The sequence below is a fragment of the Duncaniella sp. genome, from assembly GCF_029056165.1.
GTDB lineage: Bacteria > Bacteroidota > Bacteroidia > Bacteroidales > Muribaculaceae > Duncaniella.
In genome coordinates, this window is record NZ_JAIDBW010000008.1 from 1 (window position 1) to 57,671 (window position 57,671).

Annotated in this window: 43 protein-coding genes (1 of these 43 running past the window's edge); 23 read left to right on the plus strand and 20 right to left on the minus strand. The window is 48.9% G+C overall.

Annotation, left to right across the window (positions count from 1 at the left end; all coding sequences use genetic code 11):
* Nucleotides 1–1,560, minus strand: a 1,560-nt coding sequence (locus K2G41_RS01220) for a glycoside hydrolase family 2 TIM barrel-domain containing protein (RefSeq protein ID WP_300113269.1), incomplete at its 3' end; no start/stop codon positions are given.
* Between the two features lie 113 nt (nucleotides 1,561–1,673).
* A complete protein-coding gene (gene ligA / locus K2G41_RS01225; protein ID WP_300113271.1) occupies nucleotides 1,674–3,692 on the minus strand; it encodes an NAD-dependent DNA ligase LigA in 2,019 nt (672 codons plus the stop codon).
* 413 nt (nucleotides 3,693–4,105) lie between these two features.
* Here ligA and K2G41_RS01230 point away from each other — a divergent pair, with 413 nt between their 5' ends.
* Nucleotides 4,106–5,020, plus strand: coding sequence for an Abi family protein (locus tag K2G41_RS01230; protein WP_300113274.1), 915 nt, complete (start codon nucleotides 4,106–4,108; stop codon nucleotides 5,018–5,020).
* 300 nt (nucleotides 5,021–5,320) lie between these two features.
* Here K2G41_RS01230 and K2G41_RS01235 read toward each other — a convergent pair whose 3' ends face one another.
* The 6 genes from K2G41_RS01235 to K2G41_RS01260 all read right to left on the minus strand — a co-directional run bounded on the left by K2G41_RS01235 (nucleotide 5,321) and on the right by K2G41_RS01260 (nucleotide 12,692).
* Nucleotides 5,321–6,898, minus strand: coding sequence for a peptide chain release factor 3 (locus K2G41_RS01235; RefSeq protein ID WP_300113277.1), 1,578 nt, complete (start codon nucleotides 6,896–6,898; stop codon nucleotides 5,321–5,323).
* A gap of 201 nt (nucleotides 6,899–7,099) precedes the next feature.
* Entirely contained in the window at nucleotides 7,100–8,416 is a 1,317-nt protein-coding gene (locus tag K2G41_RS01240; protein WP_300113280.1) for a UDP binding domain-containing protein, read from the minus strand.
* Nucleotides 8,417–8,430: 14 nt separating this feature from the next.
* Entirely contained in the window at nucleotides 8,431–9,489 is a 1,059-nt protein-coding gene (locus tag K2G41_RS01245) for an NAD-dependent epimerase (protein WP_300113284.1), read from the minus strand.
* 40 nt (nucleotides 9,490–9,529) lie between these two features.
* The gene (locus K2G41_RS01250) at nucleotides 9,530–10,261 is read right to left on the minus strand and encodes a nucleotidyltransferase family protein (RefSeq protein WP_300113286.1); all 732 of its coding nucleotides are present in this window, start codon (nucleotides 10,259–10,261) and stop codon (nucleotides 9,530–9,532) included.
* Nucleotides 10,262–10,280: 19 nt separating this feature from the next.
* Nucleotides 10,281–11,471: a galactokinase family protein gene (locus K2G41_RS01255; protein WP_300113289.1), complete on the minus strand. Its 1,191-nt coding sequence runs from the start codon at nucleotides 11,469–11,471 to the stop codon at nucleotides 10,281–10,283.
* 540 nt (nucleotides 11,472–12,011) lie between these two features.
* Nucleotides 12,012–12,692, minus strand: coding sequence for a M15 family metallopeptidase (locus K2G41_RS01260; protein ID WP_300113292.1), 681 nt, complete (start codon nucleotides 12,690–12,692; stop codon nucleotides 12,012–12,014).
* A gap of 109 nt (nucleotides 12,693–12,801) precedes the next feature.
* Between K2G41_RS01260 and K2G41_RS01265 the strand changes: the two genes are divergently transcribed.
* From K2G41_RS01265 to K2G41_RS01285, 5 genes are all read left to right on the plus strand, one after another.
* Nucleotides 12,802–14,823, plus strand: coding sequence for a tetratricopeptide repeat protein (locus tag K2G41_RS01265; RefSeq protein ID WP_300113294.1), 2,022 nt, complete (start codon nucleotides 12,802–12,804; stop codon nucleotides 14,821–14,823).
* Nucleotides 14,824–15,020: 197 nt separating this feature from the next.
* Nucleotides 15,021–16,343 (plus strand): aspartate kinase, encoded by a 1,323-nt coding sequence (locus K2G41_RS01270; protein WP_300113295.1) that lies wholly within the window; start codon nucleotides 15,021–15,023, stop codon nucleotides 16,341–16,343.
* A gap of 14 nt (nucleotides 16,344–16,357) precedes the next feature.
* The gene (gene lysA / locus K2G41_RS01275; protein ID WP_300113451.1) at nucleotides 16,358–17,512 is read left to right on the plus strand and encodes a diaminopimelate decarboxylase; all 1,155 of its coding nucleotides are present in this window, start codon (nucleotides 16,358–16,360) and stop codon (nucleotides 17,510–17,512) included.
* Nucleotides 17,513–17,533: 21 nt separating this feature from the next.
* Nucleotides 17,534–19,528 (plus strand): oligopeptide transporter, OPT family, encoded by a 1,995-nt coding sequence (locus K2G41_RS01280; protein ID WP_300113298.1) that lies wholly within the window; start codon nucleotides 17,534–17,536, stop codon nucleotides 19,526–19,528.
* Between the two features lie 23 nt (nucleotides 19,529–19,551).
* A complete protein-coding gene (locus K2G41_RS01285) occupies nucleotides 19,552–20,844 on the plus strand; it encodes an MATE family efflux transporter (RefSeq protein ID WP_300113300.1) in 1,293 nt (430 codons plus the stop codon).
* A gap of 118 nt (nucleotides 20,845–20,962) precedes the next feature.
* Here K2G41_RS01285 and K2G41_RS01290 read toward each other — a convergent pair whose 3' ends face one another.
* Nucleotides 20,963–22,294 carry an SLC45 family MFS transporter gene (locus tag K2G41_RS01290; RefSeq protein ID WP_300113303.1) on the minus strand — a complete coding sequence of 444 codons (1,332 nt, stop codon included), beginning with the start codon at nucleotides 22,292–22,294 and terminating at the stop codon, nucleotides 20,963–20,965.
* Between the two features lie 54 nt (nucleotides 22,295–22,348).
* Complete coding sequence (gene nfo / locus K2G41_RS01295) at nucleotides 22,349–23,200, minus strand: deoxyribonuclease IV (RefSeq protein ID WP_300113306.1); 852 nt, start codon at nucleotides 23,198–23,200, stop codon at nucleotides 22,349–22,351.
* A gap of 94 nt (nucleotides 23,201–23,294) precedes the next feature.
* Here nfo and hisS point away from each other — a divergent pair, with 94 nt between their 5' ends.
* The 3 genes from hisS to K2G41_RS01310 all read left to right on the plus strand — a co-directional run bounded on the left by hisS (nucleotide 23,295) and on the right by K2G41_RS01310 (nucleotide 26,413).
* Complete coding sequence (hisS, locus tag K2G41_RS01300) at nucleotides 23,295–24,656, plus strand: histidine--tRNA ligase (RefSeq protein ID WP_300113309.1); 1,362 nt, start codon at nucleotides 23,295–23,297, stop codon at nucleotides 24,654–24,656.
* Nucleotides 24,657–24,881: 225 nt separating this feature from the next.
* A complete protein-coding gene (locus K2G41_RS01305; RefSeq protein ID WP_300113454.1) occupies nucleotides 24,882–25,625 on the plus strand; it encodes an ABC transporter permease in 744 nt (247 codons plus the stop codon).
* Nucleotides 25,622–26,413, plus strand: coding sequence for an ATP-binding cassette domain-containing protein (locus K2G41_RS01310; protein ID WP_300113312.1), 792 nt, complete (start codon nucleotides 25,622–25,624; stop codon nucleotides 26,411–26,413). Before K2G41_RS01305 ends, K2G41_RS01310 begins: the two co-directional genes overlap by 4 nt.
* A 131-nt stretch (nucleotides 26,414–26,544) precedes the next feature.
* Here K2G41_RS01310 and K2G41_RS01315 read toward each other — a convergent pair whose 3' ends face one another.
* Nucleotides 26,545–28,107: a Do family serine endopeptidase gene (locus K2G41_RS01315; protein WP_300113315.1), complete on the minus strand. Its 1,563-nt coding sequence runs from the start codon at nucleotides 28,105–28,107 to the stop codon at nucleotides 26,545–26,547.
* A gap of 283 nt (nucleotides 28,108–28,390) precedes the next feature.
* Here K2G41_RS01315 and K2G41_RS01320 point away from each other — a divergent pair, with 283 nt between their 5' ends.
* The 7 genes from K2G41_RS01320 (at nucleotide 28,391) to abc-f (ending at nucleotide 36,442) form a co-directional block, all read left to right on the plus strand.
* Nucleotides 28,391–29,374 (plus strand): NlpC/P60 family protein, encoded by a 984-nt coding sequence (locus tag K2G41_RS01320; protein WP_300113318.1) that lies wholly within the window; start codon nucleotides 28,391–28,393, stop codon nucleotides 29,372–29,374.
* A gap of 40 nt (nucleotides 29,375–29,414) precedes the next feature.
* Nucleotides 29,415–30,692 carry a pitrilysin family protein gene (locus K2G41_RS01325; RefSeq protein WP_300113321.1) on the plus strand — a complete coding sequence of 426 codons (1,278 nt, stop codon included), beginning with the start codon at nucleotides 29,415–29,417 and terminating at the stop codon, nucleotides 30,690–30,692.
* A gap of 92 nt (nucleotides 30,693–30,784) precedes the next feature.
* A complete protein-coding gene (locus K2G41_RS01330; protein ID WP_300113324.1) occupies nucleotides 30,785–31,450 on the plus strand; it encodes a DKNYY domain-containing protein in 666 nt (221 codons plus the stop codon).
* Between the two features lie 233 nt (nucleotides 31,451–31,683).
* Entirely contained in the window at nucleotides 31,684–32,862 is a 1,179-nt protein-coding gene (locus K2G41_RS01335; protein ID WP_300113327.1) for a glycosyltransferase, read from the plus strand.
* A 46-nt stretch (nucleotides 32,863–32,908) separates the two neighbouring features.
* Nucleotides 32,909–33,262: a dihydroneopterin aldolase gene (gene folB / locus K2G41_RS01340; protein WP_300113330.1), complete on the plus strand. Its 354-nt coding sequence runs from the start codon at nucleotides 32,909–32,911 to the stop codon at nucleotides 33,260–33,262.
* 58 nt (nucleotides 33,263–33,320) lie between these two features.
* Nucleotides 33,321–34,643, plus strand: coding sequence for a GTP-binding protein (locus K2G41_RS01345; RefSeq protein ID WP_300113333.1), 1,323 nt, complete (start codon nucleotides 33,321–33,323; stop codon nucleotides 34,641–34,643).
* Complete coding sequence (gene abc-f / locus K2G41_RS01350) at nucleotides 34,640–36,442, plus strand: ribosomal protection-like ABC-F family protein (protein WP_300113336.1); 1,803 nt, start codon at nucleotides 34,640–34,642, stop codon at nucleotides 36,440–36,442. Before K2G41_RS01345 ends, abc-f begins: the two co-directional genes overlap by 4 nt.
* Before the next feature lie 93 nt (nucleotides 36,443–36,535).
* Here the strand turns inward: abc-f and K2G41_RS01355 are convergent, their stop codons facing one another.
* Complete coding sequence (locus K2G41_RS01355; RefSeq protein WP_300113339.1) at nucleotides 36,536–36,802, minus strand: tetratricopeptide repeat protein; 267 nt, start codon at nucleotides 36,800–36,802, stop codon at nucleotides 36,536–36,538.
* A 240-nt stretch (nucleotides 36,803–37,042) separates the two neighbouring features.
* Between K2G41_RS01355 and K2G41_RS01360 the strand changes: the two genes are divergently transcribed.
* Nucleotides 37,043–38,308 carry a histidine-type phosphatase gene (locus K2G41_RS01360; protein ID WP_300113342.1) on the plus strand — a complete coding sequence of 422 codons (1,266 nt, stop codon included), beginning with the start codon at nucleotides 37,043–37,045 and terminating at the stop codon, nucleotides 38,306–38,308.
* Nucleotides 38,309–38,408: 100 nt separating this feature from the next.
* Here K2G41_RS01360 and K2G41_RS01365 read toward each other — a convergent pair whose 3' ends face one another.
* The 4 genes from K2G41_RS01365 to K2G41_RS01380 form a co-directional block, all read right to left on the minus strand.
* On the minus strand, nucleotides 38,409–39,899 hold the full coding sequence (locus K2G41_RS01365) for a lipopolysaccharide biosynthesis protein (protein ID WP_300113345.1): 1,491 nt from the start codon (nucleotides 39,897–39,899) through the stop codon (nucleotides 38,409–38,411).
* Between the two features lie 33 nt (nucleotides 39,900–39,932).
* Nucleotides 39,933–40,634 (minus strand): DUF2807 domain-containing protein, encoded by a 702-nt coding sequence (locus tag K2G41_RS01370; RefSeq protein ID WP_300113348.1) that lies wholly within the window; start codon nucleotides 40,632–40,634, stop codon nucleotides 39,933–39,935.
* 49 nt (nucleotides 40,635–40,683) lie between these two features.
* The gene (gene dusB, locus K2G41_RS01375) at nucleotides 40,684–41,715 is read right to left on the minus strand and encodes a tRNA dihydrouridine synthase DusB (protein ID WP_300113351.1); all 1,032 of its coding nucleotides are present in this window, start codon (nucleotides 41,713–41,715) and stop codon (nucleotides 40,684–40,686) included.
* Between the two features lie 257 nt (nucleotides 41,716–41,972).
* Nucleotides 41,973–42,173: a hypothetical protein gene (locus K2G41_RS01380; RefSeq protein ID WP_300113354.1), complete on the minus strand. Its 201-nt coding sequence runs from the start codon at nucleotides 42,171–42,173 to the stop codon at nucleotides 41,973–41,975.
* Nucleotides 42,174–42,484: 311 nt separating this feature from the next.
* On the opposite strand from K2G41_RS01380, the gene hisF reads away from it, so the two are divergent.
* Both hisF and hisIE read left to right on the plus strand, forming a co-directional pair.
* Nucleotides 42,485–43,246 (plus strand): imidazole glycerol phosphate synthase subunit HisF, encoded by a 762-nt coding sequence (gene hisF / locus K2G41_RS01385; protein ID WP_300113357.1) that lies wholly within the window; start codon nucleotides 42,485–42,487, stop codon nucleotides 43,244–43,246.
* Complete coding sequence (hisIE, locus tag K2G41_RS01390) at nucleotides 43,243–43,842, plus strand: bifunctional phosphoribosyl-AMP cyclohydrolase/phosphoribosyl-ATP diphosphatase HisIE (RefSeq protein ID WP_300113360.1); 600 nt, start codon at nucleotides 43,243–43,245, stop codon at nucleotides 43,840–43,842. Before hisF ends, hisIE begins: the two co-directional genes overlap by 4 nt.
* Nucleotides 43,843–44,324: 482 nt before the next feature.
* On the opposite strand, the gene K2G41_RS01395 is transcribed toward hisIE, so the two are convergent.
* The 3 genes from K2G41_RS01395 to K2G41_RS01405 all read right to left on the minus strand — a co-directional run bounded on the left by K2G41_RS01395 (nucleotide 44,325) and on the right by K2G41_RS01405 (nucleotide 51,876).
* On the minus strand, nucleotides 44,325–45,752 hold the full coding sequence (locus tag K2G41_RS01395) for a glutamate synthase subunit beta (protein WP_300113363.1): 1,428 nt from the start codon (nucleotides 45,750–45,752) through the stop codon (nucleotides 44,325–44,327).
* Nucleotides 45,753–45,791: 39 nt separating this feature from the next.
* Entirely contained in the window at nucleotides 45,792–50,300 is a 4,509-nt protein-coding gene (gltB, locus tag K2G41_RS01400; RefSeq protein ID WP_300113367.1) for a glutamate synthase large subunit, read from the minus strand.
* A gap of 151 nt (nucleotides 50,301–50,451) precedes the next feature.
* Entirely contained in the window at nucleotides 50,452–51,876 is a 1,425-nt protein-coding gene (locus K2G41_RS01405) for an ammonium transporter (protein WP_300113370.1), read from the minus strand.
* A gap of 386 nt (nucleotides 51,877–52,262) precedes the next feature.
* Between K2G41_RS01405 and K2G41_RS01410 the strand changes: the two genes are divergently transcribed.
* From K2G41_RS01410 to K2G41_RS01425, 4 genes are all read left to right on the plus strand, one after another.
* Complete coding sequence (locus tag K2G41_RS01410) at nucleotides 52,263–53,432, plus strand: acyltransferase (RefSeq protein WP_300113373.1); 1,170 nt, start codon at nucleotides 52,263–52,265, stop codon at nucleotides 53,430–53,432.
* A 242-nt stretch (nucleotides 53,433–53,674) separates the two neighbouring features.
* Complete coding sequence (locus tag K2G41_RS01415; RefSeq protein WP_300113376.1) at nucleotides 53,675–54,700, plus strand: metallophosphoesterase; 1,026 nt, start codon at nucleotides 53,675–53,677, stop codon at nucleotides 54,698–54,700.
* Nucleotides 54,701–54,708: 8 nt separating this feature from the next.
* Nucleotides 54,709–56,847: a Tex family protein gene (locus tag K2G41_RS01420; protein WP_300113379.1), complete on the plus strand. Its 2,139-nt coding sequence runs from the start codon at nucleotides 54,709–54,711 to the stop codon at nucleotides 56,845–56,847.
* Nucleotides 56,848–56,866: 19 nt separating this feature from the next.
* Nucleotides 56,867–57,268, plus strand: a complete 402-nt coding sequence (locus K2G41_RS01425) for a 2-amino-4-hydroxy-6-hydroxymethyldihydropteridine diphosphokinase (protein ID WP_300113382.1) — start codon at nucleotides 56,867–56,869, stop codon at nucleotides 57,266–57,268.
* A gap of 24 nt (nucleotides 57,269–57,292) precedes the next feature.
* On the opposite strand, the gene K2G41_RS01430 is transcribed toward K2G41_RS01425, so the two are convergent.
* Nucleotides 57,293–57,671, minus strand: partial view of a ComEC/Rec2 family competence protein gene (locus tag K2G41_RS01430; RefSeq protein WP_300113385.1) — the 3' portion only. It continues 1,541 nt past the right edge of the window; only the last 379 of its 1,920 coding nucleotides appear in the window; its start codon lies off the right edge, out of view; its stop codon occupies nucleotides 57,293–57,295.

A 57,671-nucleotide genomic window follows, 5' to 3' on the forward strand; every position in this document is an offset into this window, starting at 1 on the left:
TACGATATCAGTATTAGGATCTTCCTCACCTGCCTGCTCGAACTGTACGGGTCGGGTGGTGTCACGCGATTTGATCCAGTCATATCCGGCAAGGAAATTTTCGCCGTTGCCACACTCGTTTCCGAGTGACCAGATGATGACGCTCGGATGATTCTTGTCACGCTCCACGAGCATCTTTTCACGGTCAAGGATCGCATTCTTCCATTCAGGCAATCGCGCGGGATGTGTCTTGGGATTCGTGCGTCGGATCGGAGCAGAACCCATACCATGTATTTCTATGTTCGCCTCATCTACAATATAGAGTCCATACTGATCACACAGATCATACCACATCGGAGTCTGAGGATAGTGACTTGTGCGGACAGCATTGATGTTGTGGCGTTTCATTGTACGTATATCTTTAAGCATGGTCTCACGATCGACCGTATGTCCATTCACCGGATGATGCTCATGAAGATTCACGCCGTGGACTTCTATGGCCTTGCCGTTGACGAGAAGCTGACCGTCACGTATCTCGACTGTACGGAAACCCACTCGTGAACCAGTCGATTCAATTACATTTCCTTTTGCATCTGTCAATGTGATGACCATATTATAGAGATAAGGGGTCTCCGCACTCCAAGGATGGACTTCCTTAACGATATCCGACATCAAAATCGTCGTTTCAGAATCACCGCCGAGTGTCACTTTCTCCTCCTTTCGGAGCACTCTTACGCCATCGGTATCATAGAGACATACATCCAGTTTACCACGCATAGCGTCCGGAGAGTAATTACGGACGGAAGTTGCAAGCTGAAACTCACCGTTAGAATAGTTCTTATCCAGCAATGCCTTGACAAAGAAATCGGCTATACGCACCCGCGCGGTCGAATAGACATAGACGTCGCGCTCTATTCCTGACAACCGCCAGAAATCCTGATCCTCAAGATAAGATCCGTCAGTCCAGCGATACACTTCACAGGCAATCTCATTCTCACCTTTATGCGTATAAGGGGTGATGTCAAACTCGGCCGGATTTTTTGTGCTCTGCACGTAACCAACCTTATTGCCGTTTACCCAGACATACATGCCGGCAGTCGATCCTCCGAAATGGAGGAAGATTTTACGACCGTCCCAATCCGCAGGGATCGAGAACTTTCGTTTGTAGCTTCCAACCGGGTTATCACCGTGTGGGATATGTGGAGGATCCGTAGGGAACGGATATTTGATATTCGAGTAGATCGGCACTCCGTAACCCTTCATTTCCCAATTGGATGGAACATCTATTTCATCCCAATCCGAGATGTCATAATTATCCTTATAGAAATTCTCCGGCCGGTCATCGGGTCGCGGCGAGAATTTGAATTTCCACTTTCCATTGAGCGAAATGACGAATGGCGATGACAAATAGTCATCTGTCAAGGCCATCTGCCGATCCGGGTAAGGATACGCCGTCGAACGTGGAGTCAATCGGCCTTCAGCGAAAACGCCCGGATTTTTCCAGTCAGTTGACGATTGCCCCATCATCGGGAAAGTCATGGTAAGTCCGACAAACGCAGTAATGATTGATTTAAGGGTCATAGAGAATTTTATAAAATCAAGTTTCAATGATGGACAGGAAGATGTGTTAAAACAACCGATTTAATTTTGACACACCTTCTCTTTAACAAAGCTTAGTGACCGGCAACTTATCACTATTTCCCGATCATATCAAGAAATTCATTTTCATCAATTACCGGGACACCGAGTGAACGAGCCTTTTCAAGTTTTGCGGGCCCCATGTTCTCGCCGGCGAGGACAAATGATGTCTTTTTAGATATCGAACCGGAATTCTTTCCGCCATTCTTTTCAATCATCTCCTTGTATTCCTCGCGTGAATGCTTGGCAAACACACCGCTGATCACGATTGTCTTACCTGAAAGCAGGTCTGTGCGGTCCGACTTATCCTCATCCGGAATCGCCATCTGGACACCGGCTTCGCGAAGACGACTGACAATCTCCTTATTGGAGGGCACACAGAAATACTCGATGATAGCATCGGCTATCTTCGGACCTATATCTTCGATAGCTATAAGATTGTCGCGGCTCATAGAGACAAGCGTATCCATATCCCCTACTCCGCGGGCAAGCTTACGTGCAACGGTCTCACCGACAAATGGAATGGAAAGTGAATAGACAACTCGGTCAAACGGGACGGCCTTCGACGCCTCGACACCTTCGAGAATGCGCTGGGCTGTGCGCGGACCGACTCTTTCAAGTGCTTCAAGATCCGCAGTCTGAAGGATATAGAAATCCGCAATATTCCTCACCAGACCGGCATCATAGAGAAGAGCCGCATTCTCTTCACCGACACCGTTGATATCCATTGCATGACGGCCGACGAAATGCTCAAGACGGCCGATGATCTGCGGCCGACAACCATATTTATTGGGACACTGCCATGCAGCCTCGCCCGGAACGCGTATGAGCGGCGTACCGCAATCGGGACAATGGGTGACAAACTTCACCGGCTCCGCCCCTTGCTCCCGTGCGGCTTCATCCACTCCTGTAATCTTAGGGATGATCTCTCCTCCCTTCTCCACATAGAGCATATCATGCTCATGAATACCGAGAGTCTTTACAATATCCTCATTGTGAAGCGACGCACGTTTGACAATCGTTCCAGAAAGTAAAACTGGTTCGAGATTGGCTACCGGGGTGACAATACCCATACGTCCGACCTCAAACGAGACGAAACGTAGGCGCGTAAGCGCGCGCTCAGCCGCAAACTTATAGGCGATTGCCCATCGGGGTGACTTCGATGTGTAACCGAGATTGAGTTGCTGACGCAGATTGTTGACCTTGAACACGAGACCGTCCGTGGCCACCGGGAGTTCCTTGCGTTCAACATCAAGTCTTCTGATAAAATCATCAACTTCCGCAATGTCATTCATCAGCGTCATGAGAGGGCTCACCTTGAATCCCCACTTACGAGCCATGAGCATATTGTCATAATGATTATCGCACGGGAGTTCATCAGCAAGCAGATAGTAGAAATAAGCATCAAGCCCACGCCGCGAAACTTCTGCAGTGTTCTGCATTTTAAGCGTACCGGCCGCAGCGTTACGCGGATTGGCAAACAGTGGTTCTTCATTAAACGCTCTCTCCTCGTTGAGACGGTCAAATGCTTTCCACGGAAGTACTATCTCACCCCTGATCTCAAACACCTCCGGATATCCCTCGCCGTGAAGAACAAGAGGGATACTTCGGATAGTCTTGATATTCTCGGTGACATCATCACCCTTCTCGCCGTCACCGCGTGTGACTGCGCGGACGAGACGACCATGTTCATAAATCAGCGATATGCTCGTACCGTCAAACTTCATCTCACCGACAATAGGTATGGATTTCAGTCCGTCGGCGTTGCCCAGCAGCTCGTTACACCTGCGCACCCAGTCATCCACCTCTTCCACGCTGTAGGTATTGCTCAATGAGAGCATGGGTCTTTCGTGAGCCACCTGTTCGAATCCTTTGGTTATATCCGAGCCCACACGATGAGTCGGTGAGAACGGATCATCCAGTTCAGGATTTTCCTTCTCAAGCCGTTCAAGCTCCTTCATCAGCATATCATATTCATAATCGCTGATAGTCGGATGGTTATCTACATAGTAAGCATGATTGTGACTGTTAAGCTCATCACGGAGCTGCTGTATGCGTTGTGCTGGTGAGGACATTGGTTTGAAACGATCTCTATTTTACTGTTAATACTCAATTTTGTTGACAGAAACACCGTCTCTATATTGAAAAATCGCGTTTACAGACGGACTTCTGAAATTTCATGGGTCATCAACCCATGTTCAGCCCTAAAAGTTGACCGATACAAAGATAAATATTATTTTAATTCCGCGAGCATCCCTCCTCCATTTTTCAAATGAACCGATACTATTATCCACCCTAAAATTCCGCTCTTATAATGGATAATGATTATCTTTGCAATCGTAATCATTCATATAGGAATCTATTTAGCAAACAAAAGAAAATAAAAACAAAAAAATCACCCTAAAATTTGGCATTCCTGAAATAAGGTAGTACCTTTGTAACATCATAAGTGCCAGCATCTGCACAAGCAGCAGACTTGCACTCTAAAATGGAAGCAGGAGAATGCCGACGGGTATTCTCCTTTTTATTTATGAAAACAGCGACCACAATAGCAGAACAGATTGCCCAGCTTGAACAAAGGGGCATGGTGATAACAGACAAGGCTAAAGCCGAGGAAGTGCTAGCTGATATAGGATATTATCGTTTGGGATTCTATTGGTTTCCTTTCGAGAATAAATATCCGAACAAGCACAACAGGGATCACATATTTTCCTCCGGCACAACCTTTGAAGATGCGCTTTCACTTTACTATTTCGACCATGATCTTAGAGGAATCCTCACAATATATCTCCATAGGATTGAAATTCATCTGCGCACTACCCTGATTTATATTGTCTCAAATTATTATAAAAGTAATCCCACATGGTTTGCCGATAGAAGGATAGTAGCTGCTGACTTTTTAAGGATGTTACCCGGATTGTACAGCGATATTCGAAAGAATGATGCGATCAAGCATCACCATCATAAGTATCGTAACGACATTTACGCCCCGGCATGGAAAACGCTTGAGTATATGACTTTCGGAAGTATTCTTTATCTGATCGAAAGCCTGAAACACGTGGATCTGCAACAGGAAATAGCATTATCGATGGGCATATCCAATCTAAAAGTATTTCATTCTCAAATGCAGACATTACGCGTTATTCGTAACGTCTGTGCACATGGACATAACCTATTCGATCTGAAACTGGCACAATCTATAAAGCCCGGTAAAATAAAAGGCATGGAAAAAGGCCAACGAAATTCTTTGGCAGGTGGACTGATGGTCATTGCCTCCATACTTAGCAGTATCTCCAGCAACAGACAGCATGAATTTATTGACCGGGTAAACGGACTACTGGATAATGCAAATCATCAACCAATAGGACGCTTCATATCCCATATTACACCACTTTCTCATTAGATAATTCCTCCCTTCAATATGGATATGGAAGATTTTGCAATTAATACACCTGACTTCATGCAGGAACGATGATGCATCGAACGTCGAGCAGGAGAATCACGGAATTGAATGTGTGATTTGTTACTTAATTTGGACGAGTAACAAAGTAGTAACACAAAGATAATACCCTCATATCATTTACACAACATGCCACAATCAGCCTACATAAACACACAAAAGTAACCCCGCCATACCATTATGTAATAGGCATGACGGGGAAATGCGGACAGAATGTTACTGTACGAATCTGTTAAAATATGCTTAAAATTCGCTCGTGAAATGGAACTTGATCTTGGGGAAGTCATTCTGAGCCATCTGCAGGACGTAGTTTGAGTCGGCGAGGAATACGTCACGACCTTCGCGGTCAACAGCCATGAACTGGAACTTACGCTTCTTGAAGGCAGCGAGTGCTTCGGGATCGTCACTTTCAATCCAGCATGCCTTGTAGAGCGAGATTGGTTCCCAACGGCACTGCGCTCCGTATTCATGAAGCAGACGATACTGGATTACTTCAAACTGGAGCTGGCCGACAGTTCCGATGATCTTACGGCCATTGAACTGGTTAACAAATAGCTGTGCCACACCCTCGTCCATCAGTTGCTGGATACCCTTGTCAAGCTGCTTAGCTTTCATGGGATCGCTGTTCTCGATATATTTGAACATCTCCGGCGAAAAACTCGGCAGACCCTTGAAGTGGAGAGTCTCACCCGAAGTCAGAGTGTCGCCGATTTTGAAATTACCAGTATCGGGAATACCTACGATATCACCGGGATAAGCCTCATCGACAATATTTTTCTTCTGCGCCATAAATGCCGTCGGGGCTGCAAATTTCATTGTCTTACCGGAACGGACATGGCGATATGGCGCATTACGTTCAAATTTACCCGAACAAACTTTCACAAAGGCTATACATGAACGATGGTTGGGATCCATATTGGCATGAATCTTGAACACGAAGCCTGAGAAACCCTCCTCATCAGGCTTGATTTCGCGTTCCTCCGCATTGGTTGGTTTAGGCGCAGGAGCTATCTTCACGAAACAGTCAAGAAGCTCTTTGACACCGAACGTATTCAAAGCCGAACCGAAGAACACAGGAGCAACCTTACCCTCCAGATACTCCTCTACGTTGAATTCGGGATAGACACCCTCAATCAGTTCAAGATCCTCACGCAATTTCGCAGCATCGGTCTCCCCTACATTCTCATCAATGCGCGGATCATCGACAGAATCAATTTCGACGCGCTCGCTCACTCGCTGCTTGTCAGGAGTGAAGAGGTCGAGAGAATGTTCGAAGATATTATAGACTCCCTTGAATTTAGCACCTATATTTATAGGCCATGACAGGGGACGCACCTTAATTTTAAGCTCGCTTTCAAGCTCGTCAAGAATGTCGAACGGATCACGACCCTCACGGTCAAGCTTATTTACAAAGATAATTACAGGGGTGTTGCGCATACGGCAGACCTCCATGAGCTTGCGAGTCTGCTGCTCGACACCTTTCGCCACATCGACGACGATTATTACACTATCCACAGCTGTCAGAGTCCTGTAAGTATCCTCCGCAAAGTCTTGGTGACCGGGGGTGTCGAGAATATTTATCTTATAATCCCCGTAATTAAATCCCATCACGGAGGTCGCCACCGAGATGCCGCGCTGTTTCTCAATCTCCATCCAGTCGGAAGTAGCGGTTTTCTTAATCTTGTTTGACTTCACTGCACCCGCCACATGGATCGCACCACCGAAAAGCAGGAGTTTTTCGGTCAGAGTGGTCTTACCGGCATCAGGGTGTGAGATGATCGCAAATGTGCGCCGACGCGCTATTTCTTCTTTTAAAGCCATGGCTGCTTATTGTTGTTTTCGTAAATGATAGGATGGATTTTCACTAAACGGCTACAAAATTACGGAAAATTTGCGAATTTCTCTCTACTACGCAGTCATATTATGGAATTGAGACTTATCTGACGGTATGATATATGGACAGAGCCGATGGGATGATTCATCGGCTCTGTCTGAATGCATTACTTATAACAGCCCCGGAGATCAGTCCCTCCGGAAGATGTCACGCGTATAGACCTTGTCAGCGACATCATCAAGAATCGCATCATAGCGGTTTGCGATGATGGCATCTGAAAGGCTCTTGAACTCGGAGAGGTCGTTGACGATCCTTGAGCCGAAGAATGTTGATCCATTCTCAAGAGTCGGTTCATATATTATCACCTGTGCGCCTTTTGCCTTGATACGCTTCATGACACCCTGAATGGACGACTGACGGAAATTATCGGAATTTGATTTCATGGTCAGACGATAGACTCCGATCGTACACGGTTTTTCCTCCCGGCCGGAATAAGAATTAGTGTCCGAATAGCCATACCATCCTGCCAACCGTAACACCTGATCGGCAATGAAATCCTTTCGGGTACGGTTGCTTTCGACTATTGCCGACATCATGTTCTGCGGAACGGAGGCATAATTGGCGAGCAGCTGCTTCGTGTCCTTCGGGAGACAGTAACCTCCGTAACCGAAGGAAGGATTGTTGTAGTGAGAGCCTATACGCGGATCAAGTCCTATCCCCTCTATGATCGCCTTGGAGTCAAGCCCTTTAACCTCAGCGTAGGTGTCAAGTTCATTGAAATAGCTCACTCGGAGAGCGAGATAAGTGTTGGCAAACAACTTCACCGCCTCGGCTTCCTTCATCCCCATGAAGAGAGTCGGGATATCCTCCTTTATAGCTCCCTGCTGAAGCAAAGACGCAAATGTGCGTGCCGCCTCCTCAAGCTTCGGGATATCGGCAATGCGACTGATGATTTCATTCTCATCCTTAAACCGCGGATCAGCGATGAGTTTGGGAGTACCGACTATAATACGTGACGGATACAGATTATCATAAAGAGCCTTTGACTCCCGCAGGAATTCAGGAGAGAAGATAAGATTGAAACGCTCTACGCCCTTTGCCGCATATTTCAGATAAAGTGAACGACAATACCCCACCGGTATCGTGGATTTGATTACCATTACTGCTTCGGGGTTGACCTTCAGCACAAGATCTATCACATCCTCAAGATGATGAGTGTCGAAATAATTCGTCACAGGATCATAGTTGGTCGGAGCAGCTATGATCACAAAATCAGCGTCACGATAAGCAGCCTCACCGTCAAGTGTGGCAGTAAGGTCAAGATCCTTTTCAGCAAGATACTTCTCGATATACTCATCCTGTATCGGAGAGATACGTCGGTTTATCTTCTCGACCTTTTCAGGCACGACATCCACAGCCACAACATGATTGTGCTGCGCAAGGAGCGTCGCTATCGACAAGCCCACATATCCCGTCCCGGCAACGGCTATATTATATTTTTTCATTATATCAATGATTCCTATAAATTATAAAATTCCCTGAACCACGCTACAGTCCGGTCAATACCTACCTGAAGTGGGGTATTGGGCTTGAAACCGGTTGCCGAGGCAAGTGCCGAAGAGTCAGCATACGTCTGATAGACATCTCCCTGTTGCATAGGCAGAAAATCCTTTTTCGCTTCACGACCGGCCGCATTCTCAATACACTTAATGTAGTCCATCAAACGCGTCGGCTGTGAATTACCGATATTATAGATCCGATATGGTGCAGACGAGGATGCAGGATCAGGATCAGTGCTGTCCCAATCAGGATTGCCTTCGGGAATAACTGACGTTATCCGGACAATACCTTCAACGATATCGTCAATATACGTGAAATCACGCCACATATCACCGTTGTTGAATACTTTTATTGAACGGTCATGGAGGATCGCATCAATGAACAAGAACGGTGACATATCCGGGCGCCCCCACGGTCCATAAACCGTAAAGAAACGCAAGCCAGTAGTCGGTATTCCATAAAGTTGCGAATAGGAATGAGCCATAAGCTCATTGGATTTTTTCGTTGCAGCATAAAGCGAAACCGGATGTGCTATACCATCATGCTCCGAGAAGGGTATTTTTCCATTCAGGCCATATACGCTTGAAGAAGAAGCATAGACAAGATGTCCCACATTATTATCGCGGCAACCTTCAAGTATGTTTATAAAACCGTCGATGTTACTCTCTATATATGCACGCGGATTTGTGATAGAATATCTCACGCCTGCTTGCGCACCGAGGTTGACAACTGCGTCAAAATGTCCATTTGCAAAAAGCATTTTCATCGCATTTGTATCCTCAAGATTCATACGTATGAAACGGTAATTCTCACCATAAACTGTTGATTCCGTAAACTTGTACCATTTCTCCGCTTCTTCCTTTGAGATACCTGCCTCTGCAAGACGAGCGAATTTCAGTTCCGGATCATAATAAAAATTGATGTTGTCGAGACCTGTCACTTTATCGCCGCGCTCGGCAAAGCGGCGTACAACGTATGAACCAATAAAACCGGCAGCTCCGGTTACAAGTATATTCATGTCAGATAATTTATAACGAATTACAACCTTTATTTAACGATCAACTGAAACGTTCCTGAGCCTCCTTGTAGGAATCAAGTGATCCGATGTCAAAACGTCCTGCAGGCATCGGCCATGCATGGAGGATCGAGACCTCTGCAAGATAGTGAGCAAGATTACCGGGCGCATCATATCCGCATCCATGCGACAGACATTCACGGATGAGGGGCATATCCTTACGCGAATATATATAGAACGGAGGGACTGCCCAGTTTGAGACAGGCTTTTCGGGCTTCTCCTGCATCTCCAGCACTTTCATATCATCGTCAACGGCTATAACACCTGTACGCTGAAGGCGACGAAGTTCAGGTTCATGGTGACACATTATTACCGAAGTGCCTTTATCGCGGAAAAATTCAATGAATCCACTCAGTGAGAATTCGAGGATATTATCCGCGGCGAGAACCATTATATCGTCATCCACGTTGCACTGTTCAATCGCAAGAAGCAGATCGCGCACAGCACCGAGACGTGTCTCGTTGGATTCCGTACCGTCATCAATTATCGTCACAGGTTTGGTATATGACATGTTTTTAAGCCATTCCTCAAATATGGGAGCAAACTTATGGTTTGTAACGATTATATGGGAATCTATCTCCGGAAGAGGATCGATATCGTCAAGCATACGTTCGAGAATGCTACGATCCCCGACTTTCAGCAGGGGTTTGGGAAAGTTCTCTGTAAGCGGGTATAGACGGGTAGCATAGCCCGCTGCGATTACTATATTTTTCATGCTTTATATTTATTTTCTTTCAAAGGAAATCAACTCCATTCGCCGGATCACAGAAGAAGATCTCGAAAGAGTCTTTGTACTGGGGATATTTTTTCAGGTATTTCTCACTCACAACCTCACGGATCGCGTCAAGCTTCTCGGGATCGACAAGTGCTATGCAAGCCCCTTTGAAACCGGCACCGCTGAAGCGGCCTCCGAAGATACCGTCTGTCCCCTTCATTATCTCATATAGCTCGATCAGTTCCGGGGAGCCACATTCATAATTATTCATAGAGCTCTCGCAACTCTCGAACACGAGCTTTCCGAATTTTTCGATGTCGCCTTCCTCCCAAGCCACAACACCGTCACGGACACGGTCACACTCGGTGAAGAAATGGCGTGCGCGTCTGGCAAAACGAACCGGCATACGATCAGCATATTTTTCAAGATGCTCCTCTGGCACATCACGTAAACGAGTGTCTGAAAATTCCTGAAGATGCTCATCCTCATAAGCCTGCATTATCCAAGCGGCTGTCTTACATTCAGCCACACGCAAGTTATAGTCTGTACCGGTCAGTTTACGCGTAACCCCGGAGAAAAATATACCAAGTTTGAATGGTAGCGGTTTCGGGTTGTCACCACCGAACGGAACAAGGCGATATTCACTGGTTTTCGTATCAAGATAGAGCAGTTTATCAGCCTCGCAGAGCACTACACATGCCTGATCAAGTATGCCGTTATTGAGACCGACATACATCCTCTCGGCAATCGAGGCATAATCGATCACCTGCTGACGGGTAAGTCCGATATTATTGACCTTATCAATCGCCATAACAAAACCGCACAGCAAAGCGGCTGAGGACGACAGGCCACCGATCGGCATAGATCCTTTCACTATACCCCTAATACCCTTTTCAAGATGAAAATCCTGTTGAAGTGCCCAGACTGCACCACGAAGATAATCACCCCAGTTGCCCTGCTTTTCATCAACCGGCCGCTGAACATTAAATGTCATCAATCCCTCAAACGAGAGCGAAGCCATCTCAACCTTCCCTGAATCAGTCGCCGAGAAAAGGAATTCAATTCCTGAATTGAATGCAAAGCCTGACACAAGGCCATGCTGATGATCGACATGTGCTCCCAGGGGACAGATACGATAAGGAGAGAACAGTTGATATAGCGCATCACCCTTGCCAAAGAATGTACGGTACGCTTGGTGTAGTGAGGTCATAAAGCCCAAGATTTAGATATTTCGCATATTATCAATTCACTTTAAAGACACACAATATATTTACCATCCTGATATATTTTACCATACTGCATTTCAAGATCAAACCTTAAAAACATCAATCAATTGGTCTATCAACAAAATGATGATTTCAATATCTCATGTGCATTACATACAGATTCCTTAAATCTGACATATAATTACAGCAAAATTACATATTTTTTTTTATATTAAAATGGTTCATACCTTTTTTATTCAATTCTCCCCACCAAAGTTTCCAATAAGAAGCGTAACGCCTGTTTCCTCACACCTCCTCGGAAGCATGTAAGGAAAAGAGCAATGAGATAAAGGCTGTCCCAGTACTAATCGACAAAATCGACATAACTTTCTGAAATACAAATATAAAAATTCACCCGATTCGTACTAAACCGAGTAAGGGTGATTATGTTGTTATTTTAAGTTTAAATGAAAGAACCGTGAATCCACCCGCTAACTAATAACCGCTTCAAGTACATCCGCATCATCAGGCAAGAACAGCATTAATCAGAAAACAAGCAGTCGGTATGCTGCCTGAGCTTGGCTTTTGCTGACGAAATTGAAATGCCACCATTCGGTGCGCAGTGGTTTGAAACCGGCGGCAGTCATCACACGGCGGAGCAACAGACGGTTCTGACGCTCTGTTTCGGATATGATCCCGTCGCGGACCATACTTTCCTCCTGATCAATATTGGCCTCCTTCCCAAGATGATCAACCGGCGTACCCATCGGAAGCTCATTACCGCGCTCATCAACAATGGTTATATCGACTGCCAGTCCATAGTTGTGCAATCCCCCGCCCTTTGCCGGATTAGCCACATAGTTAGCTTTGGGTGTCCCCTTCACGGCGTCAAACATCCTACGCTGCACGCTCATAGGACGCGCAGCATCCTTGATAAGAAGATTGTAGGCAGGATAGAGCCTATGTAATTCTTCAGAAGCCTTGATGACCGCTCTTGCAGCATCGGGATGAAGATATGCGTCGGTCACATCATCATAAAGTTGCACACCGGTGAAATTATCATCACCCGCATACATCAGCCTCACAGCTATGGTTGTGTCGGCCTTGTTGACCGCCACAAATCCGGCTTCAGCAAGCTGCGAGTCAAGACTGCGGGCATTGATATCTTCACAAAAGTTCATAGTGGACAGGAGTAGTAGCGTTATACTCGTTATGATGGATTTCATTTTACAAAATTATGAAAATTCCTTAAATTTATAGGTGATTTTCATATAAAACACTACATTTGCCATTGATTTTACAAACTGTCTCTCCACCATAATTATATATAGGCAAATGTCCCGTTTAAAAAACGCCATCATATTTCTTGTCATCACGCTTCTTACGTCCATCACCGTAATGGCTCAAATCAACACCGAGCAGGTGCTCAGAATCGGAGCTAACACGCACTATTTCGAGGACTATGTGCTGTCCATCCAGTATTTCAATCAGGTCATAAGTGTCAATCCCCGTCTTGCCAAACCCTACTTCTACCGTGCGATAGCCAAACTTAATCTTGATGACTTTCCCGGTGCGGAAGAGGATGCGACGCTTGCCATCGAACGTAATCCGTTCATTGTCGATGCCTATGAGGTCCGCGGAGTTGCCCGTCAGAATCAGGGACGGCATCGGGAAGCTATCGAGGACTATAACCGTGTGCTCGATATGCACCCTGAGACCCAAAGCGTACTCTATAACAAGGCGATAGCCCAAAGTATCATCAAAGACTTCGACGGAGCTGAAAAAACACTTGAGACACTGATCAGAAGATATCCCCGTTATGAAGGAGGCTACCTTGGCCGTGCGCGTGTCCGACTTGAAGCAAAGGACACTGTAGGTGCGAAAAGTGACATAGACAAAGCCCTGTCCATCAACTCATCGGCCATAAACGGCTATCTCCTGCGCGCCGACATGGCCATCCACTCTGGACAGGACTATAAAAGCGCGCTTGACGACATGAACATGGCCATCAAACTCAGTCCCGACTATGCCGGCTATTATATCAACCGTGCATTTCTGCGCTATGCCACCGATGATTTCTACGGCGCATTCGAGGACTATGATCACGCTCTGAAACTTGATCCGACCAATTCGACTGCCCTTTTCAACCGCGGTCTCCTCCGAACCGAAGTCCATGACATCAACAAAGCCATCGATGATTTCACGAGTGTGATCAACCTTAATCCGGATGACTACAAGACACTCTACAACCGCTCGATGCTCCTCGCGGAGACCGGAGATTTCAACGGCGCGATAGCCGATATCGACAGGGTCCTCGAAGCATATCCCGATTTTGCCGCCGCCTACTTTCTGCGTTACGACATCCTTCGTCGCAAAGGCGATCTTCGTGCAGCCGAGAAGGATTACAACAAGTCTCTCGCCCTTGCAAAAACCAATGTTCCGGTTGAACCGGATAAACAATTCGCCTCGCCCGACAATGAAACCACCGGCGAGGATGGTGAACCTGTGATTACCGAAAGTCAGGAACAGGTCAAGAAACGTTTCTCCTCACTTGCTACGGTGTCAGCCCATGCCGACACCGATCAGGGAGGGCTCGCTACAATCCGCGGACGCGTGCAGGATCAGGATCTACGCGTGGAACTCGAACCTATATTCATGGTGACTTACTACACCTCGCCGACTGAAATAAAACTCAACAGTGAATATATCCGCGAAGTCAACGATATAAATTCCACCGGTCTGCTCCGCTTCGGTCTGCAGGTTACAAACCATGAATCACAGCTACGCGGACCCGAAATCGAACGGACCCATCGTTCTTCAATTGAATTTTACGACTCTTACATAGCCAACCACGCGCCACGCGCCATTGACTATTTCGGACGGGCGATGGATCTCTACACTATCGGTGACTACTCTCATGCGCTTGAGGATCTTGACAAAGCCATCAGTCTTACCCCGGATTTTGCCCTTGCCTACTTATTGAGGTCACAGATTCACTACCTCCAGAAACATGCCGGCAAAAAAGACGGCAAAGTCCCCGTCTTACTCGCTGCAGAAGAGAGTTCCGACATTCTCGATGATCTTGAGACCACGCTCCGCCTATCACCCTTCATGCCTCTCGCCTACTACAACAAGGGGGTAATCCTCGCAGAAAGCGGTAAACTTGAGGAGGCTCTTGAAGCATTCACGCGCGCTTTGGAACTAAAACCGGATTTCGGCGAAGCGTATTACAACCGTGGCTACGTCTATCTGACGATGGGCGACCGCGACAAAGCTTTCCCCGATCTCAGCCGTGCGGGAGAATTCGGCATAGTCTCATCATATTCTCTCCTGAAAAGGATGGCAGCCGGACGATGACAACGTACGATTTTGACAGTCTATGATATCAAAATCGTACACAATCCTAATCAATCTGTTATCTTGCTGCGGGTTTTGATAGCCTATTGATGAATTTTTCGGATTATTATCGTAATTTTGCGAAGATTTTAGTAAAATCGCTTAATTTGTCATTTTCACAAACAGATTCCAATCAAAATTACATTAGACTATAAGGTATGAAAGTTTTAAAGTTTGGAGGAACCTCCGTAGGTTCTGCGGAACGCATCCGCCACGTTGCTGACCTCGTATCAGAAAGAGGCAAAAACATCATCGTGCTTTCCGCTATGTCGGGAACCACAAATTCACTTGTCGAGATCGCTGATTATCTCTACAAAAACAATACCAATGGCGCAAAGGAGACCATAAATCTTCTCGAATCAAAATATCTCAAGACCATCGCTGCACTCTATGAAAAACATGAGAGCCGCGAGAAGGCCCTCAAGGAAATCAAAGCCTGCTTCAATTACATCCGTTCATTCACTCAGCGCGAGAGCTTCAGCGAGATCGAAGAAAAGATCATTCTTGCTCAGGGTGAGATAATGAGCGTGGCCATGATGACCATCCTCCTCAACGAGCGCGGTATTTATGCCGAATCGCTCCCCGCTCTTGACTTCATGAAGACTGATGCCAACGGCGAGCCTGACATGCAGCATATCACTCTCCATCTCCAGCCTCTGCTCGACAAATACATCGATGCCGACATCTTTATCACTCAAGGATTCATCTGCCGCAACTCCACAGGCGAGATCGACAATCTCCAGCGCGGTGGCAGTGACTACACCGCATCACTCATCGGAGCAGCCATCGATGCTGAAGAGATCGAGATCTGGACCGACATCGACGGTATGCACAACAACGACCCGCGCTTTGTTGAAAAAACCAGCCCTGTCAACGAACTTCATTATGAAGAAGCTTCAGAGCTTGCTTACTTCGGTGCAAAAATCCTCCATCCCACCTGCGTGCTGCCTGCAAAGGTCAACAATATCCCCCTCCGTCTCCTCAACACTCTCGAACCCGAAGCTCACGGCACTCTCATCTACAACAACATCACCGAACCCTCCATCAAAGCCGTCGCAGCCAAGGATAATATCGTGGCCATCAAAATCAAGAGCTCACGTATGCTCCTTGCCTACGGCTATCTGACCCGTGTGTTCGAGACATTCGAGAAATACCGCACACCCATCGACATGATTGCGACAAGCGAGGTAGGCGTATCGCTCACCATTGACTCCGAACGTTTCCTTCCTGAGATCGTCGATGAGCTCAAGAAATTCGGTACAGTCACCATTGACCGTGACATGGTGATCATCTGCGTCGTCGGCAACATGGAGTGGACCAATACCGGTTACGAGGCAAAAGCTATGGAGGCTCTCGCCAATATCCCTGTCCGCATGATCTCCTATGGCGGCTCTAACTACAACATCTCATTCCTCATCCGTAAGGAAGACAAAATCGAAGCTCTGCGTCGTCTGAGCGAAGTTCTGTTCAACGAGAAATAATCTGTCAACGAAAAATAATGACACGTTTCCCTATAGAAGAATTCGAGTCTCTGCAGACTCCTTTCTATTTCTACGATCTCAAACTTCTTGACCGTACGCTCAAGGAAATCAAACGAACCGCCCGCGATCCCCGCTTCAAGGTACACTATGCCATCAAGGCCAACGCCAATCCCGGAATACTCCGCTCCATTCAGGCTGCAGGCTTCGGTGTGGATTGTGTCAGCGGATGGGAGATCGAGGCTGCTCTCGAAGCCGGTTTCCGAGGTGACCGCATAGTCTATGCCGGTGTAGGCAAGAGCGACAATGAGATCCGTCTCGGACTCGAAAAAGGCATTGAAAGCTTCAATGTCGAATCCGAGCCTGAACTGCGTATAATCAGTCAGCTCGCAGTTGAGACAGGCAAGACCGCCCGTGTGGCTATCCGCGTCAATCCCAATATCGATGCGCACACCCACGCCTATATCACCACCGGACTTGCAGAAAACAAATTCGGCATAAATCTCGAAATGCTACCCGGAGTCGTCGCACTCGCCTGTACGCTACCCGGCATTGAGCTCCGAGGACTGCATTTCCACATCGGTTCTCAGATCACTGAGACTGAACCGTATGTGATGCTCTGCGAGACCATCAACCGTCTGCAGGACGAGTTCGACGAACGCGGCATCCATTTCGCATCCATCAACGTAGGCGGCGGACTTGGAATAGATTACGCTCATCCCGAACGCCATCCCATTCCCGATTTTGGAAACTACTTCACCACCTTCCACAATCATCTCCACCTGCGTGAAAATCAGGAAGTGCATTTCGAACTCGGCCGATCAATCGTAGCTCAGTGCGGATCGCTTATCACACGCGTGCTCTACGTCAAGAAAGGCACTACCAAGAAGTTCGCCATCGTTGATGCAGGCATGACCGACCTTATCCGCCCGGCTCTCTACAATGCTCACCACAAAATCGAGAATATATCCAATCCGAACGGTGAACTCCATCACTACGACGTTGTCGGCCCGATCTGTGAATCGTCCGACTGCTTCGGACAGGATGAGACTCTGCCCGAAGTAAAACGCGGTGATCTTCTCGCTCTCCGCTCGGCCGGTGCATACGGTGAGATCATGGCTTCGCGCTACAACTGCCGTCCATTTGCACCATCCTACTTTTCAGAACGTTAACCTTAATTCATTCTCATTATCATGGCAGACAACAGTGATCCCAAAGAGATCTACAAGGATGCAGATCCCTTGGAACTACCTGAGAACGCCTTCCGTGAACTCGGAGAGGACGAGACCTACCGCCCTATCATGCACCCCGCGCATGACTACCCGGAGGTCACGCCTTATTCCGTCGGCATGGGTCTTGTTCTCGCAGTTATCTTCAGTGCGGCAGCAGCTTATCTCGGACTGAAGGTCGGACAGGTTTTTGAAGCGGCGATCCCCATCGCCATCATAGCCGTCGGCCTTTCGGGAGCTCTGAAAAAACAGAATCCTCTCGGCCAAAACGTCATCATCCAGAGCATCGGTGCATGTTCAGGTGTGATTGTGGCCGGTGCGATCTTTACCCTCCCCGCACTCTACATCCTTCAGGCAAAGTATCCTGAAATCTCCGTCAGCTTTTTCCAGATCTTCCTGAGCTCACTCCTCGGAGGTATCCTCGGAATCCTGTTCTTCATACCCTTCCGCAAATATTTCGTGAAGGATATGCACGGCAAATACCCCTTCCCTGAGGCCACAGCCACCACTCAGGTGCTTGCAAGCGGAATCGGCAAGGCTTCAGCCAAGGATGGCGGACAGGCCAAGACCCTTGTGATCGCATCGCTCATCGGCGGTATCTATGACTATATAGTGGAGACATTCGGATGGTGGGCAGGAGTGCTCAATACCACCGTGGCTGACTGGGGACAGACTCTCGCCGAGAAAACCAAGCTCGTCATGAGCTGCAACACCGGTGCGGCAGTGCTCGGCCTCGGTTATATCATCGGTCTCAACTACGCTTTCATAATCTTTGCAGGTTCAGTGTTCGTATGGTGGGTACTCATTCCCCTGCTCGGTACTTACGGCAGTTCTGAGATTGCAGCCATGTCGCCCGACGCTATTTTTGCCGACTACGCCCGCATGATCGGTATCGGCGGCATCGCAATGGCCGGTATCATCGGCATCGTGAAGTCGTGGGGCATTATCCGTAGTGCTGTAGGTCTGGCCGGACGCGAATTGCGTGGTAAGGCTGACGGAGCTACCACAGTCCGTTGGCAACAGGACATCTCGATGAAGCATATTGTATTCTTCGTCTCGATTGCTCTTGTGGCTGTGCTCATATTCTTCTGGTTCGGTGTCATCCACACTTTCTGGCAGGCACTCGTGGCATGGCTCGTCGTTACGGCCATTGCTTTCCTCTTCACAACTGTGGCCGCCAACGCTATAGCTATCGTGGGTTCAAATCCCGTGTCCGGAATGACGCTCATGACACTGATCATCGCCTCTGCAATCTTCGTCGCCATCGGTCTCAACGGCTCGTCAGGTATTGTCGCGTCAATGGTGATCGGCGGTGTAGTCTGCACGGCTCTTTCAATGGCCGGAGGTTTTGTTACAGACCTCAAAGTCGGTTACTGGCTCGGTTCCACTCCCAAGAAACAGGAAAGCTGGAAATTCCTCGGCACTCTCGTATCCGCAGCCACTGTCGGCGGTGTCATCCTCCTGCTCAATCAGGTATATGGCTTTACCGGTGACAACGCCCTCGTCGCTCCGCAGGCCAATGCCATGGCCAAGGTAATCGAACCTCTCATGATGGGCGGCGATACTCCTTGGATTCTCTACATGGTCGGTGCGATCCTCGCCCTGCTTCTCAACTGGCTCGGTGTACCCGCACTCGCATTCTGTCTCGGCATGTTCATTCCTTTGCAGCTCAACACTCCCCTGCTTGTCGGTGGTGCGATTGCATGGTTCGTCGGCAGCCGTTCGAAAGACAAGTCGATCAACGATGCACGCCGCGACCGCGGTACTCTCATCTCTTCAGGTCTCATTGCCGGTGGTGCGCTCTTCGGAGTGTTTGCCGCTCTCACACGCTTCCTCGGCTTTGAATATACCAACCCGATGGATGCCATCACCACCCAATGGGCCGGTCTTGCGGTCTATGCGCTTCTTATAATCTACCTTATATGGGAATCAATGAAAGCTAAAGCTCTCAAAGACTGATAGGAAGAACATTAGAAAAATTCATGAAACAGATCAATCGTGAAATACTGTCGATAGCAGTACCCTCGATTGTTACCAACATCACCACTCCACTGCTCGCGCTGATGGATGTGGTGATTGTTGGTCACATGGGGGGTGCTGACTACATTGCTGCCATAGCTGTCGGAGGAACGATCTTCAATATGATCTACTGGCTTTTCGCCTTTCTGCGCATGGGTTCAAGCGGTCTGACCGCACAAGCTTATGGCGCGGGAAACAGGACTGAATGCGATATGGTCCTACAGCGCGGACTTCTTGTTGTCGTCACAGCTTCAGTCGTGATGATTGCCTGCCAAATACCGATATTCCGTCTCGCAGGTTTCCTTTTCGAGATCAAGGACAATATTCGGGAGATGGTCAGCGACTATTTCACCATTCTTATATGGGGTGCGCCCGCATCACTGGGTGCATTCGTAGTCTCAGGATGGTTTCTCGGACAGAAAGACGCACGGACACCCATGCGGGTAGCTTTCGTCATCAATATCTCCAATATCGTCATAAGCCTCCTTCTCGTCTATGGATTCGGAATGAAAATAAGTGGAGTGGCTCTCGGCACACTCTGTGCTCAGTGGCTCGGCTTCATTGTCGCCATTTCAGCGGCTATCCGTAAGTATCGTCCGCAAGCGGCTTCGGCCATCCGACTGTTTGAACCACAGGAACTGAAACGCTTCTTCTCCATAAATATAAACATCTTCTTCCGTACTCTCTGCCTGATCGCAGTCACAGTATGGTTCACGCGTACCGGTTCTTCACAAGGGACGGACATTCTTGCCGTAAATACCCTCCTGATGCAATTTTTCACCCTATTTTCATATTTCATGGACGGTTTCGCCTTTGCCGGCGAGTCACTTTGTGGAAACTATATCGGTAAAAAAGATTCCGATGGGCTACGTGCCACCGTCAGCGCGCTCTTTCGTTGGAGCATCCTAATGGTGGCGATCTTCACCCTTGTCTATGCACTTGCCGGCAACGGCATCATGACGCTCCTAAGCGACGATCCCGGCGTGATCCTGTCATCAAAAGAATTTTTCGCTTGGGTGATCGCAATTCCAGCTGTAGGCTTTGCAGCTTTTACGTGGGACGGTATTTTCATCGGAGCGACACGAACCCGCGAAATGCTCATGTCCATCGCCGCCGCCACTGCGATCTATTTTATCACCTACACACTCCTTTTTCCGGAATTAGGTAACCACGGACTGTGGATAGCATTCCTCGCCTACCTCCTGACCCGTGGACTCGTCCTGACCCTACTCCGTCACCGTCTCTACAAACTATAGAAAATGTAAATCCAATGATCTGATCACTGAACGACCAGTTATAGAATGCAAGAATCCCCTGTCAAACTTCAATCCGTTTGACAGGGGATTCTTTATATGTTACTTAAGATAAATGCTGTTATTCTTCCGATACGGCTGTTGAGTCGCCATAGGTCTCTTTAACGAAATAGACGCAGAGCGCACCGATGATAAGCAGCACACCTGCAAGGACAAGCATGTTGACCTGACGGCCACCGAGAAGCGGGAGCACCACTCCACCGAGAGCTGCTGCACAGATCTGAGGAATACAGATAGTGCCGTTGAACAGGCCGAGATATGTACCCATATTCTTACCGGAGATAGAGTTTGTCAGGATGGTGAACGGAAGCGCAAGCATAGCAGCCCATGCGCAGCCTATGAGCAGGAACGATGCGAAGAGCACATATTGATCCGTCACAAAAAGAGTCGAAATAAAACCGACGGCACCAAGCAGAAGACTGAGCGCATAAATCACCTTATGGCTCTTGAAACGCGGAATCACGATAGCCCAGATAACTGAACCTACAGCCTGCACGGCAAAAAGCACGCCAACCCAGTTACCGGCTGTCTGATAAGCCTCCGTATCAGTATTGGTCGTACCCCACACGGTGTCAGCAATCGCACCAGTAGTATAGGTCCACATATAAAGGAAAGCCGACCAGCAGAAGAACTGTACAAGTCCGACGGTCCAGAAAGTTTTGGGAGCGTGGCGCAGGAGGCTCATCATGCTGCTCTTTTCCTCCGTCTGCTCTTGGGTGATGCCATGATATTCGGCATACTCCTTGGGAGGCATTTCACGTATGGTCGCAAAACTGTAGATCACACAGAGGATCAGGACGGCCGCTCCTATATAGAATGAATAAGTCACGGCATCCGGCACCTGACCGGCCGGAGCAAGATTGCTCACACCTATGGCAGTAAGGGTGATCGGCGCGAGATAGCCCACGAGACTACCGGCATTGCAGAGGAAGCTCTGAATGGAGTATGCAAGACCCTTCTGACGTTCGTTGACCTGATCACCGACAAGCATCTTGAACGGCTGCATGGCCATATTGATCGACGTGTCAAGAAACATAAGGGCTATGAAACCGAAAATCATCGCACCGCCTACCGTCAGGCCAAAGCTTCCGGCATTGGGAAGCAGACACATCACGACTACCGCGATTGCCGCACCGAGGAGCAGATATGGCAATCGGCGTCCAAGCTTGTTCCACGTACGGTCACTGGCCGCACCGACAAGAGGCTGAACCAATATACCCATAAGTGGCGGAAGAATCCAGAAATAACTCAACGAATGTGGGTCAGCCCCCAGTGTGGCGAATATTCGTGAGATATTCGCGCTCTGAAGCGCATAGGCAATCTGCACCCCGAAAAATCCGAAACTCAGATTCCAGAGTTTCATGAAACTTTGATCCGGCTTATTTTTAACCATAAAGTGTAAGAGTAATTGATATAATCTGTTCGTTAATTTAATTTTCCATTTCTGTCAGTCCCGCGGCTCAATTAATTCATAGAGCTTTCTGATCTCCTCGGCCCATATCTCCTCATTGGGAGTTTCGAGGATAAGTGGGATGTTGTCCATACGCGGATCGTTCATCAATCTGCGCCAGAACCATTCGTTAAGATGCCCGGTGAAGATAGGAGCATGGCGATCGACCTTCGATCCAAGCGTTTTCAGTGTGTCGTTGAGATGCATACCGCAGAGATATTCCATGCCGATTATTCTCTCAAATTCTGACCACGTAGCCGTATATGACTCCTCATCCACCATATCATAGCCGGATGTATAGGCATGACACGTGTCAATGCAGACACCGATCCTGCTCTTGTCCTCAACCTTGTCAATAATACGGGCTATTTGTTCGAAAGTATAGCCAAGGTTACTCCCTTGACCGGCCGTGTTCTCTATGACTGCTTTGACTCCGGATGTCTGATCAAGGATGCCGTTGAGTGACTCGGCTATGAGATCGAGACAGGCATCCGTATCCATCTCGCGCATGTGTGAGCCGGGATGGAAGTTAAGCATTGTCAGGCCAAGCTGTTCACAGCGACGTATCTCGTCAAGAAATGCCTCTCTCGACTTCTGCAATTTCTCCTTGTCAGGCGAACCGAGATTGATCAGAAAACTGTCATGCGGCAGGATCACGTCAGATGTATAGCCGCAAGCCGCACAGTTTTCCTTAAACGCCTCGGCCTCACCGGCGGAGATAGGTTTGGAAGTCCATCTCGACGGATTACGGGTGAAGAGTGCAAATGATTTTGCCCCTATTAAATGGGCATTGAGCGGAGCACGGCTTACACCTTGCTCCACCGAGACATGTGCCCCGATGTATTTCATAAAGGAAGTGTGATTACGCATTAAATTTTCGCAAATTTACTAAAATATCCGTATCTTTGCAAAAAATTTAAGGTTAACATTTCCAAATTAAATTATGGCTCAGAAACCCTCAATTCCCAAAGGTACCCGCGACTTCACTCCGGCAGAAATGGCTCGCCGCAACTATATTTTCGACACCATCCGTAGTGTGTTCCATTTATTCGGGTTTCAGCAGATAGAGACTCCTGCCATGGAGAATCTCTCCACCCTCATGGGAAAATATGGTGAGGAGGGTGACAAACTTCTCTTTAAGATCCTAAATTCCGGTGATTTTCTGCGCGGTGTAGATCCGACGCTCATTGAATCGGGAGACTGTCCGCGTCTCGCTCCGAAACTCTGTGAGAAAGGACTGCGTTACGACCTCACAGTGCCCTTCGCACGTTTCGTCGTCATGCACCGCAATGACCTTTCATTCCCCTTCAAGCGATTCCAGATCCAGCCCGTATGGCGTGCTGACCGTCCGCAGAAAGGCCGCTACCGCGAATTTTATCAATGTGATGCAGATGTGGTTGGCTCTGACTCACTTCTCAACGAAATAGAGCTTCTGCAGATGATCGATGAGGTGTTCAGCCGTCTCGGTATCCGTACGACCATCAAACTCAATAACCGCAAGGTGCTTGCCGGTATCGCAGAACTTGTAGGAGCACCCGACAAGATTGTAGATATCACTGTAGCTATTGACAAGATCGATAAAATTGGCCTCGACAAAGTTAAGGAAGAACTGGCCGAACGCGGACTGAGTGCCGAAGCAATTGACCGCATCACACCTATAATCACCCTTACGGGTAGCAATGAAGAGCGTCTAAGCCGTCTCGCCGAGCTTCTTCAGGGCAACGAGACGGGCCTCAAAGGTGTTGAGGAACTACGCATCGTCATGGAAGGCTCGAAGAATCTCGGTCTCCGTTCGGAACTCGAACTTGACGTGAGCCTCGCGCGTGGCCTCAACTACTATACCGGTACTATCATCGAAGTCAAGGCGCGCGACGTCGAGATCGGTAGCATAACCGGCGGCGGCCGCTATGACAACCTCACAGGTGTGTTCGGACTTCCCGGAGTGTCGGGCGTCGGCATATCTTTTGGTGCCGACCGTATTTATGACGTGCTCAACGCTCTTGACCTTTACCCGGCCGACATAGAAGGTGCAGCTAAGGTAATGTTTACAAACTTCGGTCCTGCTGAAGCCGCCAAGTCACTCCAGATCATCAAGACACTCCGTGCAAACGGTATTTCAGCCGAAATCTATCCTGATGCCGCCAAGATGAAGAAGCAGATGGGACGCGCGGATGCTCTCGGTATCCCCTTCGTCGCCATAATCGGCGAAAGCGAATTGGCCGACGGTACAGTAACACTCAAAAACATGACATCCGGCGAACAGCAGAGCCTAACCATAGATGAACTCGTGAAAGCTCTCGCCTAACGGGCCAGAATCTCCCCTCTCCACCTGTCTGGATGATAAAAATATCATTCCGACTCACGCAGACATCATGAGAAACTGTCGAAGTTTTCAGCCCGGACAGGCTTGATAAAACCCGACAGTTTCTCATATATTACCAATAATTTGGTCATTTGGCCATCTGCGACATCACCTTTGGCAATTATTGGTTACTTTTGTCACAGGAAACCTATTAATACAGATATGCTCATATCGGACTCACTGACCACTTTCGGCAGATATTGCCTCTTCATACAGAAGGTCTTCACCAATCCGGACAAATGGAAGATCTTCATAAAACGGACATTTTTCGAGATCACAAAACTCGGTGTCGATTCCATCCCGCTCGTGATAGTCATCTCGCTTTTCATAGGTGCGGTAATCACGATTCAGATGCAGCTCAACATCATCTCACCGCTCGTCCCCTCCTATTCGACAGGCCTTGCAACACGTGAGATCATCCTCCTTGAATTTTCCAATTCGATCCTTTGCCTCATTCTTGCCGGCAAAGTCGGATCAAACATCGCGTCAGAAATCGGCACGATGCGTGTCACCGAGCAGATCGACGCACTCGACATAATGGGTGTCAATTCTGCCAATTTCCTTGTCCTTCCGAAAATCATCGGATTTCTCATCTATATGCCTATACTTGTGGTGTTCTGTATCTTCACCTCGTTTCTCGGTGGTGTATTCATATCTGTGTTCACCTCAATGATACCCCTCAACCGTTTCATCTACGGTCTGCAGACCATGTTCTCGGAGTGGTATGTATGGTACGGCCTGATAAAATCCCTCTTCTTTTCATTCATCATCACTTCCGTAGCCGCATTTTACGGTTACTATGTCAAAGGCGGTGCGCTCGAAGTCGGCAAAGCGTCAACCAACGCCGTTGTCGCTTCCAGCATCCTTATCCTTCTCCTTGACGTTGTACTGACAAAACTCTTGCTCCAATGATCGAAGTCAAAAATATCACCAAATCATTTGACGGCAGGACAATTCTCCACGATGTCTCAGCCACTTTCCATACAGGCAAGACGAACCTTATCATCGGCCAAAGCGGATCGGGCAAGACAGTGCTTGTCAAGTCGCTTGTCGGACTCCTGCGTCCGGAGCAGGGACAGATCCTCTATGACGGACGCGATCTTCTCCAAATGGATGCCAATCAGGTCAAGGCTTTGCGAAAAGAGATCGGTATGCTCTTCCAAGGATCTGCACTCTTTGACTCGGAAACCGTGCTTGGCAACGTCATGTTCCCGCTCACAATGTTCACTAAAATGTCATATAGCGAGATGCGTGACCGTGCCGAATTTTGCCTTGAGCGAGTCAATCTCAAGGGTGCGGACAACAAATATCCCTCGGAGATCTCTGGAGGTATGCAGAAGCGAGTGGCCATCGCACGAGCCATCGCGCTAAATCCGAAATATCTCTTCTGCGACGAACCTAACTCCGGACTTGACCCCCGCACATCCATCCTCATTGATGAACTCCTGAGCGATATTACCCACGAATACAACATAACTACCATCATCAACACCCACGACATGAACTCGGTGCTCGGTATAGGTGAGAACATCATCTTCATCAATAAAGGCTACCGCGAGTGGGTCGGTGACATGCACGAGATCTATCAGACGTCCAACGAGGCTCTCAACGAATTTGTCTTTGCCAATGATCTTTTCCAGAAAGTCAAAGCTTACGTCCTGAGCCATGAGACTCAGATTCCTCCTCACGCCTCACGATAGGACTCCTTGGACAGCATTTAATTTCCTCATATAACTGAATGAAAGAGAGCATGCATCGGATCTGATGCATGCTCTCTCAGTTTTAATGGACAAAAATAATTGGAGAGATTGGGGAGAGAAAAGAATGAGTATTATTCAACACCTGTAAGATCTACGGCATAGATACCGCGCTTGCCTGTCGGATAGACACCTCGGAGGATCATCACCTTCTCGTCACCGCTACCCTTCATGATGGCCTTGTAGATCTTCTCCACATCGTCGGGCGACGATACGCGGCTATCATTGATCGAATAGACGATGAATCCCTGCTTGACACCGGAGTCACTGAAACGCCCCTTGGAGAGAGCTGTCACCTGCACGCCGTTGCTGAGACCGAGCTGACGGAGAGTTGCCTCATCGACCTTCTTGAAAGCACATCCGAGATCAGTGAAGTCACCGGCCTTGGTTACCTGCATATTGCCCTGCGGGTTGCGGAGCGTCACATCCACGGACTGAGTCTTGTTGTCACGGACGTATGTAACCTTGATTTTGTCACCGGGACGGTACTTGGCCACCTGTTCCTGAAGCTGAGCCACGTTGTCGGTCGGCGTATCGTTGATCTTCACGATGACATCGTTCTTCTTCAGACCAGCTTCCATTGCCGAGCTGCGGTCACTTACCTCACCGACATAGACACCCTTGGTCACGGCTGTAATGCCTTTCTCCTTGGCAATTTCATTGGACAAATCGGAGATTGAGACACCGAGCACCGCACGCTGGACAGTTCCGTACTGACGGAGGTCACTCATCACCTTCTTCACAATAGAGGTCGGCACGGCGAAGGAATAGCCGGCATAGTTGCCTGTCTGGCTATAGATAGCGGTATTGATACCTATCAGTTCACCTGCGAGATTCACGAGCGCACCGCCTGAGTTGCCCGGATTGACAGCGGCATCCGTCTGGATATATGATTCAATACCCATGCGGCCGTTGTTATGACCGCCGATACTACGGCTCTTAGCCGACACGATACCGGTCGTTACGGTAGAAGTAAATCCAAAAGGATTACCGACGGCAAGCACCCACTCGCCCACCTTCAGAGCCTCGCTGTCGCCCATAGGGATAACCGGAAGGTCAGTAGCGTCAATCTTGATGAGTGCGAGGTCAGTCGTGGCATCTGCGCCTACGACCGTAGCGTCAAACGTACGGTTATCATTGAGAGTCACTTCCAGACGATCTGCATCGTCGATGACATGATTGTTTGTCACGATATATCCGTCTGCGCTGATGATCACGCCCGAACCAAGTCCCGAAGGCTGCTGACGCTGTTCGTGCTGCTCCTGCTGACGGGGCTGACTGCGGCGGCTACCGCCGTTGGGATTGCCGAAGAAGAAATCAAAGAACGGATCGTTGAAATATCCACCGCTGTTGCCTCCCTGACTGTAGCCTCTGGGAGTGGCATAGCTTTTGATCGAGACTACACCGTTGATGGTGCTCTCGGCTGCTGTGGTGAAATCCGAATGGTTGGCCGGAAGCTGAGCCACACGTGTCACTCCGCCACCCTGCACACCGCTCTGATCGAAAAGTTCGGTGTAGCTTCGAGCAGCTTCGTAATTATCGCCGAAAGGAGTGCGTTTCATTGCGATTGCCGTCACTGCCGAACTCAGGACTGCAGTCCCGGCAGCCAGCATGATGATTTTTCCTGTTAATTTCATTTTTGATAGCTTATCAGTGATTGTTTATTATTTTTTTCTGATGAATTCTTAAAGCACCGGAGATTGGTTTAATCTGACGATCGGGGAGCATTCTCCCCACCGCTGTGTTCCATGCTTCTTGCCTATAAGACGGCAAAAAGTATGCAATGTTACATCCGCTATGTGACAGTTTAAAATAAATTAAGACGATTTTCGGAGCATTTAAGATATATTTAGCCCTTGAAGCTGATATATGTTGTTTTGTTAAAATAAAACTGTCAGTTTTTATTTGTAATTTTGCCACATGATGTCAAAAAAACCACCTCTCCTGCTGCTTTTGGCCATTGTGGCCTCACTGCTTGCGTCATGCGGCAGTTCAAAGCACACCTCCGCCATCCCTTATCAGTCCAAGGGCGGAGGCCGCGCTGACACGCGCACGTTTGAAATTCCCAAGTCACTTCCACCGCAGTCCAACGCACTTCTCGACGAAGCTCGCCGGTGGCTCGGCACACCATATAAATACGGCGGTGAGGACAAACGCGGTGTCGATTGCTCCGGTCTCGTGATCAATGTCTATCGAAGCGCGCTCGACATTAAATTGCCGCGAAGCTCAAGCGAGCAGGCACGCTATTGCTCTCCGCTGCAGAAAAATCAGCTTATGCCGGGCGATCTTATCTTCTTTGCCACAGGTTCATCAAAGACCGTATCTCACGTCGGAATCTACGTCGGTGACGGACGCATGATCCATTCATCCACATCGGGTGGCGTAGTGGTCAGTGACATTGAATCCGATTACTACGTCAGAACCTACGCCGGCGCAGGGTCGGTGGATAAATACCGAGCCATGATCTCCAAATCGTCAGCAAAATCCACCTCTAAACCATCCCCCAAAACACCTGCCTCATCCGGTTTAGCCTCATCCGGCCAAAAGACCACTCCGGCCCAGCAGCCATCCACCGCTCCAGCCGGAGAAGCCCTACCCTATAAGATGACACCTGCGACATCGCTTCCGCAGAAATCAACCACACCTGTCACAACGAACAATCAGCCCGCTCCTGCCGTTGTTTCTGAGACAGCGCCCCCCGTTCCGGCCGTAAAATCCAACCGGACAGTAGCGACAGTCACCGCCACTCCTATCCGCGAGTCAAAACAAGCAACTAAAGCCACTGTCCCGACTGTTTCTGCCGAGTCTCCTAAAGCAAAGGCTGAACCCACCGCCGATGAGGCTCGCAAAGCAGTCCTCAACTCGCTTATCGAGCAGAAAATCGACTCCATCCTGAACAAATGAGCCGTTAATAACAACGTTTACTTTTCATCAATTCAGACCAATGAACCGCACCATCGCCCCAAAAGTATATAATTTCGGACCCCTCGTCCTCGCTCCTGCATCAACCCACACACTTACTAACGGCATACGGATCTATGTCGAGAGCGGTAGCGAGATCGAAGTCAGCCGTCTGACGGTTGCCCTTCCCGCAGGAGAGGCCGAATCACCGAAACCGGGATTGGCGTCATGTGCGGCAATGGTTCTGATCGAGGGAACTAAACGCATGACCGGAGAAGAAATAGCCAATACACTCGAATACAACGGTGCTTGGATCAACTCCTCCGTCTCAACCCACTATTCCACCATTACTCTATCAAGTCTCAACGACAAGTTTGAGGATCTTCTTCCGGTACTTGCTGAAATGATACTGTTTCCAACGTTCCCGGCTGAGGCTGTCGCCAACCTGCTCCAACGTCAGGCAGCACGGCTGGACATCGAGCATGGTAAAGTATCATTCCTTGCCGATAAAGCCATACGTCCCGTCGCTTATGGAGAATCCAATCCGCTTGCCCGGACTGACTCGCCCGACGAGATCCGGTCCTTCACGCCGGAAGAGCTTTCAGATTTTCACTACTCACGTCTTGATCCCAAAGAAATTCATATCTTCTTCGCAGGAAACATTACCGAGACTATGATAAAAGCGGTTGATAAGGTCTTCTCCCGTTTCCCCTCACACGCTTCCGTCCCCATAGCTACCCTCCATTTCCCTGACAAGATAGAAAAACAGCAACGGATCGACGTCACATTGGATCATGCTCGACAGAGCGCGGTAAAAATGATGATTCCTGCCGTCGGTCGTGAGAGTGATGATTTCGTACCTCTACGTGCCGCTGTAACTGCCCTCGGTGGATACTTCGGTAGCCGCCTCATGCTCAATATACGTGAGGACAAGGGGCTTACCTACGGTATTTCCGCCGCACTTCTCGGCTACTCGCAGCGCAGTTTTATCACCGTCGCAACCCAGACCGACGGATCGGCGAAAGAAGAAGTGATTCGCTTGATATTCGACGAGATGGAAAAGATGAAAGATCCTGCAAGCTATACCGACGATGAGATCAGGCGTCTCTCTCGCTTCCTTCTTTCAAACCTCGCCACCATCCTTGATACTCCCTTCAGCCGGATAGATTATACGCAGACTCATATCTTCGCATATACACCTGATGATTACTTCGAACAGCAGGAACGTCTCGCACGCAATCTCACCCCCGACATTCTTGCCGACATGGCCCGACGTTATTTCGACACTTCCGCGGCCATAATTGCAACAGCGGGAAACTGATCTATGCTTAATGCGATAAAGGTTAAACTTTTGACCGTGTGACACGTCTAAATAGTATTATTTCTTCTATCACACTTTTAATTCTTTCCGCTATGCTCAACAAGATCTCTACCTCCCTGCTGACTATCGGTCTTCTGTGGTTCACATATTCAACATCTGCAGCTCAGACCCCGCATCATGAAGCTCCCTACCAACAGCAGGAACAGGCCGCACGTCATGGGAATAACGGTCATCAGAAACCCGGCAGACCGCATAGACCGCACAGACCATCGTATTTCGTTGATAGCAACGGTGTCTATTTTGACGGACATAAGGTGAAAGATGCAAGCAGCATGAACTTCAAGGATCTCGGCGATTTTTATGCTAAAGACACGTGGAATGTTTATTACCAAGGAGTGAAAATTTCCGGGGCAAGTGCCGGTTCATTCACCGTCCTCGGTGACGGATATGCCAAGGACACATGGAGCGTATATTTCAACGGAAAAAAGATTGGGGATGCATCAGCCGGATCGTTTCAAGTATTGAAAGACGGCTACGCCAAAGACACGTGGAATGCTTACTACTTAGGAGTAAAAATTTCAGGTGCAAGTGCCGGTTCGTTCACCGTCCTACGTGATGGATATGCCAAGGATACGTGGAATGCCTATTTTGATGGCAAGAAGATCAGCGGTGTCTCAGCAGGATCTTTCCAAGTTCTTAAAGACGGCTACGCAAAGGACACATGGAGCACGTATTATTTCGGTAAAAAAGTCAAATAATCCTCCCTATGTCAGCCCTCAATGTGATACTGTGACTACCTTTGTTGGATAGTATTACAACATGAAGGCAAATGTTTTCTCATTCCGTAATAAGTTTAGAGATTAGTTCCAATATAATTTTTTGAAAGTAGAACATGATATTTAAATGGGATTTCGTAAATTTGCATCTTGATTTTGCAATAGAAATCGCTTCCAATATCATACCCCCAATCTATTCAAAGCCCGTCTATCAGATGTTTGAACTTCAATTCACTCCGACTATCATAATTCTCCTCTCTATCATTGTCGTAGCCTCCCTCTACCTCATTTTAGGATTCCGTCATTATGTGGCCTCGGTCAGTTCTCGGATCACACGAGACAATGAAGCTCCATTCCCGACCGAACCGTCAGCCTATCCCTCGGTATCCGTAATAGTGTATTCTGAAGATGATGCTTCCAATCTGGAAATACTCCTTCCCCAGATTCTCGAACAGCAGTACGACGGCCACTTTGAAGTGATCGTTGTCAATGACGGTGCGGTTTCATCAACAAAAGATGTCATCGCTCGTCTCGAACGCCGCTATCCAAATCTCTACATGACCTTCACCCCACTTGAGTCGCGTTCGCTGTCAAGGAAAAAACTCGCCATCACTCTTGGCATAAAGGCTGCACGCTATGAGGTGATCATGCTCACCACAGGTAATTGCCGCATTGAATCGCCTACATGGTTGAAATGCATGATGCGCCATTTCATCACAGGCAAAGAAGTCGTGATCGGCTATGCAACACCCCTTATCCCTGACGATGTACCCAACCCGTGGAAGCGGCTTCACTCTTTCGATGAAGTCCGCACAGCTGTCGAATATCTCTCGTGGGCTATAGCCGAACGTCCTTATCGTGGCAACTGCTACAATCTCGCCTACCGCCGTTCGGTTTTTTTCAAGAACAAGGGTTTCTCACGCACACTGCATCTGAAGTTCGGTGACGATGACCTTTTTGTCAACGAAGTGGCCAACGCACATAACACCGCCGTCGAACTCTCCACTGCCTCAATCGTCGAGGTTCTTGATTCATACCCACAGATAGCACATCGCAATGCAAAACTGCGTTATGACTACACGGCAAAATCACTGCGCACATGGTCACGAGTATTCTTCGGCTCATGCTCATTGGCATGGTGGATTCTGCTTGGATCAGCCGTAGCACTTTCCATCATTGGTTTCCCGTCCATAATTCCGCTTATCGCAGCCTGTGTGATATGGCTCGCCGTGACCATAACACTGATGTTTGCATGGTGCAAGACATCACGGTCACTCGGTTCGCGTCCCTTGCTCCTTACAGTGCCTTGGTTCATGACCTACGAACCTGTCTATAACTTCTACTATCGGATCAAAGGACTGTTCAAACGCGGTCACAACCTCACTTGGAACTGATCGGCAATTTACTTATTCTGCCGGCGTATTAAAAATCCCATAAACGATGAAAGGCACTATTGAGATCAACGGTCTGCGCCTCTTCGCCCGTCACGGAGTGTTTGAGGAAGAGCGGCGCAACGGTAACACATTCGAACTTACAGTCCATCTCGACTACCCTATAGAAAAGGCGATGGAGAGTGACGACGTTACCGACACGCTGAACTATGCGGAGGCCATCGAGATTATCCGGTCCCAGATGGATATTCCGTCCGACCTGCTCGAACATGTCGTCGGTCGTATTTACCGTGCATTGACCGAGGCTTATCCGGCCATTTCCGGAGGCTCTATACGGCTTACGAAACTCAATCCTCCCATTCCGGCAGACATTGACGGTACGGCCGTCAAACTCGAATGGTAATTTCCACCTGTGTTATTTCGATATTCCAAACAATAAAAATAAATCTATAATCTACAATATGTCAACTCCTGTCCTTCTTCTAACCGGCTATCTCGGAAGTGGCAAGACCACTCTTGTGAACCATATCCTCACCAACGAACGCGGAATCCGTTTCGCTGTTATCGTCAATGATATCGGTGAGGTGAACATCGATGCCGATCTTATCCAGCGCGGTGGTATAGTCGATACAAAGGATGATTCACTCGTGGCCCTGCAGAACGGCTGCATCTGCTGCACCCTTAAAATGGATCTCGTAAAGCAAATCGACGACATCTTGGCTATGGGTAAATTCGACTACATCGTCATCGAAGCAAGTGGTATCTGCGAGCCTGCACCTATCGCCCAGACCATCTGCTCAATTCCTCAGATGGGTGCGGACTACACCAAGAATGGCGTGCCCCGCCTCGACTGCATTGTGACTGTTGTGGATGCCCTGCGTATGCAGGATGAGTTCAACTGCGGTGAGATCCTTACCTCGGAGAAACATGATGAGGAAGACATTGCAAATCTCGTCATCCAGCAGATGGAATTTTGCAATATAATTATTCTTAATAAAATCTCTGAAGTCACGGACAAGGAAAAGGGACGCATCCGCACCATCATCAAGACCCTCAATCCCGGCGCACGCATAATCGAGTGTGATTATGCTGACGTTGATATAAACGATATCATCAACACACACCTCTTCAATTTCAACAGTGTCGCAACCTCAGCCGCTTGGGTACAGGAGATTGAGAAACCTATCGAACAGATCGAGGAAGAGGAACGCGAACACCATGAACATGAGCATCACCATCATCACGAACATGAGCATGATCACGAGCACCACCATGACCACGGGCATGACCACGATGATGAATGCGAATGCCACCACCACGAGCACGAGCACGAACATGATCATCATGAGCATGGCGAAGGCTGCACATGCGACTGCCACCACCATCATCACCATCACGGTGAAGGAGAGGCTGAGGAATATGGTATCGGCACATTCGTTTATTTCCGCCGCCCCGGTTTCGATCTGAACAAATTCGACTATTTCGCAGCCAATAAGTGGCCTAAAAATATCATCCGTTCCAAAGGCATCTGCTATTTCGGCAATAATCCCGACATGTCATATCTTTTTGAAAGTGCCGGTCGTCAGAAGCAGCTCAAAGAGGCTGGAATGTGGTTTGCGACAGCACCGGAGGACGAACTTCAGGAACTCGTGGAGCAGGATCCTTCTATACTCCGTGATTGGGATGATGACTATGGCGACCGCATGATCAAGATTGTATTCATCGGACAGAATCTCGACCGCAAAGCAATCACTGAAGCCCTCGATGCCTGTCTTGACGTATGAAGCCATATCTGCAAGTAGAAAATCTGACCAAAAGCTACGGCGACCGCCTGCTATTCGACTCTGTCACCTTCGGCGTTAACGAAGGTGACAAGATTGGTCTTATCGCCAAGAACGGTACAGGAAAATCGACTCTGCTCCGCATTCTGTCCGGAAGTGAAGCTCCAGACAGCGGATCCGTTACATTCCGCAACGATCTGCGCGTAGGTTTCCTCGCGCAGATGCCGGAATTCGAGAAGGGAAAATCCATTATGGACAACCTCCTTGCTACAGTGCGCCCCGAACAGCATGAGGAATGGGGACACGAGGACCGCATAAGACAGATGCTCTCGCAGCTCGGCATTGATGATCCGTCGCGCGAAGTCGATCACCTGTCAGGTGGCCAGCTGAAACGTGTGGCTCTCGCGCAGGTACTGCTCGGCAATCCCGACCTCCTTATACTCGACGAACCCACCAACCACCTTGACCTTGCCTCAGTCGAATGGCTTGAGAACTATCTCACACGTATGCGTGTGACACTGCTGATGGTGACTCATGACCGCTACTTTCTTGATCGTGTCTGCAACAAGATCATCGAGATAGACATGCAGCAGATCTTCACATACGAAGGAAACTTCGACCTCTATCTCCGCCGGCGTGCCGAACGGATCGAGGCTCTTACGGGCGAACTTGCCAAGGTGAAGAATCTGCTGCGCAAAGAACAGGAATGGATGCGCCGTCAGCCACAGGCCCGTGCAGGAAAAGCACGTTACCGCATCAATGCATTCTATGATCTGAAGGAACGCTCTCGTGCCAATTATGATGAGAAGCAGATCGACCCGACTGAAATCAAATCATCCTACATAGGCTCAAAGATTTTTGAAGCCGAGGGTATTTCAAAGCGTTTCGGCGACAAAGTCATCCTTGATGATTTCACTTACAATTTCGCACGTTATGAAAAACTCGGCATAATCGGCGGAAACGGAGTCGGCAAATCGACTTTCGTCAAGATGCTCCAAGGACTGATAGCCCCCGACAGCGGTGCATGGAATGTCGGCGAGACCGTCCGTTTCGGTTACTATTCGCAGGAAGGTCTCCAACTACCTCCCGGCAAAAAAGTGATCGATGCCATCACGGACATAACCGAGGACGTAGTGATCAACGGCACGACCCACTACTCCCCCATGCAATTCCTGAACCGCTTCCTCTTTTCACCAGCGGATCAGCAGAAATACATATCCACTTTGAGCGGAGGTGAGATGCGACGCCTGAATCTCGCTGCCGTCCTCATCACACAACCCAACTTCCTGATTCTCGATGAGCCGACAAACGACCTTGACATCATGACCCTCGGTATCCTTGAGGACTATCTGAGAGAATTCAAGGGCTGTGTCATAGTCATTTCGCATGACCGTTTCTTCCTTGATTCGATCGTGGATCATCTCTTCGTCATGGAGGGCAACGGTGTCATCAAGGATTTTCCCGGAAATTACACTGATTATCGGAATTATCTCAAGGAGCAGGCCAAGGCCACACAAGCAGCGGCAAAAGCTGTCGCCACGTCGTCGTCACAGCAGGATGGGCAGACTTCACGCAGGGTGAACGAGCGTCCGCAAAGACTCACATTCAAGGAGCGGAAAGAACTCGAAGCCCTCACCAAGGAGATTGATGAACTGACGGAAGAAAAAGCCTCGCTCGAAGCACTGTTCAATTCCGGTGAAGAGCTTACGGACATAGCTGAAAAAGCCAAACGATACAGCGAACTCAAAGATATCCTCGATGAGAAAGAGATGCGTTGGCTCGAACTCTCGGAAAAGGAGTGATCTCATCCTCCCCCCTACCTCATGTTTCAACCATAACTTTTAGGAAAGCTTCAACCATACATCTATTCCGGTCTATATAATCCCATCTATTGTTTAGGGATTATATAGATCCGGATTAAAGAAATCAGCGATATCACGAGCCTGTTCGAGAGCTTTGGCCGCCGGACTTTCGGGATTGATCATTGAAGCCTTGGCATAGTCACCGGTTGCCCCTGCACGGTCTCCTATGCGCCATCTCAGCTTCCCGCGCTCGAAAAGCAGTCTGTCATCATCCGGAGAGAGTTTAATGAGATCATCGAGAACAGACAGAGCCGCCTCGATCTTACCCTCTGAAATAAGTATGCGGTAATCCTGCGCCATATCAATATTATCGGCTTGAGTTTCCTAATTAATGTTTTCAACCGTTGAAACTTACGTGATAAGAACGCGTGACATGCATCAGGACTGAACAAAAGAGATTTTAACGCTGTTTAACTGTTAGATAGTGTTTCTATCCGAATAGATCAGGATCCTATCCTCCCGGTCAGAGCTATCTGCATATCAAAAAACGCCACGTATGTCCAACAGTACGCAAAACTACTAAAAAGAATTGTCATCACAATGAAGAAACTACATTTTCTGTTTTCGCTCCTGCTCGGTGTGACTTTCAATGCACTTGCGGTTGATCCGACTGCTACTGACTACTCTTTCATCGAGTGTCAGGGTTCAGCCAATCCTTATCCCGACCGGACGGTCAGGGATCTCGCCTATCCGGACTCACTCAAACCTGTCTATCTTAACCACGTAGGGCGTCACGGAGCAAGGTTTCTTTCATCGTCCAAATATACTACTTCTCTTCTCCGCACACTCCATAAAGCCGACTCGCTGAAGACCATCACTCCGATGGGGCGAGAGCTTATACGGATCTGCGATCTCGTTGTCACGCGTACAGCCGGACGCTGGGGTGCGCTCGACTCACTCGGTATGGCAGAGCAACGTGCCATAGCCTCACGCGCTTTTATGGCCTACCGTCCTCTGTTCGACAACACAAAGATAAATGCCATCTCTTCCTATGTTCCCAGATGTGTCATGTCGATGGACGAATTTACCCATCAACTGACGCGTCTCAACAACAAAGTGGAGATCTATATGTCATCCGGTCGTCAGAATTCACCGCTCGTGCGTCCTTGGCATGATGATGAAGCCTATAAGGAGTTCATGGCCGGAGAGGAATGGCACAAAGTCTATGAAGATTTCCTGAATAAGCAAGTCCCTGTAACTGTTGCTGAACGCGCCCTCGGCAAGAATTATCCGTTTTTTGGCGATGAAGCCCGCGATGTAAGTCTGGCCATTTATAAAGTGCTCGCCGGCTGTGCGGCTATGTCGGTACAGATAGATCTGCAGAAATATTTCACTCAGGCAGAGATCAACGCCCTCTGGAGCGTCGAGAATCTTCATCATTACCTGACTCACTCCGCATCCACCCTTTCGAGTGCAGCTCCTGACCTTGCATCCAAGCTGCTATCCGAACTCATATCCACAATCGACACTGCCATTGCAGGCAGCAATCCTTACAGCGTCATGCTGCGTTTCGGTCATGCCGAAACCATGATGCCGCTTCTCGCACTCATGCACATTCCCGGTTGCTATTATATGACCAACTATTTCGACACCGTTGGACTTCACTGGCGTGACTTCTATGTCGTTCCCATGGCCTCCAACCTGCAGATGATTCTTTTCCAATCTGAAAGCGGAAAATACTACGTCCGTGTTGATCTCAACGAGACCCCTGTCCCGCTTATACCCGGTCAGAATACCATCTACATTCCTTGGCAGCAGGCACGTGACTATCTCAACCGCTGTCTTCCTCTCCATTACCAAGTATAAGCAGGAAATATAAGTATTAACCCAAAAACGATTCAGGGTCTGCGCAAATGATACGCAGGCCCTGAATCGTTTTTTTGCAGGTGTTCAATACTACCTATTCCTAAAGCTTACCTCTGAAATAAGCGATAGCATCTTTCTGAATACGTGAATGCATCAGATAATTGCAACCGAGGTAAAGCAAGGCAAACACGGATGCCTGCATGATGCATACAGCAAGAGGATGCACGTCGAGATGACCGACAAAATAACACGGGATCATTATCACAGCCGTCATCGCAAGATACGGGATCATATCCGCGATATAGCTCCATAGCGGACGCTTCGTAAGCCGGATGACATAATAAAGAGTCACACCCCATGTTAGGGCCGAAGCTATTACCTGACCGACAAGCAGATATTTCAATCCTTCGACCGGCGACTGAGGAGTAGCAAAACCAATGTAGGGCAATACAATGATAATCGCGCCGACAGCAGTCACATCACGGATCAGTTCAGTGACAGCAAGCAGTTTTGCTTTTCCAAGACCGAGGATAAAGTTACGATAGAGAAGCATCAACACTGTAAAGACACCCTGCACAAGCATGATCTGAAAAAGTGGGATTGAAGGATCCCATTTCGTGTCGAAAAGCGTATGGAATATCGGTCTTGCCATTATTATCAGCAGACCCATGGCCGGGAAAAGCAGGTAGGAAGTGAAACGGTGGGTCTTACCGCACATATAAGCATAGCGTTCGTCATCATCCTGCACCTCTGAAAGGAGCGGAAGGAACGAAGCCGTCAATACCTGCGAGAGGGACATCACCCCCATTTTGCTCCACTTGTCGGCCTGACCATAATAACCCACAGACACAAGTCCGACTTTCAGGCCGATGAAAAAACTTGCGATATTCTGAAACACCGTGTTGAGAAAGGACGAAACCATCACCCCACTGCCCACGGCAAAACAGCTTTTAAGCGAAGTCATGGAGAATTTCCATAAAGGTCTCCATCCTCCTGTCCACCAAAGGATAATCGACTTGACAGCCGCAATAACCAAGGTCTGCCAGACCATAGCCCAAGCTCCCCAACCTGTCACAGCCATATAGATCCCAATGACGGAACCGCCTATAAGACCGATGGAATTGCTTACGGCGATCATCTTCACTTCCATACGCTTCATAAGCATATTCGTCTGGACAATCGCTGTGGCATTCAATATGAATGAAAGGAACATCACACGCGCAAGCGGTATCAGGCGATCGTCGTCACCAAACAGATAGGCTATCAGCGGTGAAGCAAAGAACAGGATGATATAAAGCGCGACGGCAATTCCAAGATTGAACCACAACACAGTCGAATAGTCAAGATGTGTCGGATTCTTCCGCTGGATCAATGCCGACGAGAAACCGCTGTCAATAAACAATGATGCAAAAGACTGAAAAATGAGGATGACGGTAACAAGTCCGAAATCCTCCTGCGAGAGCATACGCGCAAGCACGATGCCGGTGACAGTATAAAGCAGCTGTGACGACACGCGGTCTATCACATTCCACTTGATACTGCGCGCGACGGCCACTTTCAGGCCGACACCACCGACATTATCCTCGCTCATACGCACTTTCCGTCTCTATGGTTTTTATCGGGCTTACTTTCCAAGCGGGAAAGTCTTTATACCGACTGAACGGTTCTTGATCTCAGGATTACCCTTGTAATACAACTTGGTACTGCCCATACCCATCACGCTCAGGGTCTTGACAGCCCAAAGTCCGATCGAACCCGTACCACCGGCCTTAACTGACGCAGTCTGCGCCTCAAGTCCGTCAGCCTGTATGACTCCCGTTCCGGTAAAGTTGAAGTTCACATGCTCACACTCACCGTTTATAACAAGCGTACCGTTGCCGGTAGAGAGTGCGGCCGTTACTTCCGTAGCCTTCACGCCTTGGACAGACATACGGCCGTTACCGATAAGCTTGGCAGTAAATTTCGGCCCGTTTGCCACATTCACCACCTTGACCAGTGAGTCACCTGCATTTTCTATCTTTGTCAGATAGGTAGAATAGACCGTCACAACCGGCAGATTTGTCACGCCCACGTTCTCCGTGGAAATCTTCATTGAAAGTTTTCCCTTGTTATTATTGAAAATGAAGGCTGATGCCTGTGACGACGGACTTGTAAAAACAGCCAGACCGGCGGAGTCGGGATTGCACGAATAGACCACATTAAGACCGTCCGTGACCTTCAGTTCATGAAATTCACCTACATTAAGCTCGTACTTCACGAGATCCGCAGCCTGCACACCGATGAATCCAAACAGGAGCATCAGGGAGAAAAAAGCTTTCAGTTTCATTATTTAAAAACGCTATTTATATTGTCTGTAGATTATTCTTTCGATCTGTTCACATTTCCGGAGCATCGGGATCCATTGATCCTTGCTCTCCCCTCTGCTCATTCTCAATCAGGATTTCTTCTACGCGTGCCAGCACAGACAGAAGCTCGTCGAGCGTTGATGCGCGGAGCATTTCAATGCGCGTGCTTCGGAAATTAGATATGCCTTTGAACAGCGGTGATGCCGCAAGATGCCTTCTGATATGGAGAATGCCACGATACTCGTCAATGCGGTCAACACTCTCACGGATCTGACGCCTGATCAGTTCAAACTTATCGGCTATGCCAAGCGGTGCGACTCCGGTGGCATCAATACAGCTGCGGATATCGCGGAAAATCCAAGGAGCACCGATGGACGCACGCCCTACCATGACACCATCGACACCATAACGGCCGAATGCATCCCGCGCAAGTTCAGGGGTAGTTATGTCACCGTTACCAATCAGCGGGATGGTGAGACGCGGATTCTCCTTCACACGCGCTATCATTTCCCAATCGGCAGATCCGGTGTACATCTGCGAGCGCGTACGTCCATGGACAGTCAGAGCCTTTATACCGCAATCCTGAAGCTGCTCGGCAAGCGTCACTATTATCTTTGACTCATGATCCCATCCGAGACGGGTCTTGACAGTGACGGGAAGATTGACAGCATTCACCACGGCACGCGTGATCTCAAGCATCTTAGGGATATCGCGCAGCATACCTGCGCCCGCCCCCTTGCCCGCTACTTTTTTAACGGGACAGCCGAAATTTATGTCAATTATATCCGGACCGGCAGCCTCGACAATTTTGGCAGCCTCAACCATCGGCTCGACCTCACGCCCGTAGATCTGTATGGCAGTCGGACGTTCACCGGGATCAATAGAAAGTTTGCGGACAGTCGAAGGTATGTCGCGGACGAGTGCATCGGCACTCACAAATTCAGTATAAACCATCGACGCACCTTGCTCCTTGCACATCAGGCGGAAAGAACGGTCAGTGACATCCTCCATCGGAGCAAGCATCACAGGGCGTTCACCTAAATCTATATTTGCTATTTTCATTAGGGTATCTAAGGAGTGTGGACATTTACAGTCAGAGCCGGAATCAATCTAAGAGACAGCTCTCTGATTTTATGTAACAAAATTAGCTATTTTTTATAAATTTCCCTCCATCTATTCGCCGGATTGGCTAAATAGTGGCCTAAATTGCTAATTTTAGCTCTAAAGGGTACAAAAAAAGAAGCTGGTCACTCATAGTCATGAGCAATCAGCTTGATTTTTTCTTTCGTACTGTTAGTGCGAACTGTGTAGGCTGAAAATTATTCAGCAACAGCTACAGAGTCAGCGGGAGCAGCTACGCTGTCAGCGGGAACTGAATCAGCAACAACTACTTCTTCAACAGCAACTTCCTCTACTGCAACAGCAGCGGTGTCAGCAGCTTCAGCAGCCTTGTCAGAAGAACCGCAAGAGAAAAGTGATGCGCTGAAAACGACAGCGAGTAATAAAACTAACTTTTTCATTTTTTCTTTTTGATTAAATTATAAAACAATTTTTAAGCTTCAAAAACACCGCAAAGGTAAGACATTTTATTTACTTGGCAAACTTTTTTTTATAGTTTTTTCCTCTCATGCTTACTTTTTAGTAAAAAAGTTCTAAAAATTGTCATTTATCCACCCTTAATTTAACATTTGGCAAGATTTATACCTATTTTCACCAGATAAACTGCAAAACAAGATATGCACTGAAAATTTCTGAAATCCATAAAAAAGTGCTACATTTGTAACATATCTTTCCGAGAATACACATAAATTTATATAAAATTAAATACCAAATGCTTGCTAAACGCATCATCCCATGTCTTGACGTCAAGGATGGCCGTACTGTCAAAGGGATTAATTTCAAAGGTCTCACAGATGTCGGAGATCCTGTGGAACTTGGAGCACGATATGCCGCAGAGGGTACGGACGAACTCGTGTTTCTCGATATCAGTGCGACGCTTGAGGGGCGCAATACCTTCGCTCAACTTGTCGGGCGCATAGCCGACAGGCTCAACATTCCATTCACTGTCGGCGGAGGCATATCATCACTCGAAGATGCCTCACGTCTCCTCGATGCCGGAGCTGACAAGATAACAATCAACTCGGCCGCTGTCCGCCGTCCAGAACTCATCTCGGAAATAGCCAATCGCTACGGCAGTCAGTTTGTGGTCGTGGCTATCGATGCCCGGCTCTCCGATGATGACGGTATATGGCATGTCACTACCCATGGCGGCAACCGAATGAGCGAACGCGAACTCTTCTCATGGGCCCGTGAGGCCGAACACATGGGTGCAGGTGAGATCATGTTTACTTCAATGAACCATGACGGCACGCGCTCAGGCTATCCCTGCGACGTCTTCGCTCGCCTTGCCTCCGAGGTGAGCATACCCATCATCGCCTCAGGTGGTGCAGGATCAGTCGCCGATATCGCCGATGTGCTTACACTCGGCAAAGCGGATGCCGCTCTCGCAGCCTCGATATTCCACTACGGCGAAATATCCATCTCTGACCTCAAACACGAACTTCACTCACGAAATATCCCTGTAAGACTATGACTTTTGATGATTTCAATCTCGATAAATGTGCCGACGGACTCCTGCCTGTCATCATTCAGGATTCGGTGACACTCCGCGTCCTCATGCTCGGCTACATGAACCGCGAAGCTTTCGATCTCACCTGCTCCACCGGACATGTCACTTTCTACTCGCGCACGCGTTCATGCCTGTGGACCAAAGGCGAGACGAGCGGTCACTTCCTTGATGTGGTCGATATGTATGCCGACTGTGACGGTGACACCTTATTAATAAAGGCAGTGCCTCACGGGCCCACCTGTCATCGCGGGACGGTGTCATGTTTCGACACTCCGGCCGAGGATGGTTTTATCCGATCGCTTTCCGCCCTCATAAATCGCCGTCATGCCGAAATGCCGGAGGATAGCTACACCACACGTCTCTTCATAAAAGGTGTCAAGAAGATCGCACAGAAAGTCGGCGAGGAAGCTGTTGAGTCTGTCGTTGAGGCGGTAGATGGAAATCGCGACCGCTTCTCCTACGAGGCTTGTGACCTAATCTATCATCTCCTCGTACTCGTGGAACAGATGGGTCTCACGCTGCCGGATCTCGAAAAAGAACTCCTCCGCCGACACTCCTGAAATCGGAATAGAGTCCTCATAGAAATATAATCAGACATGTTGCAGGGTCTGCGCCCGTTGTGCAAACCGGAATTTAAACTTTAGTGATAACTGATAGATTATCATGTAGAATTTCCGGCGGCATCAGCGCAGGCCCTTCAAAAATGATCACACTTACTCATCTCACTGTATCACGATGGAGAAAAAAATCAAAAAACTCCACACAAATAGGCTGAAATGGGAAACCGGATCATTGAAATAATGCGATCTAACGTAAATGATTCAATATAATGTTTTTCAGATAAGAAATCGGGTTAAAAGGTTAGTAATCGGGTGAATTAATGTAATGCTTAAAAAAGTGCTATGCAGATGGCGGGGACATGAAATAAGGCTTGCATTGCTACTGCAAAGGTAGTAGCCGCAAGCCTTAAAAATGATGCGATAATGAAATCTTATTGCACTTTTTTCGTATAGGGTTGTAACATTCGTTATTAAACGCCCTCTTATTTCCTGTTCAGATATTCATGTATGCCCTGCGCGGCCTTTCGCCCGGAAGCTATACAGCGGACAACGAGTGACGCACCTGTCGAGACATCTCCGGCAGCGAATACCTTTGGATTGCTTGACTGGCCTGATTCGTTGACCTTAACATTACCGCGCTGGTCTTTTTCGAGTCCAAGTACATCGATCACACCCTCGGCAACCGGCTGAGTGAATCCCATTGCGAGAAGTACGAGTTCTGCCTTGATGATTTCCTTCCGGCCTGTATGGACAAGGTTCATGCGTCCGGTTCCCTCATCCTTAACCCATTCCACTTCCTCAACTTCAACCTCGCTGACGCGACCGTCAGAATCGGGAATGAAACGACGCGTGTCGAGCAACCAGCGGCGGTCACATCCTTCGAGATGACTGCTCGAAGTTTTAAGCACCACAGGCCAGTATGGCCAAGGAGTAGCCGGGTTATCCCCTACCGGCGGCTTCGGCATTATCTCGATCTGCGTGACCGATAGCGCACCCTGACGGTGAGCAGTACCGACACAGTCGCTTCCGGTGTCACCGCCACCGATCACAAGCACATTCTTACCCTTGGCCGAGATACGATCCTGACGGCTCACCTCCGTACCGGCATTGACACGGTTCTGTTGCTGAAGTAATTCGAGAGCGAAATGCACGCCCTTCAAGTCACGGCCATCAACGGCAAGATCACGAGGTACTTCCGCACCCATAGCCAGACAGACAGCATCAAACTCACCGAGCAGATCCTCAGCCGAAACATCGCTCCCGACCTTAACTCCACATCGGAACTCAATACCTTCCTCCTTGAGCAGATCAAGTCTGCGGTCGATCACACTCTTGTTGAGTTTGAAATCGGGTATGCCGAAACGCAGCAGGCCGCCGGGTGCTTCGTTTTTCTCAAACACCGTGACGCTATGCCCGCGACGGTTAAGCTGATTGGCACAGGCAAGTCCGGCAGGGCCTGAACCGATAACAGCCACACGGAAACCGCTACGTTTCTTAGGCGGACAGGCGGTGACATAGCCCTCGCTAAACGCACGTTCGACAATGGCTGCTTCGTTCTCACGTATGGTCACGGGTTCATGCTGTTTGTTGAGCACACATCCTTTCTCGCAGAGCGCGGGACAGACACGACCGGTAAATTCCGGAAAATCGTCCGTCATCGTGAGCAGTTGATAAGCACCTTTTATATCATTTTTATAGAGACGGTCCTGCCATTCAGGCTGACGGTTGCCGAGGGGGCAACTCCAGTGGCAGAAAGGCACGCCACACTCCATGCAGCGCGAAGCCTGCAGGCGGCGATCCTCGGAATTGAGGGTCTGTTCGACCTCACCGTAATCGTTGACGCGGTCATGGACGGGACGGTAGCCCGCTTCCTTGCGCGGTATATTCAGAAATGCTGTGGGATTTCCCATATTTGCGAACTTTAATCGTTTAATTTTTGAACCTGAATTTTAATCAACCTGCATTGATGCTATGCGGCGTTCGAGACGTGCCACCTTTTCATCATGGAGCACCTTTTTGTACTCGATCGGAATCACCTTTATGAACTGACCGACATAGTTATCCCAATCATCGAGCATAGCACCCGCAAGCGGACTATGGGTATAGCGGAAATGATTGCCGATCAGACGATAAAGCTCGCGGTTGTCAGCCATCTCCTCGATCAGCGACAACTCAACCATCTCCATATTGCAGAAGTAATCGAAATCACCGTCCGGATTCCAGACGTAAGCGATACCACCGCTCATACCGGCGGCGAAATTTCGGCCGGTAGTGCCGAGCACCACCGTACGGCCACCCGTCATATACTCGCAGCAGTGATCGCCGACGCCCTCCACCACAGCAGTGGCACCGGAATTGCGGACACAGAAACGTTCGCCCACACGGCCATTGATGTAGATCTCTCCTGCAGTAGCCCCATAGAGGATGGTGTTTCCGGCAATGATATTGGCTTCAGGAGCGAAAGTAGATCCGGCAGGAGGCACAATCACGATCTTACCGCCGGAAAGACCTTTACCCACATAGTCATTGGCATCACCTTCGAGACGGAAACTTATGCCGTGGGCGAGGAATGCACCGAAACTCTGTCCTGCCGCTCCCTTGAACGTACAATTGATCGTATTCTCAGGCAAGCCCTTATCTCCGAACTTTTTGGCTATCACACCTGACAGCATCGCACCGACAGATCGGTCAGTATTGCAGATGGTGAAGTCAAGTTCGACAGGCATTACTGATTCAATTGCCGGATATGCACGGCTTATAATCTCGCGGTCAAGCACATGATCTATGTCGTGCTTCTGTGTGGTGACATTGATCACAGCGTTAGTCTCGGCCTCGGCCGGGATATGGAGCAGACGGCTGAAATCCAATCCTGCGGTCTTGGTTTTATCCATACCGCTCTTTATGAAAAGAAGATCCGGACGACCGATGATGTCGTCGAGTTTCCTTACTCCCATTTCCGCCATTGTCTCACGGATTTCACGTGCAAGGAAACGGAAGAAGTTGACCACATATTCCGAACGGCCAGCAAATCGTTTGCGCAATTCCTCGTTCTGCGTAGCCACACCAACGGGACATGTGTTCTTGTGACACTTGCGCATCATCACACATCCGAGCACTATGAGGGTACTCGTTGCAAAACCGAATTCCTCAGCACCGAGCATTGCGAGGATGATCACGTCGCGCGCAGTCTTGAGCTGACCGTCGGCCTGAAGTTTCACTTGCCCGCGAAGATTGTTGATGACGAGAGTCTGCTGTGTCTCCGACAGGCCGATCTCAACCGGGACACCGGCATAGCGGATCGAGCTTGCGGGCGACGCACCTGTGCCGCCATCACTGCCGCTTATTGTGATCAGATCGCTTTTGGCTTTCGCCACGCCCGCCGCGATAGTACCCACTCCACTTTCCGAAACGAGTTTAACGCTGACTTTAGCCGCAGGATTGACATTTTTGAGATCAAATATCAGCTGTGCGAGATCCTCGATTGAATAGATGTCGTGATGCGGAGGAGGTGAGATAAGAGAGATTCCGGGTATTGAATGACGTGTCTTGGCAATAATCTTATCCACCTTGAATCCCGGAAGCTGTCCACCCTCACCCGGCTTTGCACCCTGTGCAACCTTAATCTGTATTTCATCGGCATTCACAAGATACTCCGTTGTCACGCCGAAACGTCCGGACGCCACCTGCTTAATGGCCGAACGGACAGAAGATCCGTCGGGACGCACGGCAAAACGTTCGGGATCCTCACCACCCTCACCCGTGTTGCTGCGCGCACCGATAGCATTCATGGCCATAGCCAGTGCCTCGTGAGCCTCACGGCTGATCGAACCGAACGACATCGCACCAGTGACGAAACGTCGCATGATAGCCTCCTCCGGCTCTACTTCCTCAACGGGAATCGGTTCTCCTTTACGGAAGTCAAGAAAATCGCGGATGAAAATGGGACGGGGTTTATTATCGACAAGCGAGGTGTATTCCTTGAATTTCTTGTAGCTTCCGAGACGGGTGGCAAGCTGGAGAGTCGATATTGTTTCAGGATTCCATGCATGTGACTCTCCATCTTTGCGGAAGGAATATTGACCGATGAACGGAAGCGGAGCTTCAGTGTCAAAATCATCGTCGAAAGCCTGTGCATGAGGAGCGAGTATGTCAGCTGTAAGCTGCTGGATATCGACTCCACCGATCTTGCTGACGGTATTTCCGAAGTATTCTCGACACAAAGAATCAGAAAGTCCGACAGCCTCGAAAAGTTGCGCTCCCTTGTAGCTCGTAAGCGTGGATATACCCATCTTGGACATCACTTTCAGCAATCCCTTGTCGATAGCCTTGATATAATTCTTAGAAGCCGTATCGAAATCAAGCTGTATCTCATGACGTTTCACAAGATCCTCTATGACCGCGAATGCAAGATAAGGATTTATCGCACTTGCACCGTAACCTGTAAGTAGAGCGAAATGCATTACCTCGCGGGCATCGGCAGTCTCTATGATGAGTGCGGTCTGCGTGCGCTTCTTGCAATCGATGAGATGATGATGGACTGCTGCCGTGGCCAGCAACGAAGGTATAGGCGCATTGTCGGCATCGACATCACGATCCGAAAGCACGACATAGTTGCAACCTTCGTCAACTGCCTGTTCAGCTTCACGGCAAAGGCGTTCGATAGCCTTGACGAGTCCTTCATGGCCTTCCGACGCCGGGAATGTCATGGATAGTTTACGGGTGTTGAATCCTTTGTAACGCAGATTGCAGAGAAGGTCAAGCTCCCGGTTGGTGATTATGGGGCGTTTCAGCAACACCATCTTGCAGAGTTCGGGTGAAGGATCAAGGAGATTGAGTTTCACTGCTCCGATGTAACTGTCGAGACTCATCACCAGTTCCTCACGCAGAGGATCGATGGCAGGATTTGTCACCTGCGCGAAGTGCTGTCTGAAATAATTGAAAAGCAGTTGGGGTTCTTCGGAAAGCACAGCGATAGGAGTATCCTTACCCATCGAATTGACGGGTTCTTTTCCGTCAGTGACCATCGGAGTCATAATCTGTTCCACTTCCTCACGGTTATAGAGGAAGGTATGGAGAAGACGGCTGAGATCTTTCACACTGTTTTCCACCTTTCGACCCGAACTGATGTTGTCAAGGCTGATACGGTTGCGTGAAAGCCAGTCACGATAAGGAAATTCGCTGGCGAGAGCTTCTTTCAGCTCTGCATCCTGATAGATTTTTCCCTCCTCCATATCGATCATCATCATCTTGCCGGGGCGCAGACGGCCTTTCTCCTTGACCTCGGAGGCATCAAAAGGAAGCACACCCATTTCTGACGCAAGAACGACGGTATCATTCTTTGTTATCAGATATCTTGCCGGACGCAGACCGTTGCGGTCAAGCATACCTCCGGCATAACGGCCATCGCTGAAAAGCAGGGCTGCCGGACCGTCCCATGCCTCCATGAGAATGGAGTTGTATTCATAAAACGCCTTCAGTTCAGGTGAAATCGGATTCTTGTCGTTGAACGATTCCGGAATAAGCATTGACAGTGCCCTCGGCAGACTCATGCCCGACATTACGAAAAACTCAAGCACATTGTCGAGTGATGCCGAGTCGCTCATTCCGGGCTGCACTATAGGAGTCATGTCCCTGTCGCCGAAAGCTTCCGGACGGAGCATACATTCACGGGCTTTCATCCACAGGCGGTTACCCTGAATGGTATTGATCTCGCCATTGTGTCCGAGCATACGGAACGGTTGTGCCAATGACCACGTAGGGAAAGTATTGGTGCTGAAACGTGAATGCACGAGAGCCATTGCCGTGGTGAATCGCGGATTCATCAGATCGGGGAAATAGTAGCGCAACTGGAGGCTCGAAAGCATACCTTTATATATAATGATGCGCGATGACAGGGAGACAATGTAGAAATCATCCTTTCCGTCAAGCGAGAGCGAACGCACTTTCTTTTCTACCGCCTTACGCAAGAGATAGAGCCTCATCTCTACCGGATCATCACTCTCCTCGTCGGAAACAAAGATCTGCTTGATGACCGGCTCGGCCGCACGCGCCACCGATCCAAGCTGCTCGTTGTTGACCGGCACATCGCGGACGGCAATCAGTTTGAGACCGAGCTCTATGGCCTCGCGCTCTATGATGCCGAGAATTATCTGTATGGTATCCTCGTTGCGCGGGAAGAACACGAGTCCCGTGCCATATCGACCCTTTTCAGGAACAGGGATTCCCTGAAGCAGGATAAATTCATGTGGAATCTGCACCATTATACCGGCACCGTCGCCGGTCTTAGGATCAGCACCCTCCGCACCGCGATGGACCATGTGTTCGAGTACTTGCAGACCTTTCTCCACAAGATGGTGCGACTTGATGTTACGCACATTTACCAGTAAGCCCACGCCGCATGCATCATGCTCGAAACGCGGGTCATAGAGACCTTGTTGTGTTGGTGTTGACTTTTGCATTTATCTATATAGCTGATCTGTTTAATAATCTATTTTATGCCTCTCTGATCAGATTCAGGCGGCTCTCCAAGCCACACGGCACGCTGCAATTTCAAACATATTTTCCATATTCGGGAGCCGCCTGTGATCTGACAGATATTTCGTGGATTTTTTAGTTTTCTTCCGTTCCCTTGAACCAGTCACTCTCGGTGGGAACGACTGAACTTGTCTCGCTTCCGTATGCCTCACCGTGCTGCGATGAATCGAGTCCTACCTGCTCGTTCCAGCCGGACACACGCATGGGGATTATCTTATCAGTGATCCAGTAAAGGAGATAACTCATAACGAAGGTATAGACAAACACTATCAGAAGCACAAGTATATGATTCCAGAAAAATTCACCGCGCGAGATCATCCCTGTCTCCGTGCGCGCAAAGAAATCATAGGCAAATATACCGGTCAGTACCGTCCCTATGATACCACCGAGGCCGTGGGTCGGGAAAACGTCAAGGGCATCATCAAGAAGATTGCTGTAACCTTTCCATGACGTGGCTACATTGCAACAAACGGTTATGAAAAGAGCTATGAATATACTCTGCCCCACTGTCACCCAACCGGCACACGGCGTAATGGCCACAAGTCCGACAACAGCTCCGACCGCAGCCCCCATGGCCGACGGCTTGTGACCGCGTACTGCATCGAGAGCTATCCATGCCACCATCGCGGTTGCCGCCGCAGTGTTAGTGTTGAGGAAAGCCGACACCGCAATGCCGTCAGCTGCAAGTGAACTTCCGCCGTTGAAGCCAAACCATCCGAGCCATAGAAGAGCCGCACCGAGAAGCACGAAAGGCACATTGGCCGGCTTATCGCTCTCACCCTTGACCTTACGACGGCGACCGAGGAACATAGCACCCGCAAGCGCGGCAATACCGGAAGCCGCATGAACCACTATACCACCGGCATAATCATGGACGTGCATCATACCAAACAATCCTTCGGGATGCCATGTGCAGTGTGCAAGTGGACAATAGACAATCACCGTCCATAGCACCATGAACATAAGGTAACCGGAGAAATGGACGCGTTCAGCAAATGCACCGGTTATAAGAGAGGGAGTGATGATGGCAAACTTCATCTGAAACAACGCAAAAAGCGCAAGCGGAATTGTGGTCACCGCAATCCCGATCTGCGAAAGGCCCTCTTTGCCCGTAACATTATCCACTCCGACATTCTTCATCATGAAAAAGTCCGCAGGATTTCCGATCACATGGCCGATATCGTCACCGAATGCAAGACTGAAACCAAACACCACCCATATCACACTCACAAACCCCATGACGATAAAACTCTGAAGCATGGTCGAGATGACATTTTTCGGCCGGACCATACCTCCGTAGAAAAACGAAAGTCCCGGAGTCATCATAAGCACAAAGATCGTGGCCGTGATCATCCATGCTACATTAGCCCAGAGATGATCCCCTGCCAGATCAAACAACGAGTCGGAAAACTCTGTGGTAAGACCTATGATACTCACGACAATCATAGCCGCAAGCACCGTCAGCCATCCTACCTTGACTCTTTTACCTTTTAAAACCATACCTAATCAGATTTTATATTATTGATTCAAAATTGAAATCGAAACCTAAACAATCTTAAAAAAATTTATTCGACTTCGCAAAAGTAGCAAATTGCTATATTCAAACCAAATTATTTGGCAAATTTCTTTATAAAATCACAAATTAAAAGTATTTTTCCAAATTATACTATCGCATTTCAGTCAATCATCAACCATATAGTCAATCATCAGGCGTACAAGCTATCGGTTAAAATCAACGAGACGTATTTCCAACATAAAAAATTCTTAATTCCAAACTCCCATATCCAATAAAACCTTAAATCGTTTGCATAATTTATCAAAATCTTCTACCTTTGAGCCAACTATTGTTTCATCTATTTGGTTTATCTGATAAACCCCGAAGCGTAATGGACGCAAATAATTTAGATTTCACAGATATAGCTCCCTACGACGATAGTCAGTTCAAGGAGATCATTGCAAAAATGGTGTCGGAACCCGGATTTGAACATGCTATCCGCTGGATTCTACCCGATATTGACTATCCGCAATTCATAGCCCTGCTCACGAGCTGCAATTCAAAGCGTGAGTTCCAGTCGCGTGTGATGCAAAATTTCCTCAACGAGCTCGAACGCAAGACAACGGCCGGTGTGACCGCTTCCGGAGTAATGAACGTGAAGCCCGACATGTCTTACACATTCATTACAAACCACCGCGATATAGTGCTCGATGCATCCTTCCTCAACCTTATCTTCCTGCGCAACGACATGAAGACATCCGAGGTGGCGATCGGCGACAATCTCCTGATCTATGAATGGATCACCGATCTTGTCAAACTCAACGGCAGTTTTATTGTAAAGCGCAATCTTCCTACCCGTCAAGCACTTGACGCAGCACGCGAATTATCAGGCTACATCCATCATGCCATCCGCAACAAGAAGGAAAGCATCTGGATAGCCCAGCGACAGGGTCGTGCAAAAGATTCGAGCGACCATACTCAGGAAAGTGTCCTAAAGATGCTCGGACTTGCCGGTGGAGGAACTCTGACCGAGAACCTCGCTGAGATCAATATCTTCCCTGCCGCAATATCCTACGAGTTTGATCCGAACGACTATCTGAAAGCCCGCGAGTATCTCCTACGCCATCGTGATCCCGACTTCAAGAAATCACAGCATGACGATCTTTTCTCCATGGAGACCGGTCTGATGCAATACAAAGGCCGTGTCCACATATCTTTCGCAAGCTGCATAACTCCGCTGATCTCTTCAATCCCTGCGGATACTGACAAACAGGAAACCATCCGTCAGATATGCCACCATATCGACTGCGGCATACACGGAGGCTACAAGATCTATCCCATAAACTATGTGGCATACGATTTCGCGTTCGATTCAGACATGTATCGTGAACGCTACGATGACGAAGAGATGAAGAGAGTGCAGGAATATATCGAAGGTCAGCTTGACAAGGTCGATATCCCTGACGTCACCACTCAGGAGCGCAGTTTCATGCGTACATACATGTATATGATGTATGCGAATCCACTGCGCAATAAACTACTTGCCTCAGGTTGTTGTTAGAATTGACAGAAAGATTATATTCACAGAATAAATCTTACAAAAAACTGTATTCCCATTAAACAAAAACAACTACCGTCATGCGCCTGCCACTCCTTCCGTTATTTGTATTTCTCTTTGTAAACATAGCTGTCGATACCTATATTTATAAAGCACTGAAACACAGATGCCGTCAATTGTGGCCAAGCCGTGTGCAATTATGGAGTGCGATCCTCCTCTTTCTGCTTATCCTGACAGTCATCTGCATGCCGAAACGCAATTGTGCGCCTTCAGTGCTCTTGGCTACTATGTGGATGCTTTTCACATATATATCAGTCTATGTTTCGAAATACATATTCGTAATAATAGATCTTATTGCAAAAATCCCGGTACTGTTCCGGCGGAAACGTCTTAAATGGCTTTCCACGACGGGTGCAGTGGCGGGATTTGCCGTATTCTTCACCTTGTGGTGGGGTGCGCTCATAAATCGTTTCGCCATTGATGTGAAAGAGGTGACCGTTGAAATCCCCGGACTTCCCAAGGCATTTGACGGCTACCGCATAGCGCAGTTCTCCGATATGCACGTCGGGACATTCGGTTCTGATACGACCTTCGTTGCGAAATTCGTTGACCGCATCAACTCCCTCCATCCCGACCTCATCGTGTTCACCGGTGACATAGTCAACTCCAAAACTGATGAACTCCCGCCACATACGAGCCCGTTCTCCCGCCTTACCGCTCCTGACGGAATATATTCGATCCTCGGCAACCATGACTACGGTGATTATTCCAACTGGCCGTCGGCCGCTGCGAAGCAGGCGAATCTCGACCGTCTGAAAGATCTGCAGAAATCAATGGGATGGCGTCTGCTGCTCAACGAGACAGAAATGCTGCGTCAGGGCAATGACTCCGTGGCACTGATAGGTGTGGAAAATATCGGTGATCCCCCTTTCAAGGTCTATGGCTCACTCATCAAAGCCTATCCGCAATTATCGGACAGCGTCACTAAAATTCTTCTCACGCACAATCCCGCCCACTGGGTCGATTCGATTGCCGACCATCCGTCGCAACGCGTGGCCCTCTCGCTCTCAGGCCACACACACGCCATGCAGATAGAGATGCTCGGATGGTCACCGGCAAAGTACCGTTATCCGACATGGGGAGGATTATACAAAGACTCGGACAATCAACATCAATTATATGTCAATATCGGCGGCGGAACCGTCGGGTTTCCGGCACGCATAGGTGCAACCCCCGAAATTACACTCATAACACTAAAAAGCACTAATTAATACAATTAATGGCAAACGTTCACGCCAACGTAATCACTGCTGAACTTGGCACATATCTGCGCAAACATGTGGCTGCCTGTCTTCGTCTGCTTGACGAAGGTGCCACTGTCCCCTTTATTTCACGTTACCGCAAGGAAGCAACCGGCGGAATGGATGAAGTCACAGTCCATGCCATACAGACGCGCCATCAGGAACTTACAGAACTTGACAAACGCAAGGAATATATAATGGATGTCATCCGGGAACGCGATCTGCTTACTCCCGAACTTCAGGAACGCATCACCGAGACACTTGATCCGGTCGTGCTTGAAGATATCTATCTTCCTTACAAACCTAAACGCAACACCCGCGCACAGGCGGCGCGCAATATAGGTCTCGAACCTCTCGCACGTATGATCATGGCCCAGAACTCCTCGGATATAGAGGGACAGGCACGCAAGTTTGCCAAGGATGCGGGAAGCATCAGTCAGGCCATCGCCGGCGCGGCGGACATCATTGCCGAATGGGTCAGCGAAAGCGAGAAAGCGCGCAATCTCGTGCGCTCACGCTATCAGCGTTCGGCAACCATTCGCTCGAAAGTCGTTCCGGGCAAGGAAGATGAAGGCCGGAATTATCAGAATTATTTCGATTTCTCCGAACCCCTACGTCTGTGCAACTCTCACCGCTATCTCGCCATCCGACGCGGAGAGGAAGAAGGGGTGCTGAAAGTAGCCATTACGATTGATGATGATGAGATGATAGACCGTCTCAGCCGTATGTTCGTGAAATCGACAGCTACTCCGGAGTCTGCCGCTGTTGTAAAGACTGCTGTCAAGGACGGCTATCGCCGCCTGATGCGTCCATCAATCGAGAATGAAATCGCCTCGGCAACGAAAGAAAAAAGCGACAATGGAGCGATCCAGATGTTTGCTGACAATGTACGCCAGCTTCTCATGTCAGCTCCTCTCGGACGCAAACGGGTGCTTGCCATTGATCCCGGATTCCGCACCGGTTGCAAACTCGTGATCCTTGACGAGCAGGGCAATCTCCTCCAGCACGACGTGATCTACCCCACTCCACCCGCAAATGACTTCGTTGGCTCGGCGGATGCCATCTGCTTCTATGTGGATCGCTACCGCATCGATGCCATAGCTATCGGAAACGGTACAGCCGGACGCGAGACCGAACGCTTCATCCGCGACGTCATGCTCCCCCGCAAGGTACAGATATTCATGGTCAATGAAAACGGAGCGTCGATCTACTCGGCGTCAGAAGTTGCACGTGAGGAATTCCCGAATGAAGATGTGACTGTACGTGGAGCTGTCTCCATAGGCCGTCGTCTTCTCGACCCGCTTGCCGAATTCGTCAAAATAGATCCCAAGTCAATCGGTGTCGGACAGTATCAGCATGCCGTAAATCAGGCCAAGCTCAAGGAAGCTCTTGACTATGTGGTGGAAAGCTGTGTCAACTCTGTCGGAGTCAACATCAATACAGCCTCTAAGCAATTGCTGTCCTACGTCTCCGGTATCGGCCCGGCACTTGCCGCCAATATAGTGAAATATCGAGCTGAAAACGGCGACTTCACCACACGCACTCAGTTGCTCGACGTTCCGCGCATGGGTGAAAAGGCATTTCAGCAGTGTGCCGGCTTCCTGCGTATCCCCGGCAGCAAGAATCCACTCGACAATACAGCCGTGCATCCCGAACGCTATGCGCTTGTCGAACAGATAGCAGCCGACGCTAAGGCCGATATCGGCCGTCTGACACGTGACCGCAATCTCCTCCATAGCATCGAACTTGATAAATATGTGACCAAGGAAGTAGGTCTCCCTACCCTCACCGACATAATCCTTGAACTTGAGAAACCGGGTCGTGATCCACGCGAAACAGCCGAGGAAGTACCTTACGACGATGCCGTGCGTAAGATCGACGATCTCCATATCGGACAGGAACTCACGGGAAAAGTCAATAACATAACCGCCTTCGGTGTATTCGTGGATCTCGGTATGAAGGAAAACGGCCTGATACACATCTCTCAGTTAAGCGAACGATTCATCTCGTCGCCGGCAGACGTGGTCAGCATAGGTCAGAATGTACGCGTCCGTGTGATGGACATTGATATTCCGCGTGGGCGAATCGCGCTCACCATGAAAGGTGTAAATCAGTAAAAACCATTTTACTCAATATATGGACAGGCAACACTCCTGCACGATCGGCCTAGGAAGCAATAGCCCCGACCGCGAATATCAGATAACGCGGGCCATTGAGCATATCTGCGGATCACTGAACAAATGTTCGGTCTCATCCGTCTATGAAACGGAAGCAATCAACGGTAAGGACAAACCGTATCTGAATGCCGTGATCCTCGGTTTCACTCCACATGACTATGATGCCACCGTAAGTTTCCTGAAAGAATGGGAAGCAGAATGCGGACGGACAGAGATCGGCAACATGGAAGGAATCATACCGATTGATCTCGATGTAGTTATCTGGGATGAGCATATCAAGCGTCCGAGAGACTTCGAACGTAATTATTTCAATCTCGGTTACCGCGAACTTCTTTCAAAAGGAGCTTACGAAACACACTGAGAATCCCGTACTACAAACAATACATTAATCTATCAAACCGACGCTCTCCGTTCGCCAGACGAACGGGGAGCGTCTGAGTGAACGCACATTCCGACCCGCTTCAGACAGTTCGCTGAAATAGCGATCGTGACGGCGGGTATTCATATCGGCGGAGAGAAGTATCGAATCCACATCAAGCTTTTCTGCCAAAGCATTTATATCACCTCTGAATCCTGAACAGATCACCGCATAATCCAGATGGACTCCCGAATCGGAGCGATAACCACTCCCCTCATCGCTTTCGGAGATCTGGCGGGCATCATGTATAAGGGCGTAACGTCTGCCACAGACTTCAAGAGACTCCACAGCATGGCGGGCCGGCGTGATGACATGGATCGAATCAATACCGCGTGAAAGCATGTAG

What these genes read in the sequence shown, in the direction of transcription:
- K2G41_RS01260 (WP_300113292.1), bottom strand. Translation starts at nt 12,692, where the DNA reads ATGAAATCCATCATAACGAGTATAACGCTACTACTCCTGTCCACTATG.
- K2G41_RS01235 (WP_300113277.1), bottom strand. Translation starts at nt 6,898, where the DNA reads ATGGCTTTAAAAGAAGAAATAGCGCGTCGGCGCACATTTGCGATCATC.
- K2G41_RS01355 (WP_300113339.1), bottom strand. Translation starts at nt 36,802, where the DNA reads ATGGCGCAGGATTACCGCATACTTATTTCAGAGGGTAAGATCGAGGCG.
- K2G41_RS01345 (WP_300113333.1), top strand. Translation starts at nt 33,321, where the DNA reads ATGTCAACTCCTGTCCTTCTTCTAACCGGCTATCTCGGAAGTGGCAAG.
- K2G41_RS01290 (WP_300113303.1), bottom strand. Translation starts at nt 22,294, where the DNA reads ATGGTTAAAAATAAGCCGGATCAAAGTTTCATGAAACTCTGGAATCTG.
- K2G41_RS01420 (WP_300113379.1), top strand. Translation starts at nt 54,709, where the DNA reads ATGGCAAACGTTCACGCCAACGTAATCACTGCTGAACTTGGCACATAT.
- K2G41_RS01360 (WP_300113342.1), top strand. Translation starts at nt 37,043, where the DNA reads ATGAAGAAACTACATTTTCTGTTTTCGCTCCTGCTCGGTGTGACTTTC.
- K2G41_RS01320 (WP_300113318.1), top strand. Translation starts at nt 28,391, where the DNA reads ATGATGTCAAAAAAACCACCTCTCCTGCTGCTTTTGGCCATTGTGGCC.
- K2G41_RS01415 (WP_300113376.1), top strand. Translation starts at nt 53,675, where the DNA reads ATGCCGAAACGCAATTGTGCGCCTTCAGTGCTCTTGGCTACTATGTGG.
- K2G41_RS01250 (WP_300113286.1), bottom strand. Translation starts at nt 10,261, where the DNA reads ATGAAAAATATAGTAATCGCAGCGGGCTATGCTACCCGTCTATACCCG.
- folB (WP_300113330.1), top strand. Translation starts at nt 32,909, where the DNA reads ATGAAAGGCACTATTGAGATCAACGGTCTGCGCCTCTTCGCCCGTCAC.
- K2G41_RS01230 (WP_300113274.1), top strand. Translation starts at nt 4,106, where the DNA reads ATGGAAGCAGGAGAATGCCGACGGGTATTCTCCTTTTTATTTATGAAA.
- dusB (WP_300113351.1), bottom strand. Translation starts at nt 41,715, where the DNA reads ATGAAAATAGCAAATATAGATTTAGGTGAACGCCCTGTGATGCTTGCT.
- K2G41_RS01315 (WP_300113315.1), bottom strand. Translation starts at nt 28,107, where the DNA reads ATGAAATTAACAGGAAAAATCATCATGCTGGCTGCCGGGACTGCAGTC.
- hisS (WP_300113309.1), top strand. Translation starts at nt 23,295, where the DNA reads ATGGCTCAGAAACCCTCAATTCCCAAAGGTACCCGCGACTTCACTCCG.
- K2G41_RS01410 (WP_300113373.1), top strand. Translation starts at nt 52,263, where the DNA reads ATGGACGCAAATAATTTAGATTTCACAGATATAGCTCCCTACGACGAT.
- K2G41_RS01405 (WP_300113370.1), bottom strand. Translation starts at nt 51,876, where the DNA reads ATGGTTTTAAAAGGTAAAAGAGTCAAGGTAGGATGGCTGACGGTGCTT.
- K2G41_RS01310 (WP_300113312.1), top strand. Translation starts at nt 25,622, where the DNA reads ATGATCGAAGTCAAAAATATCACCAAATCATTTGACGGCAGGACAATT.
- K2G41_RS01285 (WP_300113300.1), top strand. Translation starts at nt 19,552, where the DNA reads ATGAAACAGATCAATCGTGAAATACTGTCGATAGCAGTACCCTCGATT.
- K2G41_RS01245 (WP_300113284.1), bottom strand. Translation starts at nt 9,489, where the DNA reads ATGAATATACTTGTAACCGGAGCTGCCGGTTTTATTGGTTCATACGTT.
- K2G41_RS01365 (WP_300113345.1), bottom strand. Translation starts at nt 39,899, where the DNA reads ATGAGCGAGGATAATGTCGGTGGTGTCGGCCTGAAAGTGGCCGTCGCG.
- abc-f (WP_300113336.1), top strand. Translation starts at nt 34,640, where the DNA reads ATGAAGCCATATCTGCAAGTAGAAAATCTGACCAAAAGCTACGGCGAC.
- ligA (WP_300113271.1), bottom strand. Translation starts at nt 3,692, where the DNA reads ATGTCCTCACCAGCACAACGCATACAGCAGCTCCGTGATGAGCTTAAC.
- K2G41_RS01280 (WP_300113298.1), top strand. Translation starts at nt 17,534, where the DNA reads ATGGCAGACAACAGTGATCCCAAAGAGATCTACAAGGATGCAGATCCC.
- gltB (WP_300113367.1), bottom strand. Translation starts at nt 50,300, where the DNA reads ATGCAAAAGTCAACACCAACACAACAAGGTCTCTATGACCCGCGTTTC.
- K2G41_RS01370 (WP_300113348.1), bottom strand. Translation starts at nt 40,634, where the DNA reads ATGAAACTGAAAGCTTTTTTCTCCCTGATGCTCCTGTTTGGATTCATC.
- K2G41_RS01380 (WP_300113354.1), bottom strand. Translation starts at nt 42,173, where the DNA reads ATGAAAAAGTTAGTTTTATTACTCGCTGTCGTTTTCAGCGCATCACTT.
- K2G41_RS01255 (WP_300113289.1), bottom strand. Translation starts at nt 11,471, where the DNA reads ATGACCTCACTACACCAAGCGTACCGTACATTCTTTGGCAAGGGTGAT.
- K2G41_RS01270 (WP_300113295.1), top strand. Translation starts at nt 15,021, where the DNA reads ATGAAAGTTTTAAAGTTTGGAGGAACCTCCGTAGGTTCTGCGGAACGC.
- K2G41_RS01240 (WP_300113280.1), bottom strand. Translation starts at nt 8,416, where the DNA reads ATGAAAAAATATAATATAGCCGTTGCCGGGACGGGATATGTGGGCTTG.
- nfo (WP_300113306.1), bottom strand. Translation starts at nt 23,200, where the DNA reads ATGAAATACATCGGGGCACATGTCTCGGTGGAGCAAGGTGTAAGCCGT.
- hisIE (WP_300113360.1), top strand. Translation starts at nt 43,243, where the DNA reads ATGACTTTTGATGATTTCAATCTCGATAAATGTGCCGACGGACTCCTG.
- K2G41_RS01395 (WP_300113363.1), bottom strand. Translation starts at nt 45,752, where the DNA reads ATGGGAAATCCCACAGCATTTCTGAATATACCGCGCAAGGAAGCGGGC.
- K2G41_RS01265 (WP_300113294.1), top strand. Translation starts at nt 12,802, where the DNA reads ATGTCCCGTTTAAAAAACGCCATCATATTTCTTGTCATCACGCTTCTT.
- hisF (WP_300113357.1), top strand. Translation starts at nt 42,485, where the DNA reads ATGCTTGCTAAACGCATCATCCCATGTCTTGACGTCAAGGATGGCCGT.
- K2G41_RS01335 (WP_300113327.1), top strand. Translation starts at nt 31,684, where the DNA reads ATGTTTGAACTTCAATTCACTCCGACTATCATAATTCTCCTCTCTATC.
- K2G41_RS01330 (WP_300113324.1), top strand. Translation starts at nt 30,785, where the DNA reads ATGCTCAACAAGATCTCTACCTCCCTGCTGACTATCGGTCTTCTGTGG.
- K2G41_RS01425 (WP_300113382.1), top strand. Translation starts at nt 56,867, where the DNA reads ATGGACAGGCAACACTCCTGCACGATCGGCCTAGGAAGCAATAGCCCC.
- K2G41_RS01325 (WP_300113321.1), top strand. Translation starts at nt 29,415, where the DNA reads ATGAACCGCACCATCGCCCCAAAAGTATATAATTTCGGACCCCTCGTC.